We start from the raw sequence: 55,748 nt of genomic DNA, 5'->3' as shown, positions 1-55,748 counted from the left end.
AGCGGGCCTCCGAGGCGAAGCCCAGCAGACTGGGGGCCGATGCTGGCCGCCGCCGGATTCAACGTCGAGGACGAACGCACCATCACCGTCAACATCGCGGGCAACCGCAGCGAGGCCGTCGGCCGCTACGCCCACGGCAGCCTGCAACGTATCCGCAGCGCCGCCGCACCCGCACTCAGCCCTGAGGACCTCGCCGCCCTCGACGAACTCCTAGATGTCAACAGCCCGCACAGCGTCCTGCACCGCAACGACCTCGCCGTACGCACCGAGCGCACCATCTGGGCCGCCCACCGCGCCTGACCCTTGGGCTGCCCGGTTGCCTGCGGGCCGCAACCACACCCCCGCAACCACACCCCACTTTGGAACTACTCGTCCAGCCCCTGGCGCCGTCCCGCTCGAACGGCGAAGCGCCCGTCCCCCGCTGTTGTTCGGGGGCGGGCGCTTCGTGGGCCACGTACCGGTGTCGGCAGGTGGGTGGGGTCACTCCCCGATAAGGGCGTCAACGAACGCCTCCGGCTCGAACGGCGCCAGGTCGTCCGCGCCCTCGCCGAGACCGATCAGCTTGACCGGCACGCCCAGCTCGCGCTGGACCGCGACCACGATGCCGCCCTTGGCGGTGCCGTCCAGCTTGGTCAGCACGATGCCGGTGATGTCGACGACCTCGGCGAAGACGCGGGCCTGCACGAGACCGTTCTGGCCGGTGGTGGCGTCGAGGACGAGCAGCACCTCGTCGAGCGGCGCGTGCTTCTCGACCACGCGCTTGACCTTGCCGAGCTCGTCCATGAGACCGGTCTTGGTGTGCAGCCGGCCGGCGGTGTCGATGAGGACCACGTCGACCCCCATCTCCTTGCCCTCCTTGACCGCGTCGAAGGCGACGGAGGCGGGGTCACCGGCCTCGGGCCCGCGCACGGTGTAGGCGCCCACGCGCTCGCCCCAGGTCTGGAGCTGGTCGGCGGCGGCGGCCCGGAAGGTGTCGGCGGCGCCGAGGACGACGGTGCGGCCGTCGGCCACCAGGACACGGGCGAGCTTGCCGGTGGTGGTGGTCTTGCCGGTGCCGTTGACGCCCACGACCATCACGATGCCGGGCTTGCGGTCCTCGGGTTCCGTCTTGACCGTGCGGTCGAACTCGGTGCCGACCAGCTTGACCAGCTCTTCGCGCAGCAGACCGCGCAGCTCCGCGGGGGTGCGGGTGCCGAGCACCTTGACCCGCTCGCGCAACTGTTCGACCAGCTCCTGGGTGGGCAGCACACCGACGTCGGCGGTGAGCAGCGTGTCCTCGATCTCCTCCCAGGTCTCCTCGTCGAGGTGCTCGCGGGAGAGCAGGGTCAGCAGGCCCTTGCCGAGGGCGTTCTGCGAGCGGGAGAGGCGGGCGCGCAGGCGCACCAGGCGGCCGGCGGTGGGCTCCGGGATCTCGATCGCGGGAGCCTCGGCGGCCGGGGGCTCCTCCACGACGACCGGTGCCGGGCCGCCCGGGAGGTCCACCTCCTCGATCGTCCGGCGCGGCTCCTCGCGCGGCGTCTCGGCCTCGTCGCCGACGTGCGGCTCGGCCGGGGGCGCGGTGATGTCGGGCGTACTGGGGGGCGGCGGGGGCAGCGGCTTCTTCCGCCGGCTGCCGACGACGAGCCCACCGAGCGCGGCGAGCACGACCACGGCGATGACTACAACAAGGATGATGGTTTCCATAACGGGACCAGTATCCATCCCTGCCCCGGGCTCAGCCGGGCGGAGCGGCCCGGTGCGCCTTGTGCAGCGCCGCGCTCGCGCGGAAGCGGAGACGGCCGCAGCGGTCCCGCGCCTCCTCGGGCGCGTCCTCGGCGCAGCAGCAGTGCCGGGCGAGCCAACGCAGGTCCTCCGGGTCGAGCCAGAGCGCGACACGCCCCTGGGCGGCCTCCGCCCGCGGGTCGGTGGGTTCGGATGCGGTCATGGGGCGAGCGTACGACGGGCCGGCGTCGCCCCCATGGCCATCTGACGGCCCGTCAGCTACTGTCCCCGCACCGACCCCGCCCACCCGGTGAAGGGGGACCCCATGCCCGTCACGGTCGTACGTTTCAACCTCGTCGAACCCGGCGCCTCCCCCGCCGCTCTCGGCGCCCGCTACCGGGCGGCCCTGGAGATGGCCGCGTACGCCGACGAGCGGGGGGTCACCACCGTGCAGACGGAGGAGCACCACGGGGCCGAGAACAACTGGCTGCCGTCGCCCTTCGTCTTCGCGGGCGCGGTGTTCGGGGCGACCCGGCGGATCGCGGTCACGGTGTCGGCGATCATCGGCCCGCTGCACGATCCGCTGCGGCTGGCGGAGGAGATCGCCGTGCTGGACCTGCTGAGCGGCGGCCGGCTGGTCACGGTGGCCGGGATCGGGTACCGGCCCGAGGAGTACGCCCTGTTCGACGTGGAGTGGAAGCGGCGCGGCCGGCTCCAGGACGAGCTGCTCGAGACCCTGCTCAGGGCCTGGACCGGCGAGGAGTTCGAGCACCGGGGGCGTACCGTACGGGTCACCCCGCGCCCGCTCACCGAACCGCACCCGCTGCTCCTGGTCGGCGGTTCCTCCAAGGCCGCCGCCCGCCGGGCCGCGCGGCTCGGGCTGCCGTTCTTCCCCAGCGCGCACCTGCCCGAGCTGGAGGCGTACTACAAAGAGCGGCTCGTCGAGTACGGCACCGAGGGCTGGACGATGATGCCCGCCGCCGAGACGCCGCTGTTGCACATCGCCGAGGACCCGGACCGCGCCTGGGCCGAGTACGGCGGCCACTTCCTGCACGAGGCGCGGACGTACGCCTCCTGGCAGTCCGCCGGCATGCACTCGGCGGTGCGGTCGGCGGCCACGACGGTGGAGGAGCTGCGGGCGGAGGGCGTGTACCGGATCCTCACGCCTGACGAGTGCGTGGCGCAGGGGCTGGACAACCTCGTGCTGCATCCGCTGGCGGGCGGGATGCCGGTGGCGGAGGGGTGGCGGAGCCTGCGGCTGTTCGCGGAGCGGGTGGTTCCGGCGCTGGGTGGCTGACCTGCGGCGATAACCGGTGGCCCGGTCGGGTCCGGCGATGCTCCACTGGGTCCGTGAGCCTCAACGTGGATGTGGTCCTCAGAGGACCGAACGGGGAGTTCGACGTGCTCGACACGCCGGACGGGTGCGACGACTCGGCCGGGTTCGAGTCCTGGCGCGAGAAGGTGTGGGGCTCGGACGTGGTGCGCTCACTGGGGGCCCGGTACCTCCCCCTGCTCGACGGTGACTGGATGGAGGTCCCGACCGAGGAGCTGCCGCTGTTCCTGGAGGAGATCGCCCTGTTGCGGGCCCGTATGGACGTGATCTGCGCGGCGGTCGAACTGCATCCGTCGCACGTCGTCAGCCGCCTGGACAACATCGAGGCGGCGACCCTGCGCGCTCAGCAGATCGGCGCCCGAGTCCTCATCTGGTGACCGCGCCCGTACGAGACCGCCGCCCCCGGTCCGGGCAGTGGCCGGACCGGGGGCGGCGGAAGGTACGAGGAGAGGGGCAGCGGGGACTTGGCCCTTCTCCTCGAGTTCGCGGGGCCTGTGCCGAGGCTCAGCCCATCTCCTCCAGCGCCTTGCCCTTCGTCTCCTTGACGAACTTCAGGACGAACGGGATGGAGAGGGCGGCGAAGGCCGTGTAGATCACGTAGGTCACGGAGAGGTTCCAGTCGGCCAGCGACGGGAAGCTCGCGGTGATGGCCCAGTTGGCGATCCACTGCGCGGCGGCGGCCACGCCCAGGGCGGCGGCGCGGATCTTGTTCGGGAACATCTCGCCGAGCATGACCCAGACGACCACACCCCAGGAGAGGGCGAAGAAGAGGACGAACACGTGGGCGGCGATCAGCGCGGTCCAGCCCTGGGCGGCCGGCAGCTTGCCGCCGACGAGGTCGTAGGAGAAGGCCCAGGCCTCCAGGGCGAGGCCGACGGCCATGCCGATCGAGCCGATGAGCGCGAGCGGCTTGCGGCCGATGCGGTCCACGAAGATCATCGCGATCACGGTGCCGAGGATGTTGATGATCGACGTCGTGAAGGAGTAGAAGAACGAGTCCGCCGGGTCGACGCCGACCGACTGCCACAGCGTCGAGGAGTAGTAGAACGCGACGTTGATGCCGACGAACTGCTGGAAGACGGACAGGCCGATGCCGACCCAGACGATCGGCTTGAAGAAGAAGCCACCGCCGAGCAGGTCGCGGAAGCTCGACTTCTCCTCGCGGTTCATGGCGTGCTCGATCTCGGCGATGCGGGCGGTCAGATCGACTTCCCGGCCCTCGACGTCGGCGAGGATCTCGCGGGCGCGGTCGTGCTTGCCGACCGAGATCAGGAAGCGCGGGGACTCGGGGATCGCGAAGGAGAGCAGGCCGTACAGGACGGCGGGGACGACCATGACGCCGAGCATGACCTGCCAGGCCTCGAGGCCCATCAGCTTGCCGCGCTGGTCGCCGCCGGCGGCGTTGAGCAGGCCCCAGTTGACCAGCTGGGAGATGGCGATGCCGACGACGATCGCGGCCTGCTGGAAGGAGCCGAGGCGGCCGCGGTAGGCGGGCGGGGCGACCTCTGCGATGTAGGCGGGGCCGATGACGGAGGCCATGCCGATGGCGAAGCCGCCGACGACGCGCCAGAAGGCGAGGTCCCACAGCGCGAAGGGCAGGGCGGAGCCGACGGCGCTGACCGTGAACAGGACGGCGGCGATCTGCATGCAGCGGATGCGGCCGATCCGGTCGGCTATGCGCCCGGCGGTCGCGGCGCCGACGGCACAGCCGATCAGGGCGATGGCGATGACCTGGGCCAGGGCGGCGGAGCCGATGTCGTAGCGGCCCCGGATGGCCTCGACGGCGCCGTTGATCACGGAGCTGTCGTAGCCGAAGAGGAAGCCGCCCATCGCGGCCGCCGCAGCGATGAAGATGACGTGCCCGAGATGATCGGGCTGAGCCGTCCTGGCTCCTGACTTGAGTGCCTGCTCTGCGCTGGTCACGTGTACAACTCCTCGGGCCGCCGGCAACGCTGCCGACGTGGGGTGAGTCCTTTCAGGCGAGACCTGAAGGTAAAAGCAACGTTGCAGAGACTATGCCTTCAAGTTCCGAAGTCAACAGCCCGTGTCATGTGACGTTTCGGATAGGGCTGAGACCATTGTGTTCATTTCTTGAAGGAGATGTGACGGCGACCGAAGCCGAGCGCTAGCGGAGCCGCTGCGAGATGACCTTCGACACGCCGTCGCCCTGCATGGACACGCCGTACAGCGCGTCGGCGACCTCCATCGTGCGCTTCTGGTGCGTGATCACGATCAGCTGCGAGGCCTCCTGAAGCTCCTGCATGATCCGGATCAGCCGCTGGAGGTTGGTGTCGTCGAGGGCCGCCTCGACCTCGTCCATGACGTAGAACGGGCTGGGCCGCGCCTTGAAGATCGACACGAGGAGCGCGACGGCGGTCAGCGACCGCTCGCCGCCGGACAGCAGCGACAGCCGCTTGACCTTCTTGCCCGGCGGACGCGCCTCGACGTCCACGCCCGTGGTGAGCATGTTGTCGGGGTCGGTCAGGACCAGCCGGCCCTCACCGCCGGGGAACAACCGGCTGAACACGCCCTCGAACTCCCGGGCCGTGTCCCGGTAGGCCTCCGTGAAGACCTGCTCGACGCGCTCGTCGACCTCCTTGACCACCTGGAGCAGGTCGGCGCGGGTCTTCTTCAGGTCCTCGAGCTGCTCGCTGAGGAACTTGTGCCGCTCCTCCAGCGCCGCGAACTCCTCCAGGGCCAGCGGGTTGACCTTGCCGAGCTGCTGGTAGGCCCGCTCGGCGGCCTTGAGCCGCTTCTCCTGCTCGGCGCGGACGAACGGCCTCGGCTGGTTGCGCGGGTGTTCCGGGTCCTCCGGCAGCTGCTCGCCCTCGGCGGGGGGCGAGGGCGGCACCGGCAGGTGCGGGCCGTACTCGGCCACCAGCCCCGCCGGTTCGACACCGAGTTCCTCCAGAGCCTTGGTCTCCAGCTGCTCGATCCGCAGCCGCTTCTCGGCCCCGAGTACCTCGCCGCGGTGAACTGAATCCGTCAACTTGTCCAGCTCGGACTTGAGTTCGCGTCCCGTGTGCCGGGCGGCCGTCAGCTCCCGCTCGCGCAGCGCCTTGGCGGCCTCGGCCGCGCCCCGCTCCTGCTCGGCCCGGCCGAGGGACACCTCGACGTGGGCGAGCAGCTGGCGCGCGCCGGAGGCGACGGCCTCGGCGACGGCGGCCTCGTGCCGCAGCCGGGCCCGCCGCTGCTCGGCACGCGCGCGTGCCTCGCGTTCCGCGCGGGCGGCCCGGTCGAGCGAGTCGGCCCGTCCCGCCAGCCCCTTGACCCGCTCTTCGTGCGTACGGGCCTGGAGGCGGGCCTCCATCTCGGTCTGGCGGGCGTTGGCGCCGTCGGCGGCGAGACGGTCCCGTACCGATGTGTCCGGTTCCTCCTCGACCGGCATCTCCTCGGCGACGGCGAGCCGTTCGGCGAGTTCCTCGGCCTCCTGGACGGCCTTGTCGAGCGCCTCCTGCGCGCGGGCCGCCGCCGCGGTGGACCGCTCGGCCTCCCCGGCGGCGCCGCGTGCCTGGCCGGCGAGGCGGCCGAGCTGCTGGGCGACGGAGGACTTCTCCCGGTCGGCCGCCCGGCGCCGCTCGCCCAGTTCCTCCACGAGCGCGGCGCACTCCCCGCGCCGCTCGGCCGCCGCCCGCTGCGCCTCGGCCAGCTCCTCGCAGCGCACCGCCAGCTCCTCCAGCTCGGCGGCGGCCTCGTCCACGGAGGCCTGCACCTCCAGGAGACTGGGCGCACCGGCTGACCCGCCGTGCGCGAAGTGCGCGCCCAGCAGATCGCCTTCGGCGGTCACGGCGGTGAGGTCGGGACGGGCGCCGACCAGATCCTCGGCGTCCTCGAGGGTGCCCACGACGACGACCTCGCGCAGCAGCCTGCGCACGGCGGGCATGAGCTCGGCGGGGCCCCGGACGAGGTCGGCGGCCACGACCGGATCAGCGGGGCGGTCCGACCGCTCCGTCTCCGACGTGACGTCAGCGGTACGGGCGTACTGGTTCCCGGCGGCCCCAGGAGCCTCCGGCGCACCAGTCGCACCGGGCGCGCGGCCCGTGATGCCGAGGGCGTCGCCCGGCGAAGCGGCGTCGGCGGCGCTCGGTTCCGTCGGTGCCGCCGTCAGGAGCAGTGCCGCCCGGCCCGCGTCCTGTTTACGCAGGAGGCGGATCGCGTCGGCGGCGGCGGACGGGGTCGTCACGGCGAGGGCGTCGGCGGCGGTGCCGAAGGCGGCGGCCAGCGGGACCTCGTAGCCGGACGCCACCGTCAGCAGTTCGGCCGCCGGGCCCAGCAGGCCGGTGAGCCGGTCCTTCGCCGCGAGCAGCGCGCCGGTGCCGTCCTTCCGGCGCAGGCCGAGGGCCAGCGCCTCGTGGCGGGCCTGGGTCGCGGCGCGCCTGCGTTCCGCCGCGGTGGCCGCCTCGCGGGCGGCGGACAGGGCGGTCTCCGCCTGGGCCAGCTGCTGCTTGGCGGCCTCGTGCCGCTCGGCGAGTTCGGCGTCCCCGGCGTCGAGGCCGTCGACCTCGGCTTTGAGGGTCTCGTACTCCTCCTGCGCGCGGACCGCCCGTTCCTGGGCCTCGTCCCGTGCGGCGGCGAGGCGGTCGATCTCGGCCTGGGCGGAGGCGGCGCGTGACCGGGCGGCGTTGACCTGCCCGCTGAGCCGGGCCAGGCCCTCGCGGCGGTCGGCGATGGCACGGGCCAGGTCCTTGAGGCGGCGTTCCTCGGCGGCGAGTTCGCGCTCCAGCTCGGCCCGGTGGGCGACGGTGTCGTCGAGGGCGCGCTGGGCCGCCTCCAGGGACGCCTCCAGCTCGGCCTCCTGCTCGCGGATCCGGGCGGCCTCGCGCTCCATGTCCTCGGGGTCCCGGCCGCGGCGTTCCTCGGGCGGCGCCGAGGTGGCGCTCTTGATCCGGGCGTCGGCCAGCGAGATCGTGCCGCGCACCCGCTCGGCGAGCTGGGAGAGCTCGTACCAGGTCTGCTGGGCGCGCTGAAGGCGCGGTGTCAACTGCCGCACCTCGTCCTCGAGGAGGGCCTCGCGCTGAAGGGCCTTCCTCAGCTCCTGCTCGGCGGCCTCCTTGCGCTCCTTGAGCGCGGCCTCGTCGGCGATCTCGGCCTTCAGGGCCTCGCGCATCCGTACGAGGTCGTCGGCCAGGAGGCGCAGGCGCGCGTCCCGCAGGTCCGCCTGGATCACCGCCGCGCGGCGGGCGACCGCCGCCTGGCGGCCCAGCGGCTTGAGCTGGCGCCGCAGTTCGTCCGTCAGGTCCTGCACGCGCGCGAGGTTGGCCTGCATCGCGTCGAGCTTCCGCAGCGCCTTCTCCTTGCGCTTGCGGTGCTTGAGGACGCCGGCCGCCTCCTCGATGAAGGCGCGGCGGCCCATGGGGTCGGCGTGCAGGACGGAGTCGAGCTGGCCCTGGCCGACGATGACGTGCATCTCGCGGCCGATGCCGGAGTCGGACAGCAGTTCCTGGATGTCCAGCAGGCGGCAGGTGTCGCCGTTGATCTGGTATTCACTGCCGCCGTTGCGGAACATTATCCGCGTGATGGTGACCTCGGCGTACTCGATGGGCAGCGCCCCGTCGGAGTTGTCGATGGTCAGGGACACCTCGGCGCGGCCGAGCGGCGGACGGCCGGTGGTGCCGGCGAAGATGACGTCCTCCATCTTGCCGCCGCGCAGCGACTTGGCACCCTGCTCGCCCATGACCCAGCTGAGGGCGTCCACGACGTTGGACTTGCCCGAGCCGTTCGGACCGACGACACATGTGATCCCCGGTTCGAACCGGAGTGTGGTTGCCGAGGCGAACGACTTGAACCCACGGAGGGTCAGGGCCTTGAGGTGCACGCCGCCGGACTCTACCTTCCGCCGCTATCTCACTCCATGAACATCGGCAACCGCGCGGTTTCGCGCATGAACATGCAGGGCACACCAGACGTTAAAGAGGGTGAAAGGATGCGCGGGGGAAAAAGACGGGGGCAAGAAAGAAGGGACGCCGAAGCGTCCCTTGCAACTCTGACAACTTAAGCGGTTGATACGGGCAGCCCAACCACTGCATGTGCTGTCGTGGAACGATGCAGCGATCAGGTGAGCGCAGGCTCCGCCTGGTGTGCGTCGATGCTCTCCATGATCCTGTCGTGAGAAGCGGCAGCCGTCAGCGCGTCGTTCTCCGCCTGGATCCGTCCGAGCTCGGATTCCAGGTCCTGTACGCGCTGCTGGAGCCGTCGCATCTCGGCAAGGAGTCGAGGGTCGGAGCCGCCGACGTAACCGAGAAGCGCCTTTGCCATGATGGATGGTCCTCCACACTGAGCGACCGACCGAAGCGGTGTGGGTCGTGAGGGATTCGCACCCGGAGTGCTTGGCACACTCGAGTGTTGCTCTGCTATTGCTACATGCCAAACAGCTAAGGTGCGCGGGGCTTTCAGCGTCTCACCAAAAAGTTTGACGGTCAACACGATCACGCCCCGGATTGGCGGGCAACCCGGCTTCGCGCGGCCGGAAAGCGGCGACGCTGCGACTCCTGCGGGGCCCTCAGGGCGTGGCGATCATCTTTACGTGCGGAGCCTGCCACGGCAAGCGGTTCTTGGCAACTACCAGCCCATTTCTGCTCGGGGCAGGTGCCCGTGGCAAGTCCTTCCGCTTCGGCCTGCGGCTCTTTACGGAATGGAGTCAGCGGACGGCGAAGCCGTCGTAGCCGCCACGGGGTGTGTCCCAGATCTCCGTGACGCCGTCCACGCGTCCGGGCGTGTCGCCGACTTGCAGCCACTTCAGCAGCCCTTCGCAGGCATCGCGCGAGCCCTCGGCGACCACCTGGACCCGTCCGTCCGCCAAATTGAGAGCAAAACCACTCAGGCCGCCGAGCTCGAGCGCCTTGGCTCGCGTGAACCAGCGAAAACCCACGCCCTGCACGTGTCCACGCACCCAGGCGACCAGCCGTACATCCTCGCTCATGGGTGCAACCTAACCGGCCAATGTCTCTCGGGACACTTCCTCCCCCGGCGCCATGGGGTACCGTCCCCACCCAATGAATCTCATATGAAACCCACTCGTTCGAGTGAGTTTGGTCGACTCCAAGATCGTATGAGTGGGGTTGATCATGAGGGACGAGGAAGGCCAGGACATGGGACGCCACCGACGCTCCGCCGCCGGCACGGGTGGCCACGACCAGCAGGGCTCGTACACCGGTGACCGCGCCACCCTGGGCATCGCGCCCTACCTGAACCCGGAGGCGTACACCCACCAGAAGTCCGAGGACTACCTCTACGCCACGGACGACGACTACGCGCACAGCACCGGCACGGTCGTCTTCCCGGAGGAGGGGTACACCCCGTCGGGCGGGTCGTCGCGGGGCCGCCGCCGCAAGAAGAGGGCGGCGACGCCGGTACGTACGGGTCTGCTGGGCGTGTCCGCCGCGGTCGCCCTCGGCACGGTGGCGGTGGCCACCGGCGCGGTGCCCGGCCTCGACAACTACCGGCTCGGCGGCGGCACCAGCGCCGGCGGCGACAAGGTGCAGGCCGCCGGCTCCCCCAGCAACACCGCGAGCGAGCAGGGCGGCACCTCCGCGACCGCCTCCGACGGCCGGACCGGCGGGTCCTCCACCAGCCGCGACAGCGACCGCTCGACCGCGCCGTCGAGCCCGTCCGCCTCGCGCTCCCCCTCCGCGTCCCCCTCGGCCTCCGCGTCCGCCTCCGCCCCGGCGTCCCCGACGCCGACGAAGGCGCCCTCGAAGAAGCCGCAGACCAAGATCCCCTCGCAGTCCAGGGCCACCCCGAGCCGTAAGGCCCCCAAGGCCCCGGCGAAGACCTCCGCGCCGGTGACGGTGTCGGCGGAGGCCGCCGCCGAGGCGGAGGTGCTGAAGCTGGTCAACGAGGAGCGGGCCAAGGTCGGCTGCACCGCCCTGTCGGCGAACAGCTCGCTGACCAAGCTGGCCGGGTCCTTCAGTTCGGACATGGCCGCGCGGGGCTTCTTCGACCACACCGACCCCGACGGCGCCACCCCGTGGGACCGCGCCGCCAAGGCCGGCATAACGGGCCTCGGCGGCGAGAACATAGCGCGGGGCCAGGCGGACGCGGCCGCGGTGATGGAGGCCTGGATGAACAGCCCGGGCCACCGGGCCAACATCCTCAACTGTGACTTCAAGACCCTGGGGGTCGGTGTCCACTACGGGTCCGGCGGGCCCTGGTGGACGCAGGACTTCGGTTACTAGAAGACACCCGGGCCCGTGACGGGCCCCGGCAGGCCGCGCGTCACGCCGCCGCGCGGCCCAGCGTGAACGCCCGTGCCGTCTCGGTCACCCGGCGCCCCAGGTGTTCCGCCGTCGCGATGTCGGCCTTGTGCACGGCGTCCGGGCCCTCGTCGGCGTTGGTCTGGGCGGCCGCGCCCAGGAAGACACCGAGGCGGTTGAGGTCGTTCTCGGAGGCGGTGGAGCTGTTCCAGCCGGGCATCAGGCCGAGGCCGACCCAGTGCATGCCGAGCTGCGCGGCGAGGATCTGGAAGAACTGGAGCGTGTGCAGCTTGTCGCCGCTCTTGGAGGCGGAGTTGGTGAAGCCGGCCGCCAGCTTGTCCTGCCACGCCTGGGTGGCCCAGCGCTTGGAGGTCGCCTCGGCGAAGACGTGGAAGGCGCCGGACGCGGTGCCCATGTAGGTGGGCGAGCCGAAGACGATCGCGTCCGAGGCGTCGAGCAGCGCCCACTGCTCCTCGGTGATCTCGTCGACCTTGATCAGGTGCACCTCGGCACCGGCCTCGGCGGCACCGGCGCGGACTGCCTCGGCGAGGACGGCGGTGTGGCCGTAGCCGGAGTGGTAGGCGATGGAGACAACAGGGCTGGTCACTAGGGGTACTCCTCGATAGCGCAGTTCATCTGGGCAGTTCTTCTGGGCAGCTCATTGGCACTAACCAAAGGAAAGCACTAACTTCTAGATAGTGCAACCTGTCGGTTAGCGCTGCCTTCGAGTACGCTTGAACACATGACCGTCACGCAGGAGAGCGCGGAGGAGCAGAACCTCCCCTACAACGTGTTCGCGAAGGCGTGCCCCTCGCGCGGCACCCTGGAGCACGTCACCGGCCGCTGGGGTTCGCTCACCCTCGGCGCGCTGCACGAGGGCTCGCTGCGCTTCAACGAACTGCGCCGCCGTGTCGACGGCGTGAGCGAGAAGATGCTGTCCCAGACGCTTCAGGCGCTGGAGCGCGACGGCCTGGTGCACCGCGAGGCCCAGCCGACGAACCCGCCCCGCGTGGACTACGAACTGACGCCGCTGGGCCGCGAGGTGGCGACCCGTCTGCTGGACCTCATCCACTGTGTGGAGGGCCGGATGGACGACGTACTTCAGGCCCGCGAGCGTTACGACGACACGCGCGGCGCCCGCTGACACCTCGGGCAGAAGTAGCTGGAGCGGTTCATCCACGGGCGGCGGCGCATGGGCGTCGCACACCGTCCGCAGGGCAGGCCCTCCCGGCCGTACGCGTCCAGGGAGCGGTCGAAGTAGCCCGACTCGCCGTTCACGTTGACGTAGAGGCTGTCGAAACTGGTGCCGCCCACGGCGAGGGCCGCGTTCATCACGTCACGGACGTGACCGAGGAGTTCCGCGGTACGGGGGCGGGTGAAGGTGCTGGTGGGACGCTCGTAGTGCAGACGGGCGCGCCACAGCGCCTCGTCCGCGTAGATGTTGCCGACGCCGCTGATCAGCGACTGGTCCAGCAGGGCCCGCTTGATGGTGGTCCGCTTCCGGCGCAGCGCCTGGTGGAAGGCCTCGTCGTCGAACAGCGGGTCGAGGGGGTCGCGGGCGATGTGCGCGATGACGTCCGGCAGGCCGTCGGGGGTGGTGTCGTGCAGCGAGAGGCCGCCGAAGGTGCGCTGGTCGACGAAGCGGAGTTCGGTGCCGAGCGCGTCGGCGAAGCGGACGCGGATCCTGAGGTGCTTCTCGTCCGGCGCGGTGTCCGGCTGCACCAGCAGCTGACCGCTCATCCCGAGGTGCGCGAGGATCGCCTGCCGGGTGTCCTCCAGCGGCAGCCACAGATACTTCCCGCGGCGGCTGGGCGTGCCCACGCGATGCCCCTTGAGCCGGTGCGCGAAGTCGTCGGCGCCGGCCAGGTGGCGGCGCACGGCACGCGGGTGCAGCACCTCGGCGTCGGCGACGGCACGGTGGGCGACCCACCGCTCCAGGCCACGTCGTACGACCTCGACCTCGGGCAACTCGGGCATCGGAACCTCTGTGGAAAGCCGGTGATGAGCGAAGCGCCCGCCCCTGGCCGGGGCGGGCGCTCAGCTGTTTCTGCATGTCAGGCGGAAGCGGATGCCTCGTCGTCGGCGCCCGCGTCGATGTCGACGGCGTCGGCCGTCGCCTTGGCGCGCTCGTCCGCCGCGGCCCGGATGGACCGCCACGCGGACTCGGCTGCCTGCTGCTCCGCTTCCTTCTTGCTGCGGCCGGTGCCGGTGCCGTACGAGACGCCTCCGACGCGGGCGGCAGCAGTGAAGGTCTTCTCGTGGTCGGGGCCGGTCTCCGTGACCAGGTACTCGGGCACGCCGAGTCCCTCCGTCGCGGTGAGCTCCTGGAGGCTGGTCTTCCAGTCCAGGCCGGCTCCGAGGTTGGAGGACTTCTCGATCAGCGGGTCGAAGAGCCGGTGCACCAGCTCGGACGCCGCATCGAGGCCCTGATCGAGATAGACCGCGCCGATCACCGCTTCCAGGGTGTCGGCAAGGATGGACGCCTTGTCCCGGCCGCCCGTGCCCTCTTCACCGCGGCCGAGCCGGATGAAGGAACCAAGGTCGAGACCGCGGCCCACTTCCGCGAGCGCACGCGAGTTCACCACCGCGGCCCGCAGCTTGGCCAGCTGGCCTTCAGGCAGGTCGGGGTGGGTGCGGTACAGCGTGTCCGTGACGACGAGGCCGAGGACGGAGTCACCGAGGAACTCCAGCCGCTCGTTCGTCGGCAGACCGCCGTTCTCGTACGCGTAGGAACGGTGGGTCAGTGCTCGCACCAGAAGGGCGGACTCGAGCTTGTAGCCGAGCCGCCCTTCCAGAAGCGTGTGGGACGAGGCCGTGTTGTCCGCCGGACGACCCGCGCGTTGACGGGACGTGCCTTCCTTCGGATCAGACATCACACCTCTCACCAGCCGCTCAGACCTCGAGGACCTGGCGCTTGTTGTAGGTGCCGCAAGACGGGCACGCGATGTGCTGCTGCTTGGGCTCGTGGCAGCGCTCACACGCAACCAGGGTGGGGACCGCAGCCTTCCACTGCGACCGGCGGTGGCGCGTGTTGCTGCGCGACATCTTCCGCTTCGGAACAGCCACGGCTACTTCTCCTGCTTCTCGTCGACGCCCGCTTCCGCGTCAGCGCCGCTCATCTCGTCCTTCTCGCCGTCCTTCGTGGATCCGGCGAGTCCCTGCAAAGCCGCCCAACGGATGTCGACGGCGTCATGATGGTGGTCCGGGTCGTCCGCGAGCCGCACTCCGCACTCGGAGCACAGGCCCGGACAGTCTTCCTGGCACACCGGCTGCATCGGCAGTGCGAGCACCACCGCATCGCGCAGCAGAGGCTCGAGGTCGAAAAGTCCGTCCTCGAGGAAGAACCTGTCCTCGTCGTCCTCGGCGTCGTCGCCCGGTTCCGCGATCACACGGCCCCGGTCGTCGGCGTCAGGGTACGTGAACAGTTCCTGGAAGTCCGCTTCGAGCTCCAGCTCGACCGGCTCCAGACACCTTACGCACTCCCCCTCGGCCGTGGCACGGGCGGTGCCCGTGACGAGCACCCCTTCCATGACCGACTCGAGCCGGAGTTCGAGCTCGACCGGGGCGCCTTCCGGCACTCCGATGACTCCCTGGACACCGAAGTCCTTGGGGGCGTCGATCGTGCGGGTCAGCCGCTGTAGGGCACCAGGACGCCGCCCCAGCTCGTGTGTGTCGAACACGAGGGGGTTGCGGTGGTCGAGGCGCGCGTTGGAGGCCATTCCTGCTTTCGATCTTCGAGCTCAGAGGGACGCCGCCCGGATGATGTCGCCGGGGCAGCGTTGATCGCGGACGTGCACGCGACCGAAGAGCCAGGATACTGGACCTTTCGCTGACAGCCCAATCGGGGCCTTCGCTACAGGCCGCGCTCCTGCTCGTACGCCCGCAACTGCTCGGCGCTGATCATGCTGGTGTCGAAGAGACTGGTCTCGTCGAGGGCGTAGCCCTGCTGGGACTGCTGGACCTGGTGGGGCTGCTGGGCCTGGTGGGGCTGCTGGGCATGCTGCACGGCGTTCGGGTCGTAGCCGGCGTGCTGGTCGTAGCCGCCCTGGTAGGCATAGGGGTCGGCCTGCTGGTAGCCGTACGGGTCCTGCTGGCCGTAGCCGTGCTGCTGCGGGAAACCGCCGTACGGGTCGGGCTGCTGCTGGTATCCGTAGGCCGGCTGCTGCTCGTACGGGGCCTGCTGGGGCTGCTGCGGCTGCTGTTGCTGCTGTTGTTGCGCCGGCTGTTCGGCCTGGGCGTCCTGCTCGGCGAGGGCCGCGAGGTCGGCGAGGTAGTCGGCGTCGCTGGAATGCTGCCGGGTGCTGGAGTCGTCGGCGAGGGCGCCGAGGTCGTCCGTGGCGATACGGCCGTGCAGCTTCTGGCGGCCGCGGCCGACGGCCTCCAGGGTCTTGGCGAGGACCGCCTCGAAGGCGCCGAGCTTGGCGTCCACGTAGGCGTCGGCGTCGCGGCGCAGGGTCTCCGGGTCGTGGCTGCGCTCGGGGGCGTCCTCGTCCTCGTAGCCGTCCTCGTCGAGGCCGGGGCCGGTGCCGAGCAGCTTCTCGCGGCCACGGCCGACCGAGCCGAGGGTCTTGGTCAGGACGACCTCGAAGTTGGCGAGCTTGGAGTCGACGTAGTCGTCGGCGTCGGCGCGGACCTCCTCGGCCTCCTTGCGGGCCTCGGTCAGGATCCGGTCCGCCTCGGTCTGGGAGCGGCGGGCGACCTCCGTGTCGGAGATCAGGGAGCCGCGCTCGACGTGCGCGCTCTCGATGATCCGCTCGGCCTCCTGGTGGGCCTGCTGGACCATCTGCTCGCGGTCGCCGATCAGCTCCTGGGCCTGGGCGAGGGAGCCGGGCAGGGCCTGGCGCACCTCTTCGAGCAGCGCGAGCAGCTCGGCGCGGTTGAGCACGCAGGAGGCCGACATGGGCATGGACCGGGCGCCGGAGACCGCCGTGACGATCTCGTCGAGCTTGTTCTGGACGTCCACCTTTGCTCGCCACTCTCTACAGCTGTGTTGGAGACGGACGGGACGACTGTACGGCCCCTGGGTGGCGGTCCGACACCGGGTGACGGGTTGTCAGCCCGTCAGTCCTTGCCGAGGCGTTCGCGGAGGGCTTCCAGGACCACCGGCGGCACCAGGTGGGAGACGTCTCCGCCCCAGGTCGCGACCTCTTTGACGAGGGAGGAGGAGAGGAAGCTGTAGGTGGGGTTGGTCGGCACGAAGAGGGTCTCGACGCCCGACAGGCCGTTGTTCATCTGGGCCATCTGCAACTCGTAGTCGAAGTCGCTGACGGCGCGCAGGCCCTTGACGATGGCGGGGATGTCGCGCTCTTTGCAGTAGTCGACGAGGAGACCGTGGAAGGCCTCGACGATCACGTTTCCGTACTCGGCGGTGACCTGGCGGATCAGGTCGATCCGCTCGTCGATCTCGAACAGGCCCTTCTTGGCCTTGTTGATCATCACCGCGACGTAGACCTCGTCGTAGAGGCGGGAGGCGCGGGAGATGATGTCGAGGTGTCCGTTGGTGATCGGGTCGAACGACCCGGGACAGACGGCGCGGCGCACTAGTGATCCCTCGCTCTCCGGTCCGGTCATCGTGCGTCTTCGCACGTAGAGGCGGCGCGACCGTACCAAAACGTTCCCTCGCCGTAGCGACGGGCCCGGATCGCCTCGAAGCCGTCCGGCCACCGGAATTCGCCACCTCTGGTGCTGCGCTCCACGGTGACGAGGGCAGCCGCCGCGAGCCACCCCTGCGAGCGGAGTGTGAGCAGAATCTCGCGAAGATCGTGGTCGGAGACGGCGTACGGCGGGTCGAGGAAGACCAGGTCGTACGGCTCCGCGGGCGCCGCGGACTGGATGATCTGTTCCGCTTTGCCCGCCCGGACCTCGGCGCCCGGCAGGCCGAGGTTCTTCACGTTCTCCCGGACCGTGCGGGCCGCCCGCGCGTCGGACTCGACGAGGAGGGTGTGGCCCGCACCGCGGGAGAGGGCCTCCAGTCCGACGGCACCGGAGCCGGCGTACAGGTCCAGGACGCGTTCGCCGTCCAGGGCGCCGCCGAGCAGGGACTGCCAGGTGGAGAAGAGGCCCTCGCGTGCGCGGTCCGACGTGGGGCGGGTGCCGTTCCCTGGCGGGACGGCCAGGCGGCGTCCGCCGGCTGCGCCGGCGATCACGCGGGTCATCTCGGGTCCTTGTCGGTGTGCGCGGATGGTGGCCGCTCCAGTCTGTCAGCCCTTCTCCAGGTACTGCTCCCTCTCGTCGTCGAGCAGGGCGTCCAGCGCCGTGCGCAGGGCCGGCAGCCGCTCCAGCTCCGGGTCGGCCGCGACGACCGCCGCCGCCTCCGCGCGGGCCTCGGCGATGATCTCCTCGTCCTCGATGACGGCGAGGACCCGCAGGCTGGAGCGGGCGCCGGACTGGGCCTGGCCGAGGACGTCGCCCTCGCGGCGCTGTTCGAGGTCGATGCGGGACAGCTCGAAGCCGTCGAGGGTGGCGGCGACGGCGTTCAGCCGCTGGCGGGCGGCGCTCGCCTCGGGCATCTCGCTGACCAGCAGGCACAGTCCGGGCGCCGAGCCACGGCCCACGCGGCCGCGCAGCTGGTGGAGTTGGGACACGCCGAACCGGTCGGCGTCCATGATCACCATCGCGGTGGCGTTCGGGACGTTGACGCCGACCTCGATGACGGTCGTGGCGACGAGGACGTCGGCCTCCCCGGCGGCGAAGCGGCGCATCACCGCGTCCTTGTCGTCGGGATGCATCCTGCCGTGCAGGACCTCGACCCTGAGGCCCTTCAAGGGGCCCTTCGCCAGTTGCTCGGCCACGTCGAGGACGGCGAGCGGGGGCCGCTTCTCGGCCTCGTCCTCCGGGGACTTGTTCTTCCCGGCCTTCTTAGGGTCGTCCTCCTCGTCCCCGATGCGCGGGCAGACCACGTACGCCTGATGGCCGCCCGCCACCTCCTCGCGCACCCGCTCCCACGCGCGGGCCAGGAAGTGCGGCTTGTCGGCGGCCGGGACGACATGGCTGGCGATCGGCGAGCGGCCGGCCGGGAGCTGGTCGAGGACGGAGGTCTCCAGGTCGCCGAAGACGGTCATGGCGACCGTGCGCGGGATCGGTGTGGCGGTCATGACGAGCAGGTGCGGTGGCTGCTTTCCCTTGCCGCGCAGGGCGTCACGCTGTTCGACGCCGAAGCGGTGCTGTTCGTCGACCACGACCAGTCCGAGGTCGTGGAACTGCACCTTGTCCTCGATCAGCGCGTGCGTGCCGATGACGATCCCGGCCTCCGCGGTGGCGAGGTCGAGCAGCGCCTGGCGGCGGGCGGCGGCCCCCATCGAGCCGGTGAGCAGCACCACCTTCGTGGCGTGCTCGGCGCCGCCCAGCATGCCGCCCTCGGCGAGCTCGCCCATCATCTCGGTGACCGACCGGTGGTGCTGCTGGGCTAGGACCTCGGTGGGCGCGAGCATGGCGGCCTGGCCGCCGGCGTCGACGACGGCGAGCATGGCGCGCAGGGCGACGAGGGTCTTGCCGGAGCCGACCTCGCCCTGGAGCAGCCGGTGCATCGGGTGTTCGGTGGCGAGGTCGTCGAAGATGTCCCGGGAGACCTTCAGCTGGCCGTCGGTGAGGGTGAAGGGCAGGCGGTCGTCGAAGGCGGTCAGCAGGCCGTCGGGCAGCGGCTTGCGGGCGACCGCCGGGAGCTGGGCGTCGGCGTGCCGGCGGCGGGCCAGGGCGACCTGGAGGACGAAGGCCTCGTCCCACTTGAGGCGGGCGCGGGCGTCGGCGATGTCGGCCTTGGTGTGCGGACGGTGGATCTTCAGCAGGGCCTCGGGGAGGGAGACCAGCCCGCGGCCGTCCCGGAGCGGGTCGGGCAGCGGGTCCAGGGCTTCCTGGGCGGCGGGAAGCACCGTCTGGACCGCCTTGCCGATCTTCCAGGACTCCAGTTTGGCGGTGGCCGGGTACATGGGGATGAGGGCCCCGGCCCAGGTCTCGACCGCCTCCTCGCCGTCTCCCTTCAGCAACTCGTACGCCGGATGGGCCAGTTGGAGCCGCCGGTTGAACACGGACACCTTGCCCGCGAACATCGCGCGCGTGCCCGGCAGCAGCTCCTTGTGGGGCTTGTGAACGCCGGCGCCGAAGAAGACGAGTTGGAGCCGGCCGCTGCCGTCCGTGATCGTCACCTCCAGACGCTGGCCCTTGCCGCGCGGGGCCTTGGCGGAGGCGAAGCTGTGCAGGCGGGCGTCGGCCACCTGGGCGACCACCGTGACGTGCTCGTCCATGGGGAGGTCGGCGAGATGGGTGAGCTGGCCCCGCTCCTCGTATCTGCGCGGGTAGTGGTGCAGCAGGTCGCCGACGGTGTGCAGGCCGAGGTGCTCGGCCATCACCTTCGCGGTGGCGGGGCCGAGCACTGACTTCAGCGGCTGTTTCAGTGGTTCTTCCAGTGCGGGCACGAGATCCATTGCACACCACGGCACTGACAATGCTGTATACGTCTCGGGAAAGTCCTGGTCAGCCGGGCTGTTCGGCCTCTAGGATGGCGCGTTCCGGCCATCCCCCCGCGGTCACCTCCCCAAACAAGGGACCGCCCGACCCCCGCGCCGTCGCGAAGTCCCCCCACCGGCGGCGCTGCGACGATGGACTCCCAGACCCCACAGTCATCCCAGGCATCACAGTCACCTCATACGTTCCAGGTCGACCTGCGTGGTTTGGTGGACCTGCTCTCCCATCACCTCTATTCCAGCCCCAAGGTCTACCTGCGCGAGCTGTTGCAGAACGCGGTGGACGCCATCACCGCCCGGCGCGCCGAGCAGCCCGACGCCCCTGCGCGGGTGCGGCTGTACACGGACTCCCGGGACGGCGCCGCCCTGCGGGTGGAGGACACCGGCGTCGGGCTCACCGAGTCGGACGTGCACAGTCTGCTGGCGACCATCGGCCGCAGCTCCAAGCGCGCCGAGGGGTTGCAGGAGGCCCGCTCCGACTTCCTCGGCCAGTTCGGCATCGGCCTGCTGGCCTGTTTCGTGGTCGCCGAACGCATCCGGGTGGTCAGCCGCAGCGCCCGTACACCCGACGCCCCGCCCGTGGAGTGGACGGCGAGCGACGACGGCTCCTACACCGTGCGCACGCTGCCCGACGAGGCCCGGCCCGAGCCGGGCACCACCGTGCATCTGATCGCACGGGCCGGCGCCGGGGAGTGGCTCACGCCCGAGCGCGTCCTGACGCTGGCACGGGACTTCGGCTCGCTGCTGCCCTACGACGTCCGGGTGGGCGACGAGGCGGTCACCGATCTGCCCGCGCCCTGGGACCGCGCCCACCCCTCCCCCGCCACCCGCCGGGTGGCCCTGGCCCGGCACTGCCACGAGACGTTCGGGTTCACCCCGCTGGACTCGATCGAGCTGGACGTGCCGCTGGCCGGGATCCGCGGGGTGGCGTACGTGCTGCCGTCCGCGGTCAGCCCCGCCCAGCGCGCGACCCACCGCGTGCACCTGAAGGGCATGCTGCTGACCGAGCGGGCCGAACAGCTGCTGCCGGACTGGGCGTTCTTCGTGCGCTGCGTCCTGGACACCGACAGCCTCAGGCCCACGGCCTCGCGCGAGTCGCTGTACGAGGACGAGACGCTGGCCGCCGTACGGGAAGCTCTGGGCGAAAGGATTCGGTCCTGGCTGACCGCCCTGGCGGCGGGCGATCCGGAACGGCTGGCGGCCTTCCTGTCGGTGCACCACCTGGGCGTGAAGTCCCTCGCCCGGCACGACAAGGACATGCTGCGCACCATGCTGCCGTGGCTGCCGTTCGAGACGACCGACGGGCAGCTGTCCCTGGAGGAGTTCGCGCAGCGCCACCCCGTGGTGCACTTCACGCGCACGGTCGAGGAGTACCGGCAGGTCGCGCCGATCGCCTCCGCGCAGGGCGTCGGCGTGGTCAACGGCGGTTACACCTACGACAGCGAACTGATCGAGGCGCTGCCCTCGGTGCGCCCCGGGACGGTGGTCGCCGAGCTGGACGCGGACACCGTGACCGCCCACCTGGACTCGGTCGACCCGGCGGAGGAGCTGGCCCTGACCGGCTTCCTGGCCGCGGCGCGGGCGAAACTCGACCCGCTGGGGTGCGACGTCGTCCTGCGGGCCTTCCATCCCCTCTCGGTGCCCGCGCTGCACCTGGACGACCGGGCCGCCCGGCACGAGCAGGCCCGCGCGGAGGCCGAGGCCCAGGCCGACGACCTGTGGGCGGGCATCCTCGGCTCGCTGCGCGGCAGCGCCCCCCGCGCGCGGCTGGTGCTCAACCACCTCAATCCGCTGATCCGGCGGATCGCTTCCCTGAAGGATCCCGAGCTGATCGGCACCGCCACCGAGTCGCTGTACGGGCAGGCGCTGCTGATGGCGCAGCGGCCGCTGAGGCCCGCGGACTCCGCGCTGCTCAACCGCGCGTTCATCGGCCTCCTGGAATGGGCCACACACGGGGAGGACGGTCACCGATGACCGGGATCACGGACTTCGACGCACTGCGCCGGGCGATGGCGGAGAACTCCGAGCAGCCGGAGGGCCCCGCCCGCAACGCGCGCGCGGAGCAGTTGCTCGCCGAGGCGGAGAAACTGAACATCCCGCTCGCGGTGATCGAGGCGCTCGGGCACCAGCTGAAGGTCTACAACTACAGCTCCGAGAAGGACAAGATGTTCGTCCCGTTCGCGCGGCTGCTGCGCGTCTGGGACGAGCGGCCCGAGGACTTCGACGAGTACGAGACGCACTCGCTGCACTGGGTCTTCAAGTGGGTGTCGGCCGGCATGCTCGACCAGCCGCACGTGCCGCTGGCCTCCATCGAGAAGTGGCTCGGCGAGATGGAGCACCGCTACCGGCTGGCCGGACACTCCGAACGGGCCGTGCGCAGCGCCGAGTTCAGCGTCGCCGCGCACACCGGGGACCTGGACCGTGCCGAACGGGCGTACGCGGCCTGGCTGGCCGCCGACCGGGACCGGATGGCCGACTGCCACGCCTGTGAGTTGCACGGGCAGGGCACGTGGCAGATCAAGCGCGGCCGGGACACCGAGGCGCTCGAACTGTGGCGGCCGGTCCTGGAGGGCGAGTACAGCTGCGCCCACGAGCCGCACAGCGTCCTCGCCTCCTCCCTCACGCCGCTGCTCAGGCTGGGCCGCGTGGACGAGGCGCGCGCCCACCACCTGCGCGGTTTCCGGCTGGTGCGGCCGATGGAGAGCATGCGCGGCGCGTACGCGGACCATGTGGAGTTCTGCGCGCTCACCGGCAACGAGGCTCGCGGCCTGGAGCTGCTCGCCGAGCGGCCGGCCTACTTCACCGACACCGGGCATCCGCGCAGCCGCCTGGACTTCATGTCCGTGGTGGCACTGCTCATGGACCGCCTGACCGAGCTGGGGCTCGGCGGGCAGCAGGTCCCGGGCCCGGCCGGGCAGGCGTGGACCGCGCGGGAACTCGCCGCCCACGCGCGCGCGGAGGCCCTCGGTCTGGCCGGACGGTTCGACCTGCGCAACGGCACCACGTACGTCGGTGACCGGACACGTGAGCGCATGGCGCAGCGCCCGCTGGTGGAGCGGCTGCCGCTCGGGGTGCGCACCGCTGCCGCGCCGGCGGCCGGGACCGGTGGGGCCCGCCCGGTCGTGCCGGTCCCCCCGGTCACGGCCGCGGGCCCGGACGGGCCGGACCTGCCCGCGCTGCTGGCCGAGGCCCGGCGGCTGTCGGACTCCCTCCAGCCGGACGCCCTGGAGGCGTGGGCGGCGGTCTCCAGCGCCGCCGAGGGCGCCGAGCTCGCGGCACGGGACCGCGCGGAGATCGTCGATCACGAGGCGATGGGCCGGGGTCCCGAGGGCGCCGAGCTGTTCGAGCGGGCCGCCGAGTTGTACGCGGAGGCGGACGACGCCGGGGAGGCGCTGGCGGCACGCGCGCGTGCGGCCTACGCACGGGCCCTGTCGGGGCAGGTCGACGAGGCGCTCGCGGCGGTCGCCGAGCCGTACGACCGGGTCCTCGCCCTCTACGCCGAGGACGCTACCGGCGTGCGGCAGGCGGCGTCGGTGCTGATGAGCCGGGCGCGGATCCTGATGCGCCGGCTGCACGAGGACCCGCAGGGCGCGGGGGAGGCCGTCGGACGGGCGGTCCGGGAGCTGCTGGCGCTCGTCGACGGACATGTCGGGGGCGACGTGCGGCTGGCGTCCCGGGCGGCCGAGGCGCGGGCGATGCTGGCGGAGCTAGCGGAGCACTCGGGGGACATCGAGACGGCCGCGAACCTCTTCCGGCGGGCCACGAGGCAGTTCGTGGAGGCGGGCCTGCCCTGGTTCGCGGTGGAGTACGAGGTCCGGGTGGCCGCCTTCGCCCACGCGCAGGGCGACATGGCGGAGGCCGAGCGGGCGCTGCGGGCGGCCCTGGCGCACGGCGGGCCCCATGTGGAGGCGGTCGGGCGGGCCCAGCTGCACCTCCAGCTCGCGGAGGTGGTCGGCGGCCGGGACGAGGTGCGCGAGGCGGCGGAGCACGCCCTGGAGGCGGCGCACTGGGCCGACGAGGCAGGTGAGAGTGCCACGCTCGGCGCCTGGGCGCGGCACCAGCTGGGCGGCTTCCTGCTGCGGCAGGGGCGGTGCGCGGAGGCCGCCGAGGTGCTGGAGTCGGCGCTGGCCGATCTGGCCGCCGAGACGCACGGCGACGGCGCGGTCGTGCAGACGCGGTGGTGGCTCGGGGACTGCCTGAGCGAGCTGGGTGAGCACCGGGAGGCCGCCGAGCACCGGCTCAAGGCCGCCGAGATCGCCCGGCACTGGCCCGAGCAGCAGGACCACGCCACCCTCGCCCACCTCGCCGCCGAGTCCCTCGGGCAGGCCGGGCTGCCCGCCGACGCCGACCGGGCCTACGCGCGCGCGGGCGACCTGTGGCGCTCCCTGGGCAACGTCCACGGCCTCGTCCGCAGCCTGCGCGCCCGCGCGTGGCTGGCGCTGCGCGCCGAGGCCGGACTCGACGGGGCGCGGGAGCTGATGGGGGACGCGGTCAGGGCGTGCGAACAGGCGCTGGCGTCGGCCGACGACGCGGAGGCCGTGGAGCGGCTCACCGCCGAACTCGGTCACACCCACCGGCAGTACGGCGACCTGCTGGCCCGCTCGGTGTCCCAGGACGCCGGGGACACCGCGGTCCAGGCCTCGTTCGAGGACGCGCTGGCCCAGATGGCGCGGGCGGTCGAGGCGTTCGCCTCGCTCGGCGCGGAGGCCCTGCACAGCCGTACCGGCGCGGAGCTGGCCGCGGGCTGGCTGGAGGCGGACCTGAGCCGCCCCGCGGACGCGGCGGCACGCGCGCGTGCGGTGCTGGCGGCGTACGACGGGGTCGGCGACACGGGCTACCCGGATGACACGGACGACACCGTGCGGGCCCGGCGGACGGAGGCGGAGCAGCTGCTGGACCTGCTCACTCCACCCCGATGAGCAGCGGCGCCCCCTGCCGCCCGCCCCGGTACACGACCGTGTCGACGGCCAGGTACATCTCCCGCACGCGTGCCTGAAGGTGCTCGGCGACGGTCTCCGGTGCCTCGTCGCCGAGCACGAGGGTGACCAGTTCACCGCCGGCCTGGAGCATGCGGTCCAGGACGGCCTCGGCGGTGGCGGTGACGTCCGAGCCGATCACCGCCACGTCGCCGTCGATGAGCCCCAGCACGTCACCGGGCTGGCAGATGCCGGCCATGGTCCAGAACTCGTGCTCGGCGACGACGACCTCGGCGTACCGGGTGGCGCCCGCCGCCGAGGTCATCTGGACGACGTCCTCGTCGAAGCGGCGGTCGGGCTCGTGCACCGCCAGCGCGGCGATCCCCTGGACCGCCGAGCGGGTCGGGATGAGGGCGACGCGGACCCCCTCCGTGCGGACCTGCTCGGCCGCCGCGGCCGCCGTGTGGCGCAGCTCGGCGTCGTTGGGCAGCAGCACGACCTCGCGCGCGTGGGCGCGGCGCACGGCCTGGACGATCTCCCCGCTGGCGGGCGACTCCCCGGGGCGGGCGAGCACGGTGGTCGCGCCGGCCTCGGCGTACAGCCCGGCCAGGCCCTCGCCGGGCACGACGGCCACGACCGCGCGCTGGGCCCGCTCCCTGGGGGGCGGTTCGGCGCCGGTGTGCACGTCCCCGAGCCCGAAGTGGGTGATCCGGATCCGGTGGGGCCGTCCGGCTTCGACACCGGCCTCCACGGCGGCGCCCGCGTCGTCGACGTGCACGTGCACGTTCCACAGCCCGTCGCCGCCGACGACGACGAGGGAGTCCCCGAGCCGGTCGAGCCGCTTCCGCAGCCGGTCCACGGCCGCGTCCTCGGCCTCCAGCAGGTAGATCACCTCGAAGGCGGGACCGCCGTCCTCGGTGCAACCCGTCCCCTTCGCGTGCCCCACGTCCGTCCCGGCGAGCATCCCGGCCGCTCCGGCGGGCCGCACGCGCGCGTACGGCAGCTCCGTGACGGGCGCTCCCGGTGCCTCCCCCGTGAACGTCTCCACCAGCGCCCCCAGGACCGCCACCAGCCCGCGCCCACCGGCGTCCACCACCCCGGCCCGCTCCAGCACGGCCAGCTGCCCCGGAGTCGCCGCCAGAGCCGCGCGCGCGCCCTCGTAGGCCGCCCGCGCCACGCTCCCGCAGTCGCCCCCGGCCCCTTCGGCGGCGTCGGCGGCGGCCGAGGCGACCGACAGGACCGTGCCCTCCACGGGATGGGCCACCGCATGGCGGGCGGCGTCGGCGGCGTTCCGCAGCGCGAGCCGCAGCCCCTTCCCGTCGGTGTGAGGTGCCTCACCGTCGGCGGCGAGCACCTGCGCCATACCGCGCAGCAGCTGCGCGAGGATCGTCCCGGAGTTGCCCCGCGCCCCGATGAGTGCCCCGTGCGCCATGGCGTGCATGGCGTCGGCCGACGACGGCCCCCGGCCGCCGCCCGGCTCCACCTCGTGCCCGGTGAACACGGCCTCCACCGCCGCCGCCGCGGACTCCAGGGTCAGGTACAGGTTCGTACCGGTGTCGCCGTCCGCCACCGGATACACGTTGATCGCGTCGATCTCCTCGCGCGAGCGGCCCAGCGCCCGCAGCGCCAGACCGCACCAGGTGCGCACCGCTAGAGCATCGAAGAATGTCTGCGGCACCTGCGCCACCTGCGCCTCCCTGAGCTGGCTGGACGTGGGAGGCAGCGTAGACCCCGGACGGGTGCCGACCGGAAGAGGGCCGGGAGCGGGCCCCTGAGCTGCCATGGTAGTTTCGTTGTACGGACGCAGTCGTTGTATGCTGCTCCGGTTGCCCGATCCCGATCGGGCCATTCCCCCTGGCAACGCCACTCAAGATCTAAGGTCTTATGATCTCGATCCCGGCATGCCGGGATCAACCGTAAGTGCATCTGAAGTCTTTGGAGTGACCCGTGGCTGCCAACTGCGACGTCTGCGGCAAGGGGCCGGGCTTCGGCAACAACATCTCGCACTCGCACCGCCGTACGTCCCGTCGCTGGAACCCGAACATCCAGCGTGTGCGTACCGTGGTCGGTGGGACGCCGAAGCGCGTGAACGCCTGCACCTCGTGCATCAAGGCCGGCAAGGTCTCGCGCTGACGCACTGCTGAGCGCGCGGCCACTGCTGGTTCGCTGCACAGAGCCGGTCCACCTCACGGTGGGCCGGCTTTTTGCCGTACCCGTACGTCACGTCCGGAAGCGCCAGCCGTGATCCACCGGCCCGATCCCCGCCCCCAGCGCGAACCCGGCCGCGATCGCCCCGGTGACGTACTCCTTCGCCTCCGCCGCGGCCTCCGGCACGGACAGCCCCTTCGCCAGCCCCGACGCGAGCGCCGAGGCGAGCGTGCAGCCCGTGCCGTGGGTGTGCCGGTTGTCGTACCGCGGGGCCCGCAGCCAGTGCTCCGCGGAGCCGTCGGTAAGAAGATCAACAGCCTGGCTCCCACCCGCCCGCCCTGCATCCCCAACCAGATGCCCGCCCTTGATCAGCACCCACCGCGGCCCGTACTCCAGTACGGCGACCGCGGCCCGGCGCAGATCACCTTCCGACTCGACCCGCACCCCCGTGAGTTGCGCCACCTCGTCCAGGTTGGGCGTGGCCACGGTCGCCACGGGCAGCAGCCGCCGCCGTACGGAATCCAGCGCGGAGGCCGCCAGCAGCGGGTCCCCGTGCTTGGAGACGCCCACCGGGTCCACGACCGCCGGCGCGTCCGTCCCGCCGAGCAATTCGGCGACCGCCTCGACCAGTTCGGCCGAGGCCAGCATGCCGGTCTTCACGGCCCGTACGCCGATGTCGTCGACGACACTGCGGTACTGGGCCCGTACGGCCGCCACCGGCAGCTCCCAGGCGCCCTGCACGCCGAGCGAGTTCTGCGCGGTGACCGCCGTGATCACGCTCATTCCGTGCACCCCGAGCGCGAGCATCGTCTTCAGGTCGGCCTGGATGCCCGCGCCTCCGCCCGAGTCCGAGCCCGCCACGGTCAGGACCCGGGGGATCATGACTCGATGTCCCCGAAGTGGTCCCAGCCGCCCTTGCTGGTCCACGGCGCCCCGTCGACCGTGACCTGGGGCAGCGCCGAGGGGTTGAGTACTTCGCCGATCACCTTCCACCGGGCCGGCAGCTTCACGTCCGGCGGGAACGTGGCCACGATCGCGTGGTCCTCTCCCCCGCTCAGCACCCACTGGAGCGGATCGACGCCGACGGCCTGCCCGATGTCGTTCATCTGCGAGGGGATGTCGATGGCGCCGGAGCGGATGTCGATACGGACCTTGCTGGCCTCCGCGATGTGCCCGAGGTCGGCGATCAGGCCGTCGCTCACGTCGCACATGGCGGTGGCGCCGAGCCCGGCGGCGGCCGGGCCCGCGTGGTACGGCGGCTCGGGGCGCCGGTGGGCCTCCACGAAGGCGCGCGGCGAGCGGAACCCGCGGGCGAGCACCGCGTATCCGGCCGCGGACCAGCCCAGCCAGCCGGTCACCGCGACGAGGTCGCCGGGCTGGGCGCCGGCCCGGGTCACCGGCTCCTGGTTGCGCAGATCGCCGAGCGCCGTGATCGACACCATGATCGTGTCGCCGCGCACCACGTCACCGCCGACCACGGAAGCGCCCGCGACCTGGCATTCGTCGCGCAGCCCGTCCATCAGCTCGCTCGGCCAGGTGACCGGGAGTTCGGCGGGCACGACCAGGCCGAGCAGCAGCGCGGTCGGTACGGCCCCCATGGCGGCGATGTCCGCGAGGTTCTGCGCGGCCGCCTTGCGGCCCACGTCGTACGCGGTGGACCAGTCGCGGCGGAAGTGCCGCCCCTCGAGGAGGATGTCGGTGCTCGCCACCACCCTGCGGTCGGGCGCGGCGACCACGGCGGCGTCGTCGCCGGGGCCGACCCGGACCGCCGGGGTGGTGGTGAGACGGGAGGTGAGCTCCCGGATGAGCCCGAACTCGCCCAGCTCACCCACAGTGCCCTTCATTACCCTTCAGCCCCTTCTGTGCCTGGCCGTACGCCTGTCCGTACCCGCTTGCGCGTCATCCTGGCCCCCCTGGAGTCCCGAACAAAATGGGCGCGTGACTTCATGGGCCGCGCGGGTCTCCCCGCGGCGACCGGCGACGCGATACCGTGGCGTTCCTTTTCCCCACATGATCCTCGTGGCCGCCCTGGAGGTTCCGTGGTACAGGCGTACATCCTGATCCAGACGGAGGTCGGCAAGGCGTCGACCGTCGCCGAGACGATCAGCAAGATCCCTGGAGTCATCCAGGCCGAGGACGTGACGGGCCCGTACGACGTCATCGTGCGCGCCCAGGCCGACACCGTGGACGACCTCGGCCGCATGGTGGTCGCGAAGGTCCAGCAAGTGGACGGCATCACCCGCACCCTGACCTGCCCGGTCGTGCATCTGTAGCCCCCGTCTACCCTTGGCCGGTGAACTTCTTCCGCCACCGGCTCACCGGCCTGCCCGCGCTCGCCCTGCTGATCGCCGTCGCGGGCTGCTCCTCAGCAGACGACGGCGCCACGGTGGCGGTTCCCAGCCCCGACGCGAAGACCGCGGGGCTGTGCCGGAACCTGCACAAGGTACTGCCGGAGAAGGTGGACGGCCGGAGCCGCCACGACCCCGGACCCCGGTCCGCCCTCACGGCGGGCTGGGGAAGCCCGGCGATCATACTGCGCTGCGGTGTCGAAAGGCCGCCCAAGATGATCGACCCCAAGGTGGCCAAGGGCGCCGACCCGGACGCGATCGGCGGCGGGGTCGACGGCGTCGACTGGCTGATGGAGAAGCAGGACGACGGGACGTACCGGTTCACCACCGCCAAGCGCGAGGCGTATGTGCAGGTGGCCCTGCCGAAGTCGGTGGGCCAGCAGGACAGTGCCAAGGTCCTCGTCGATCTGGCCGCCGCCATCAAGAAGGCGATCCCCACCGGGATCGCCTCCACCGTCTGACCGCGCGGCCGTCTGCGCGGGCGCCGTCTCCGGCGGCTACCGCAGTCCGGTCGACCGCCGCAGCGCCGCCTGCACCAGCCGGTCCACCAACTCGGGGTAGGAGATGCCGGTCGCCTGCCACATCTGCGGGTACATCGAGATGGGCGTGAAGCCGGGCATCGTGTTGATCTCGTTGATCACGAACTCGCCGTCCTCGGTGAGGAAGAAGTCCGCGCGGACCAGGCCCTCGCAGGACGCCGCCTCGAAGGCGTCCACCGCGAGGCGCCGCACCTCGGCGGTCTCCTCCTCGGTGAGCGGGGCGGGCACGATGCCGGGCGTGGAGTCGATGTACTTCGCCTCGAAGTCGTAGTACGCGTGCGCGTCCGGCGGCGGGATCTCCGCGGGCACGGAGGCGCGCGGCCCGTCCTCGAACTCCAGGACCCCGCACTCGATCTCGCGGCCCCGCAGCGTGGCCTCCACGAGGATCTTCGGGTCGTGCCGCTGGGCCTCGGCGACGGCCTCGTCGAGCCCGGCCAGATCGTCGACCTTGGTGATGCCGATCGACGAACCCGCGCGCGCGGGCTTCACGAACAGCGGCCAGCCGTGCTCGCCGGCGAAGTCGACGATCTTCTTCCGGGCCGCGGCACCCTTGTCCCCGTTCGGGGCGGACTGCTGCCACTCGCGGGGCCGGATCACCACGTACGGGCCCACCTTGAGCCCGAAGGAGGTGAACACCCGCTTCATGTACTCCTTGTCCTGGCCGACGGCCGAGGCGAGTACGCCCGAACCCACGTACGGGACGCCGGAGAGCTCCAGGAGGCCCTGGAGGGTGCCGTCCTCGCCGTAGGGGCCGTGCAGCACCGGGAAGACCACGTCGACCTCGCCGAGGGCCTTGGGCACCGAGCCCGGCTCGCTGTAGACGACCTCCCGGTTGGCGGGGTCGACGGGGAGCACCACGCCGCCCTCGCTGGACTCCGCGAGCTCGTCGACGCTGGGCGTGCGCCGGTCGGAGATGGCCATGCGCTCGGGCTCGTCGGCGGTGAGCGCCCAACGGCCGTCCCGGGTGATGCCGATCGGCAGGACGTCGTACTTCGTCCGGTCGATGGCCTTGAGGACGGCGCCCGCGGTGACCACGGAGATCCCGTGTTCGGAGCTGCGCCCGCCGAACACGACGGCCACGCGCGGCTTGCGGGACGGCTGCTCAGGGCTCTGGGGGAGGTTCTCGGTGCTCATATCGCGTTGAGAGTACCCGGTGGTAGGGCCCCGAGACAGCGTCGGCGGGCCGGGAAGAGCGCGGCGTCGCTCAGCGTCGTTCGGGCTTCGCGCTGCGCGACATCAGCTCCTTCAGGGCGACCACCGGCGGCTTGCCCTCGTGCACGATGCCGACGACCGTCTCGGTGAGCGGCATGTCGACGCCGTGCCGGCGGGCCAGATCCAGCACGGACTCGCAGGACTTGACGCCCTCCGCGGTCTGCTTGGTGACCGCGATGGTCTCCTGGAGGGTCATGCCCTTGCCGAGGTTGGTGCCGAAGGTGTGGTTGCGGGACAGCGGCGAGGAGCAGGTGGCCACCAGGTCGCCCAGGCCGGCGAGGCCGGAGAAGGTCAGCGGGTCGGCGCCCAGGGCCAGCCCGAGCCGGGTGGTCTCGGCGAGCCCGCGGGTGATGAGCGAGCCCTTGGCGTTGTCCCCCAGGCCCATCCCGTCGGCGATGCCGACCGCCAGGCCGATGACGTTCTTGACCGCGCCGCCGAGTTCGCAGCCCACCACGTCGGTGTTGGTGTAAGGGCGGAAGTACGGCGTGTGGCAGGCGGCCTGGAGCCGCCGCGCGACCGTCTCGTCGGTGCAGGCGACCACGGCCGCGGCGGGCATGCGGGCGGCGATCTCGCGGGCCAGGTTGGGCCCGGTGACCACGGCGACACGCTCCCGGCCGACCTTGGCGACGTCCTCGATGACCTCGCTCATCCGCATGGCGGAACCGAGTTCGACGCCCTTCATGAGGGAGACGAGGACGGTGCGGGGGGCGAGCAGCGGCGCCCACTCGGCGAGGTTGTCGCGCAGGGTCTGGGAGGGCACCGACAGGACCGTGAAGTCCGCGCCCGCGAGGGCCTCGGCCGCGTCCGTGGTGGCCCGCAGGTTCTCCGGGAGCTCCACGCCCGCCAGGTAGTCGGGGTTGGTCCGGGTGGAGTTGATGGCGTCCGCGACCTCGGCACGGCGGGCCCACAGCGTGACCTCGCAGCCGGCGTCGGCGAGCACCATCCCGAAGGCCGTGCCCCACGAACCGGCACTGAAGACCGCCGCCTTGACCGACTCGCTCACTTGGCGCTCTCCTCTTCCTGGCCGCTCTGCGCCCGCGTCCGGCGCCGCTGCTCGATCCGCTCACGCTGGGGGTCGTAGGGCGCCTGAGGGGCCTTCTCGCCGCGGATCTCCTCCAGCAGGCGGGTGATGGCCTCCATGATGACCTCGGTGGCCTCCTTCAGGAGGTCCGCGGTCATCTCCTTGTCGTAGAAGCGCGAGAGGTCCACCGGCTGGCCGGCCAGCACACGGTGGGTCTTGCGCGGCAGGAGGTGGGGCTTCTTGGCGTACGGCGGAAGCAGTTCGTTGCAGCCCCACTGGGCGACCGGAATGACCGGGCACTTGGTCTGGAGCGCCACACGCGCGGCGCCGGTCTTGCCGGTCATGGGCCAGCCGTTCGGGTCGCGGGTGAGGGTGCCCTCGGGGTAGAAGGCGACGCACTCACCACGCTCCACGGCGTCGATCGCGGCCCGGAAGGCGCTGAGCGCGTCGGTGGACTCGCGGTAGACGGGGATCTGGCCGGTGCCGCGCATCATGGCGCCGACGAATCCCTTCTTGAAAAGACCGCTCTTCGCCAGGAATCGCGGCACCCGTCCGGTGTTGTACTGATAGTGCGCATACGCGAAGGGATCCACATGGGAATTGTGGTTCACCGCGGTGATAAAACCACCCTCGGCCGGAATGTGCTCCATTCCACGCCAGTCCCGCTTGATCACAATCGCCAGGGGCGGTTTGCAGATCACCGCGGCGAAGCGGTACCAGAAGCCGATTCTGCGGCGGGGCACGCGGACACCTTCCTCTAGGGCCTCTAGGGCTGCCACCAGGGCCGGGGAGCCGCACAAGTGTCGCCCCAGACCGCCGGTCTGTCGAGGACACCGTACGCCCGCCCCCGTCCTCGGTGGGGCTTCGCACCCCCGCCGATACCCGGCGTGCGGCGAGCCCCGGGGGACAATGGGCGCAACGAGTAAGGGACGGTACGTCGGTGCAGTGGACCTTGGTCATACCCCTCAAGCCCCTTCATCGGGCCAAGAGCAGGCTGGCGGACACCGCTGCCGACGGGCTGCGCCCGGGGCTGGCCCTCGCGTTCGCCCAGGACACGGTGGCCGCCGCGCTCGCCTGTCCCGCGGTGGCGGATGTGGCAGTCGTCACCAGCGACGCCCTGGCCGGCCGTGAGCTGGCCGCGCTGGGCGCCCGCATCGTCCCCGACGAGCCGGGAAGCGGCCTGAACGCCGCCCTGAGGCACGCCGCCGCGGTCGTACGGGCATCGCGTCCGGAAAGCCCGCTCGCGGCCGTGAACGCCGATCTGCCGGCCCTGCGGCCGCTGGAATTGTCCCGGGTCCTGTCGGCGGCGGCGGAATTCCCCCGCGCTTTCCTCCCCGATGCGGCCGAAGTCGGCACCACCCTGCTGGCCGCAGCCGCCGACCGGGAATTGTGTCCGGCTTTCGGCCCCGATTCCCGCGCCCGGCACCGGGCGTCCGGCGCCGCGGAACTCCTGCTCGACGCGGTGGATTCGGTACGCCAGGACGTGGACACCGGCGAGGACCTGCGGGCGGCCCTGGCCCTCGGGGTGGGCCCGCGCACGGCGGCGGCGACCGCGCGGCTGCTGATTCCGGGGCAGTAGGCTGCCGGTATGCAGGCGACCGCGTACACGTACGACCCCGAGACCCGCAGCGGGCAGGTACTGCTCGACGACGGCACCCCGGTGGCCTTCGACGCACCGGCGTTCGACGCGGGCGGGCTGCGGCTGCTGCGGCCGGGGCAGCGGGTGCGGATCGAGACGGAGCCGGCGGCGAAGTCGCCGCAGGGCGCGGGAGCGGACCTGCGGATCACCCTGGTGACGCTCCAGACCTTCTGAGAACGCGCCGCGGGCCGGGCTCCCGAGGGGAGTCCGGCCCGGCGTGTGAGTGCCCTTCGCCCTTGCGCCTCAGCGGGCGGTGGCCTTCTTGGCGGTGGTCTTGCGCGCGGACGACTTCTTGGCCGGGGCCTTCTTGGCCGTGGCCTTCTTGGCCGGAGCGCTCTTGGCCGTGGTCTTCTTGGCGGCGGCCTTGGTGCCCGTCGTCTTCTTGGCGGCCGCGGCAGTGGTCTTGGCGGTCGCCTTCTTCGCGGTGGCCTTCTTGGCGGCGGCCGTGGTCTTCTTCGCGGCAGCCGTCGTCTTCCTCGCCGTGGTCTTCTTCGCCGCCGCCGCGGCCTTCTTGGCCGTGGTCTTCTTGGCGGCGGCCTTCTTCACCGTCGCGGCGGCACCGCCGGTCAGGCTGCCCTTCGGCGCCTTCTTGACGGACACCTCGCCGCCGCGCGGCAGCTTCTTCGAGCCGCTCACCAGGTCCTTGAAGCCCTGACCGGCACGGAAGCGCGGCACAGAGGTCTTCTTGACACGAACCCGCTCGCCCGTCTGCGGGTTGCGGGCGTAGCGGGCGGGGCGGTCCACCTTCTCGAAGGACCCGAAGCCGGTGACCGAGACCCGGTCTCCGCCGACCACCGCTCGGACGATGGCGTCCAGGACCGCGTCGACAGCCTCGGCGGCCTGCTGGCGGCCACCCATCTTGTCGGCAATCGCTTCTACGAGCTGCGCCTTGTTCACGTCTTCCCCTTCGGAGACATCGCCAGAACGAAAGTGTTCAAGCTTTTTCGCACGTTAGGCAGATATATACCGCAAATCAAACACGAAACGGGCTAATCACCCTTGTGCCGCAACGGACTCGGCGAGTTCTGATCTTGTTCAGCGGCCCTCTTCGGGGATGCGCCCCTCGTCGAGGTCCGCGATGAACCGATCGAGCCGCCTTGCCGCGTCGGCGAGATCGTGCTTGGCCGCGGCCGTAATGACCAGCAGCTTCCGGGTCAGCGCCATCCGTACGCCCTCCGGGACTTGCAGTGCGCGCACCCTTGAGTGCGCTTCTTTGAGTTGGCTCGCGACCGCCGCATAGAGCTCGAGTTGGCCGTCGTGTTCCATGCACAGATTGTGCCATCTGGGGCGAGTTGTCGCCTGCCCAGGGTGCAACTGCCGCCCAGGAAGGGCTTCCTGGCTCGCCCGGAGGTCGCGGTCCCACACGACGCGTACCCCGGCAACCACCTTCTTAACGCGGGAAGTTGACCACCGGATCGGAGCGGCGCGGGGCCGTTCGGGTGCAGAAAAGGCTGTACCCCCAATCGTGGTGATCGGGGGTACAGCCGGGGTGTTGCGGTGGCCGAAAGTCGACCTCTTCAGTTGGTTCAGACCTGAAGCGTCCGCGGCTTGTACGACGGGCGCTTGGTCTCGTACTCGGCGATGTCGGCCTCGTTCTGGAGCGTGATGGAGATGTCGTCCAGTCCGTTCAGCAGCCGCCAGCGGGAGTTCTCGTCCAGCTCGAAGGAGGCGGTGATGCCCGCGGCCCGCACCTCACGCGCCTCAAGGTCCACAGTGACCTCAGCAGTGGGGTCCTGCTCGGTCAGCTCCCACAGCGCGTCCACGACCTTCTGGTCCAGGACCACCGTGAGCAGCCCGTTCTTCAGCGAGTTGCCGCGGAAGATGTCGGCGAAACGGGAGGAGATCACCGTCTTGAAGCCGTAGTTCTGGAGCGCCCAGACGGCGTGCTCACGGGAGGAGCCGGTACCGAAGTCGGGGCCGGCCACGAGGACGGTCGCGCCCTGCCGCTCGGGGCGGTTGAGCACGAACTCCGGGTCCTTGCGCCAGGCCTCGAACAGCCCGTCCTCGAACCCGTCCCGGGTCACCTTCTTGAGCCAGTGAGCAGGGATGATCTGGTCGGTGTCGACGTTGCTGCGGCGCAGCGGGACGGCCCGGCCGGTGTGGGTGGTGAATGCTTCCATGACTGATCAGACTCCAGCGGGCGCGGGGGTGTCGGCGGACAGGTCGGCGGGGGACGCCAGGTGACCCAGGACGGCCGTCGCGGCCGCGACCTGCGGCGACACCAGGTGCGTACGGCCGCCCTTGCCCTGCCTGCCCTCGAAGTTGCGGTTGGAGGTGGAGGCGGAGCGCTCGCCCGGGGCCAGCTGGTCGGGGTTCATGCCCAGACACATCGAGCAGCCCGCGTGCCGCCACTCGGCGCCGGCCTCCTTGAAGACCACGTCCAGGCCCTCGGAGACGGCCTGGAGACCGACCCGCGCGGAGCCGGGGACGACCAGCATCCGTACGCCGTCGGCGACTTTGCGGCTCCGCAGGAGATCGGCGGCGGCCCGCAGGTCCTCGATGCGGCCGTTGGTGCAGGAACCTACGAAGACGGTGTCCACCTTGATGGAGCGCAGCGGCTGGCCGGCCTCCAACCCCATGTATTCCAGGGCCTTTTCGGCGGAGAGGCGCTCCGAAGCGTCTTCGTACGAAGCGGGGTCGGGGACGGATGCCGAAAGCGGCGCGCCCTGGCCGGGGTTGGTGCCCCAGGTGACGAACGGCGACAGTTCACCGGCGTCGATGACGACCTCGGCGTCGAACTCGGCGTCCTCGTCGGTCCTCAGCGTCTTCCAGTACGCGACGGCCGCGTCCCAGTCCTCGCCCTCGGGGGCGTGCGGGCGGCCCTTGAGGTACTCGAAGGTGGTCTCGTCCGGGGCGATCATGCCCGCGCGGGCGCCGGCCTCGATCGACATGTTGCAGATGGTCATCCGGGCCTCCATCGAGAGCTTCTCGACGGCGGAGCCGCGGTACTCCAGGATGTAGCCCTGGCCGCCGCCCGTACCGATCCTGGCGATGATCGCCAGGATCAGGTCCTTGGCCGTGACGCCCTCGGGCAGCTCGCCGTCGACCGTGATCGCCATGGTCTTCGGGCGGGCCAGCGGCAGCGTCTGGGTGGCCAGCACGTGCTCGACCTGGGAGGTGCCGATGCCGAACGCCAGCGCGCCGAAGGCGCCGTGCGTGGAGGTGTGCGAGTCGCCGCAGACGACCGTGGTGCCGGGCTGGGTCAGGCCGAGCTGCGGGCCGACCACGTGCACGACGCCCTGCTCGACGTCGCCCAGCGGGTGCAGCCGGACGCCGAACTCGGCGCAGTTCTTGCGCAGCGTCTCCAGCTGGGCTCGGGAGACCGGGTCCGCGATGGGCTTGTCGATGTCGAGGGTCGGGGTGTTGTGGTCCTCGGTCGCGATGGTGAGGTCGAGGCGGCGCACCGGGCGGCCGTTCTGCCTGAGGCCGTCGAAGGCCTGCGGGCTGGTCACCTCGTGCAGCAGGTGCAGATCGATGAAGAGGAGGTCGGGCTCGCCCTCGGCGCGCCGGACGACGTGGTCGTCCCAGACCTTCTCCGCGAGTGTCCTACCCATCGCTTTCCCTCCGGCCGGCAAAGGTGAGCCGGCCCAACTAGAGATCTTGAGGAGGCGGCTTGCCCGCGCCCCAGATACGGGCGTCCGCCGCCGGGCCCGTTGGTCCGCGGGCCGTTGTGTGTTCAAGGGTGTCGCAGTCCACGGAAAATTGAACTTGCGTTTCACAGAGTGAGACGCGAGTATCGTTGCATGGACAACAGTAGCGGCGTCGGCGTTCTGGACAAGGCAGCCCTTGTCCTGAGCGCTCTGGAGTCCGGTCCGGCCACCCTCGCGGGTCTGGTCGGGGCCACCGGACTGGCACGACCCACGGCCCACCGGCTGGCCGTGGCATTGGAACACCACCGCATGGTGGCGCGCGACATGCAGGGCCGTTTCATTCTCGGCCCGCGCCTGGCCGAGCTGGCCGCGGCGGCGGGCGAGGACCGCCTGCTGGCCACGGCGGGGCCGGTGCTCACGCACCTCAGGGACATCACCGGCGAGAGCGCGCAGCTCTACCGTCGCCAGGGTGACATGCGCATCTGCGTGGCCGCGGCGGAACGCCTGTCCGGCCTGCGGGACACGGTCCCGGTCGGCTCCACGCTGACCATGAAGGCCGGCTCCTCGGCACAGATCCTGATGGCCTGGGAGGAGCCCGAGCGCCTGCACCGCGGCCTCCAGGGCGCCCGCTTCACGGCGACGGCCCTGTCGGGCGTACGGCGGCGCGGCTGGGCCCAGTCCATCGGCGAGCGCGAGCCCGGCGTGGCCTCCGTCTCCGCGCCCGTGCGCGGCCCCTCCAACCGCGTGGTGGCCGCGGTCTCCGTCTCCGGCCCCATCGAGCGCCTGACGCGCCACCCGGGCCGTATGCACGCCCAGGCGGTCATCGACGCCGCCGCTCGCCTCTCCGAGGCCCTGCGCCGCTCGGGCTGACCGCCCGCGGCATGTGACCGGACGGCCGGGCCCGCCTCAACGCCGCGGCAGGCCCGCCCCCGCCCGTCTCACGCGTCGCGCGACGCCGTCGCCTTCTCCGACCGGTGCGCGAACCGGTCCTTCGCCCGCCTCCCCCGCCGCTCCACCGGCACCTGCCCGTGCGCGGCGGCGAGCCCGAACGCGGGCATGTCTCCGTAGATCGACTCGTAGGACCCCTCCGGCACGACGTAGGTCTCGTGCCAGATACCGACGTGTCCGCGCACCTTCCCGTCCCGCTCCTTGCGGTTGATCAGTGCCCAGACCTGGTGATGGAAGGCGTCGGGCGCGCTCGCGTACGCGTAGAGCCGCTCCTTCGACTCCCAGTACTGGACGACGTAGTAGGTCCGCGGCGATGCCGTGAGCAGGACGCGGCCGAGCAGGCCGCGCTCCGGGGCCCGCTCCAGTTCGCGCAGCATGCGGAGCATCGCCCGCATGACCGGCACCCACTGGTGCACCGCCCAGAAGCGGTTGACCCGCATGCCGATCAGCAGCACCACCACATCGCCCTCGGCCGCCGCGGTGGTTCGGCCCGCGGTGATCCGATTCCGGAACATGACGCCTCCCTCGTCGGTGAGCGGCACTATCCGAGTGCCCGTGTTTGGATAGTGCCGTTATCCAATAAGGAGCGCAAGACATGCGGCTCGCCGAGTTGAGCAGACGCAGCGGTGTGTCCACCGCGACGATCAAGTACTACCTGCGCGAAGGGCTGTTGCCGTCGGGCCGGCAGGTCAACACGACCACGGCCGAGTACGACGACGAGCACCTGCGCAGGCTCCGTCTGGTCCGCGCGATGATCCAGGTGGGCCGGCTCCCGGTGGCGACGGTCCGGGAGGTGCTCGGGCACGTCGACGACGACTCGCTGGGCCGGACGATCCGCCTGGGCGCGGCGCTGTGGGCGTTGCCGCAGGTGCCGGAGCCGGACGAGGAGGACGAGTACGTCCAGGCCGCGCACCGGGAGGTGGCCGAGCTGCTGGAGACCCTGGGCTGGACGAACGCGAAGGCGCTGACCACCATCTCCCCCGCCTACCGCTCACTGGTGGTCGGCGTGGCCGCGTTCCGGCGGCTCGGCTACGACTGGGGGGCCGAACTGCTCGCGCCCTACGCCCGGTTGATGCACCAGGCGGCCGTGCTCGACCTGGACTTCGTGGAGACCCATCCGTCGGAGGCGGAGAAGGCGGAGACCGCGGTCCTGGGGGCGATCCTCAACGAGCCGGTGCTGCGGGCCCTGCACCGGCTGGCCCAGGAGGAGGAGTCGGCACGGCGTTACGGCTTCGAGTGAGCCGCCGGGAAACGGCGAAGGCCCCTCGCCGCAGCGAGAGGCCTTCGTGTCGTACCCCCGACCGGATTCGAACCGGCGCTACCGCCTTGAGAGGGCGGCGTGCTAGGCCGCTACACAACGGGGGCGAGGATCTTACGAGCGTTTAAAACTACACCGCCGCAGATCCGAGCTGGTCTACCTGGACTCGAACCAAGACTAACTGAACCAGAATCAGTCGTGCTGCCAATTACACCATAGACCAATGATGGCTTAGACCAGTCAGTACCCCCGACCGGATTCGAACCGGCGCTACCGCCTTGAGAGGGCGGCGTGCTAGGCCGCTACACAACGGGGGCCCTAGCGATCCCGACAGGATCAGGATCAGTACCCCCGACCGGATTCGAACCGGCGCTACTGCCTTGAGAGGGCAGCGTGCTAGGCCGCTACACAACGGGGGCGTTGCAGATGAGCTCTGCGAGCTGGCCTACCTGGACTCGAACCAAGACTAACTGAACCAGAATCAGTCGTGCTGCCAATTACACCATAGGCCACTGGAACGCAAGCCCCTGAGGGGACTTTGTTCTAGTTCGCTCCTCCGGGTTCTGGCCTTTCGGCCCGCTCCTCGGCGGCGCAGGAAGAACATTACCTGAAGGTGGACGGGGCTCCAAAACGACTATCCGGAGCGAGCAGCGCGGGTAGTTCGGCGAGGGACTCGATCCGGTGGCGCCCGGCGGGGCCGTCGCCGCCGGCCCACGCACCGGCACGGTCGATCCACACGGACCGCAGCCCCGCCTCCGCCGCGCCCCGGCCGTCGATCTCCGGGTGGTCGCCGACGTACGCCACCTCGTGCGGGGGCAGACCGAGCGCCTCGCAGGCCGCGAGGAACGCCCGGGCCTCCGGCTTGGAGACACCGAGCTCGGCGGCGCACAGGACGGCCTCGAAACGGTCACGCACCCCCAGGGTGCGCAGCTTGCGCTCCTGGACGTGGATGCTCGAGTTGGACAGCACCGCGTGCCGGTGGCTGGCGGCGAGGGCGTCGAGGACGGGCAGCACGTCCGGGAAGAGGGCCCAGGCCGCCTCGTAGTGAGCGACGTAACGCCGGAACCAGGCATCGGCCTCGGCGTCGGTCAGCCCCTGGCCGAGGAAGACCCGTACGCGCTCCTGGCGCTGGGCCTCGAACGAGAGCTCACCCGCCGAGAAGCGTGCCCACTGTTGGTCGGTGATCTCCCGCCACCGCAGGACGGCCTCCTCCGGGCTCGCGTACCCGAGGAGCAGCCCCTCGGCCGCGAGATGGTCCCGCATACCGATGCGGTCCGCGGTCGTGTAGTCGAAGAGGGTGTCGTCGACGTCCCAGACCACGGCGTGGATGCTCATGCCCCGACGGTAACCCGGGGGCGGGGTGCGCGGGCCGGAATGCGCCGAGGGGCGGCACCCGGAGCTCCGGGTGCCGCCCCTCACGGGTACGCCGCCTAGGCCGAGAGCTTCGCCAGCGCCGCGTCGACGCGGGCCAGCGTCTTCTCCTTGCCCAGGATCTCCAGGGACTCGAAGAGGGGCAGGCCGACGGTGCGGCCGGTGACGGCCACGCGGACGGGCGCCTGGGCCTTGCCGAGCTTGAGGCCGTGGGCCTCGCCGGCGGCCAGGACGGCCTCCTTCAGGGACTCCGCCGAGGTCCAGTCGGCCGACTCGAGCTTCTCGCGGGCCGTGCGGAGCAGGGCGTCGGAACCCTCCTTCATCGCCTTCGTCCAGCTCGCCTCGTCGAAGACCGGCTCGGAGAGGAAGAGGAAGTCGACGTTGTCGGTGATCTCCGACAGGACCTTGAGGCGGGTCTGCGCGTGCGGGGCGACCGCCTGCCACTTCGCCTCGTCGAAGTCCTCCGGCGCCCAGGGGGCGAACGGCGGCTGGAGCCACGGGCGGCAGCGCTCCGTGAAGTCCTTCACGTCCAGCAGGCGGATGTGGTCGGCGTTGACCGCCTCGGCCTTCTTCAGGTCGAAGCGGGCCGGGTTGGGGTTCACGTCCTTGATGTCGAAGGCCGCGATCATCTCGTCGATCGTGAAGATGTCCTGGTCGGCCGAGAGGGACCAGCCGAGCAGCGAGAGGTAGTTGAGCAGGCCCTCGGGGAGGAAGCCGCGCTCCCGGTAGAGGTTGAGGGACGCCTGCGGGTCGCGCTTGGAGAGCTTCTTGTTGCCCTCGCCCATCACGTACGGCAGGTGACCGAAGGCCGGGGTCTGCTTGGCGATGCCCAGCTCGGTCAGCGCCTTGTACAGGGCGACCTGGCGCGGGGTGGAGGAGAGCAGGTCCTCGCCGCGCAGGACGTGGGTGATCTCCATCAGGGCGTCGTCGACCGGGTTGACCAGCGTGTACAGCGGGGCGCCGTTCGCGCGGACGATGCCGTAGTCCGGGACGTTCTCGGGCGTGAACGTCAGCTCGCCGCGGACCAGGTCGGTGAAGGTGATCGTCTCGTCGGGCATGCGGAAGCGGACGATCGGGGCGCGGTTCTGGGCCCGGTACTCCTCGACCTGCTCGGCGCTCAGGTCGCGGCAGTGGCCGTCGTAGCCAGAGGGCTTGCCGGCGGCGCGGGCGGCCTCGCGACGGCTGTCCAGCTCCTCCTGGGAGCAGTAGCAGTGGTAGGCGTGGCCGGCGTCGAGCAGTTTGGCGGCGACGTCCTTGTAGAGGTCCATGCGCTGCGACTGGCGGTACGGCGCGTGCGGGCCGCCGACCTCGGGGCCCTCGTCCCAGTCGAAGCCCAGCCAGCGCATCGCGTCGAGCAGCTGGTCGTACGACTCCTCGGAGTCACGGGCGGCGTCGGTGTCCTCGATGCGGAAGACCAGAGTGCCCTGGTGGTGCCTGGCGAACGCCCAGTTGAACAGGGCGGTGCGGACCAGGCCCACATGGGGGTTACCGGTGGGCGAGGGACAGAAACGGACGCGAACGGGGGAGGCGGGTGCGCTAGCCACGCTTGACAACCTTGTTGGTGAGAGTGCCGATGCCTTCGATGGTGACGGCGACCTCGTCGCCGACGTTCAGGGGGCCGACCCCTGCCGGGGTGCCGGTGAGGATCACGTCGCCGGGGAGCAGCGTCATGGCCTCGGTGATGTTGACGACCAGGTCCTCGATGGAGTGGATCATCTCGGACGTCCGGCCCAGCTGGCGCTGTTCGCCGTTGACCGTGAGCTGGACGGTCAGGTCGGACGCGGTGGCGAGGTCCAGGTCGGTCTCGACCCAGGGGCCGAGCGGGCAGGAGGTGTCGAAGCCCTTGGCCCGGGCCCACTGCTTCTCCCGCTTCTGGACGTCGCGGGCGGTGACGTCGTTGGCGCAGGTGTAGCCGAGGATCACGTCCTGGACGCGCTCTCGGGGTACCTCACGGCACATGCGGCCGATCACCACGGCCAGCTCGGCCTCGTGGTGCAGTTCCTGGGAGAAGGGCGGGTACTGGATGTCGTCGCCGGGGCCGATCACCGAGGTGGAGGGCTTGAAGAAGGCGAACGGGGCGTCGGGTACCTCGTTGCCGAGTTCGCGCGCGTGCTCGGCGTAGTTGCGGCCGAAGGCCACGACCTTGTTGGGGAGCACCGGCGGCAGCAGCCTGACCTTGCTGACGGGGACCTTCGTGCCGGAGAGCTCGTAGTCCGCGAACGGGATGCCCTTGATGATGTCGAGGACGAGTTCGTCCTGCTTGTCGCCCTCGACCGCGCCGAAGGCGACGTTCCCGTCGATGGAGAATCTGGCGATGCGCACGGGATCCTTGCGCCCCTTAAGTTTCGGTGGCCGAGCCGGCTGGAGTCTGAGGCTCCAGGCTAACGCGGAAGAGGCTCGGGACCTCGCGCATCACGAAGGGCGCCCCTGGTGGCGGGGCGCCCCGAGTTCGCAGGGCCGCGGCTGAGCATCCGGCGGACCGGGTGCGTACTACTCCGCGACGGAGGCCCCGACCGGGACCTCGATGAGGATGGTGCGCCTGGGGTTGGCGGTCTGGGCCGGCAGTTCGACGGAGTGCTCCGGCTGCTCCGCGGTCTGCAGTTCGTCGGCGTCCTCGAGGTGCGCCAGAGTCGTGCGCCGCGGGTTGGCTATGGTGCGGAACAGCATCGTCGTTTTCACGGTTGTCGTACGCCCTGTTCTTGTTGTCGTTGTTGCCGCATTTGTAAAGCGCCAGGCTAAACACGCGATTCCCCAACGGAGTCGCGAAGTACTCGTGATCAGTGTGTGAGTTTGCTCACGAGCGTGGAGACAATCCGGTCAATTCCGGCCTGCGCGCGACAACGCTGAAACGGACATTGGCTCCCCGAAGCCACCATTCCGCTCCTGATCATGGCGACTGGGACACCGGCGCTATCCCGGCGACTCGCTGGAATAAGTCCGTTTTGCACGAGAACGGCGTCCACGGTTCGTAATGCGTCACTCACATGCTGTCACGGAGGTCACAGCTCGGCTCCGGCTCTTGTTGGAGATCCTGCACTGTGCTGGAATCTCACGGACCGCCGCAGGATCGAGCCGGCGCACAGGGGGCGCGACACAGCGCCGAGTGGCGGCGAGATAGGGGGAGCCAGCGCCGGTCACTCAAGACCACCCAGGGGGGCGTTTTCAGGGCGTTCCCCACAACGCCGACACCGTGTCCTTCCGTTCACGCGGAGGGGTGCCTGGTCCAGAGGTTGCGACGCTAGTGCAGGGACGTTTCAAGAGGGATGGCAGTGCTTCGGCCGAGCCGGAGCCGCATGGCGGGACTGCCCCCAGCAATGGCAGCTCCTCGCCCCAGCACGCCCAGAACCCGGGCCCGGCCCCGTCCGGCGATGGCGGTGAGCGCCCCGGGCGCCCCGGCGCGTCGGCGCCTTCGGGGCCTCCGAGCCCCGCTCCCAAGGTCAAGGCCGCCGGCGGCCCGACGGGGCCCGGCTCGCGCGTAGCCCTGCGCAACTGGCGCATCTCCACGCGCCTGGTGTCGCTGCTCGCGCTCCCCGTGGTCGCCGCGACCTCGCTCGGCGCGCTGCGCATCAGCCAGAACGTCGACGACATCCAGCAGCTCGACAACATGAAGCTGCTGACGGACATGACCAAGCAGGCCACCGAGCTTGCCCAGGCGCTCCAGGACGAGCGCGACCAGTCCGCGGGTCCGCTGGCGCACGGCGCCAGCACCACCAGCGACTACACGGTCAAGGGCCTGTGGACGAAGACCGATGACGCCAAGGCGAACTTCGAGGACGCCTCGGAGCAGATCGACGACGCCAGCAAGAACGGCCAGCTCCAGGGCGTCCGCGACTCCCTCGTCGGCATCGCCGGGCAGCTGGACGACCTGGCCAAGATCCGCAAGTCCGCGTACCAGTCGAAGAACAACTCCACGCAGACGGTCGAGTCGTACCACCGCCTGATCACCCAGCTGATCGACCTGTCGCAGGACATGGCGGAGGCGTCCAGCAACCCCGAGATGATCTCGCGCACCCGCGCCCTGGCGGCGTTCTCCACCGCCAAGGAGTACGCGTCCGTGCAGCGCGCCGTCATCGCCGCGGCCCTGCCCGAGACCACCACGACCGCCGGTCACCTCTCCGACAACGACCGGCTCTACGCGCAGTCGGCGCAGAGCAGCGAGGAGTCCGAGCTCACCATCTTCAGGAAGATCTACTCGGACCAGAACCCCGAGGAGCTCCTGAAGCCCATCGACGAGGGCAACGCGACCATCGAGTCCGCGGACACCTACGCCAACCGCGCCCTGAGCAGCGCCGACGGACTCGCCGAACTCCAGAAGCGGTCCTACCGCGACTGGGTCGACGAGAGCACGACCAAGATCGAGCAGATGAAGAAGATCGAGCACACGCTGCTCGAGGACATGGAGCAGAAGGCCCGCGAGCTGCGCTCCGCCTCGGAGAGCGAGGCGATCATCTCCGGTGCGCTGATCCTGCTGGTGCTCGGCGTCTCCCTGGTCGGCGCCTTCGTCGTGGCCCGCTCCATGATCCGCTCCCTGCGCCGCCTCCAGGAGACCGCCACCAAGGTCGCCCAGGACCGTCTGCCCGAGCTGGTCAAGCAGCTGTCCGAGTCCGACCCGCAGGACGTCGACACGTCCGTGGAGTCGGTCGGTGTGCACTCCAAGGACGAGATCGGCCAGGTGGCCGCGGCCTTCGACGACGTGCACCGCGAGGCGGTCCGCCTCGCCGCCGAGCAGGCCCTGCTGCGGGGCAACGTCAACGCGATGTTCACCAACCTCTCGCGCCGCTCCCAGGGCCTCATCCAGCGTCAGCTGTCGCTCATCTCCGAACTGGAGTCCCGCGAGGCCGACCCTGACCAGCTGTCCTCGCTGTTCAAGCTGGACCACCTCGCGACCCGTATGCGCCGTAACGGCGAAAACCTCCTCGTCCTCGCCGGTGAGGAGCCCGGCCGCCGCTGGACCCGCCCGGTCCCGCTGGTCGACGTGCTCCGCGCCGCCGCGTCCGAGGTGGAGCAGTACGAGCGCATCGAGCTGGCCGCGGTGCCGACCACCGAGGTCGCCGGCCGCGTCGTCAACGACCTCGTACACCTCCTCGCCGAGCTGCTCGAGAACGCCACCTCCTTCTCCTCGCCGCAGACCAAGGTCAAGGTCACCGGTCACGCGCTGCCCGACGGCCGCGTGCTGATCGAGATCCACGACACCGGTATCGGCCTGTCCCCCGAGGACCTCGCGGCGATCAACGAGCGGCTCGCCTCGCCGCCCACCGTGGACGTCTCGGTGTCCCGCCGCATGGGTCTGTTCGTGGTCGGCCGGCTGTCGCAGCGCCACGGCATCCGCATCCAGCTCCGCCCGTCCGACTCCGGTGGCACGACCGCGCTGGTCATGCTCCCCGTGGACGTCGCCCAGGGCGGCAAGAAGCCCGCTCCCGGCAAGCCCGGTGCGTCCTCCGGCGGTCCGGCCGCCGCGCAGGCCGCCGCCGGTGCGGCCGCGGCCCGGCGCAACAACGCCCAGGGCAACGGCGGTTCACTCGGCGCGGGTGCGCCCGGTGGCGCCCTCGGCGGCGGTGCGCCCTCGGGCGGCGGACGCCTGGGTGCCGCTCCCGGCGCGCGTGGCCAGGTCGGTGCGGGTCAGGGTCCGCGGGCGGCACTGCCCGGCGCAGGTCAGGGCGGCCGTACCGGCGGGCTCGGCGGGCTCACACCGCGTGGACCCCAGCAGGGCCGGCCGGCTCCGGCCGGCGCGGGTGCGGGCGGCTTCGGCGGGCAGGCCCCGGGTGCCCCGCAGGGCATGCAGGCCGCGGGCCCCGGCGCCCCGCAGCAGGACGCCTTCGGCAACCGCGGCCCCGTGACCCCTCAGCGCGGCAACAACGGCAACAACGCCTCCGACCAGGGCCGTCAGCCCCAGCTCCCGCCGCGTGGCGGACCGCGGGCCGAGCTGCCCGGCGGCAACCCGCAGCAGCGCACGCCGAGCTGGGGCGACGAGACCGGCCGGACACCGCAGTCGCGCGCCTCGCTGGACGCCCCGCGCGGCCACGACGAGCAGGATCCGGCGCAGACCTCACAGATGCCGCGCATCGACGACCGGCACGGTCCCGGTGCGACCGCCGAGATACCCCGGATCGACGACCGGCAGGGTCCGGCCGCCACGGGTGAGTTCCCCCGCCCGGACCTGAACGGCGTCAACGGCTCCCAGAACACGGGCTCGTTCGTCCGCTCCGACGTGTTCGACGCCCCCACCGGGCAGCCGAACAGCTCGGGCACGGGCCAGTTCGCCGCCCCGCAGGCCTACGACGCCGGCTCCACCGGCCAGTTCGCCGCGCCGGGCTACGACAACAACTCCACCGGCCAGTTCGCCACCCCGAACTTCGACGGTGGGTCCACCACCGGGCAGCACTCCCTGCCCGGCCGCCACAACGGCTCCGGCACCGGCCAGTTCGAGCGGCCGCAGACGGACGGCCGGGGCGCCGACTTCGGCGCGCCGCGCCCGCCGGCTCCGCAGCAGCAGCGTCCGGTCCGGCAGGCGCCCGAGGCCCTGCCGCCGGCCAGCGGTCCCGGGGACGGTCGTACACCGCTGTACGACACCCTGGAGACCAACTGGTTCCGCGGTGGCCAAGGCGGCGGTCAGGGTGGACAGCAGGAACCGCAGCAGAGCAACGGCTCGGCTCCGGCTCCCGCACCGCAGCAGCCGCAGGCTCCCGCTCCCGCCGCTCCGGCGGCCGCACAGCGTCCCGCCGCAGGCTCCTGGCGCACCTCGCCGAACGACGAACTCGTCCGGCAGGCAGAGCGCGTCCGGCAGCCGGCAGCGGGCGGCGTCACCACTTCCGGCCTGCCGCGCCGGGTGCCCCGGGCCAACCTCGTCCCGGGCACGGCTCAGCAGCAACAGCACCAAACCGGTCCGCAGGTCTCGCGTGCGCCTGACGACGTACGCGGCCGGCTGACCAATCTCCGTCGGGGTATCGCGCAGGGTCGTCAGGCCGGCAACGGTCAGACCGGCAGCTTCCCGAGCCCCACTCACCAGCAGGAGCGTTAGTTGAGCCCGATGAGCCAGGCGGCACAGAACCTCAACTGGTTGATCACCAACTTCGTGGACAACACCCCCGGGGTGTCCCACACCGTCGTCGTGTCCGCCGACGGTCTCCTTCTGGCGATGTCCGAAGGCTTCCCGCGTGACCGCGCCGACCAGCTGGCGGCCGTCGCGTCCGGGCTCACCTCGCTGACCGCCGGGGCCTCCCGGATCTTCGAGGGTGGCACCGTGGCGCAGACGGTCGTCGAGATGGAGCGCGGTTTCCTCTTCCTCATGTCCATCTCGGACGGGTCGTCCCTCGCCGTCCTGGCCCACCCCGAGTGCGACATCGGCCTCGTCGGCTACGAGATGGCGCTGCTCGTCGACCGCGCGGGCGCGGTGCTCACGCCCGACCTGCGCGCCGAACTACAGGGCAGTCTGCTCCACTGATCGGCTCCGGTACCACCCACATCACCAAATCACCGTCCGGCCGCCACAATCCCCCCACCGGCCCCGTCAGACGGCTTGCCCGACCGACTTGCTGTCCCGCCCGGAGGATTCATGACCCCGCCCACCGCCTCTCATGATCCGTACGCCGAGCCGTACGGGGACGAGGGCGACCAGCCGCTGGTACGTCCGTACGCGATGACCGGTGGCCGGACCCGGCCGCGCTATCAGCTCGCCATCGAGGCGCTGATCAGCACCACGGCCGACCCGGCAGCGCTCATGGGACTGCTCCCGGAGCACCAGCGGATCTGCCATCTGTGCCGCGAGGTGAAGTCGGTCGCCGAGGTCTCGGCGCTGCTCGCCATGCCGCTGGGTGTGGCGCGGATCCTCGTCGCGGACCTCGCCGAGGCCGGCCTGGTGGCCATCCACCAGCCGGGCGGCGACGAGAACAACGGTGGCGCACCGGATGTGACGCTGCTCGAAAGGGTGCTCAGTGGACTTCGCAAGCTCTGACGGGGGCCGGGCGACCACCTCCGCGAAGATCGTGGTGGCGGGTGGCTTCGGCGTGGGCAAGACCACGTTCGTCGGCGCCGTCTCGGAGATCAACCCGCTGCGCACGGAGGCCGTGATGACGTCCGCGAGCGCGGGCATCGACGACCTCACCCACACCGGGGACAAGACGACCACCACGGTCGCCATGGACTTCGGCCGCATCACGCTCGACCAGGACCTGATCCTGTACCTCTTCGGTACGCCGGGCCAGGACCGCTTCTGGTTCATGTGGGACGACCTGGTCCGCGGCGCCATCGGCGCGGTCGTGCTCGTGGACACCCGGCGCCTGGCCGACTGCTTCCCGGCCGTGGACTACTTCGAGAACAGCGGCCTGCCGTTCGTCGTGGCGCTCAACGGCTTCGACGGACAGCAGCCCTACCAGCCCGAGGAAGTACGCGAGGCGCTCCAGATCGGACCGGACACCCCGATCATCACCACGGACGCCCGGCACCGCTCCGATGCCAAGAGTGCGCTGATCACGCTGGTGGAGCACGCCCTGATGGCACGCCTGAGGTAGATCAAGTCTGGAGTGCCGTACGGCAGTTGTCGTAATCACACCGGAGCCGACTGTGGCCTTTGACACGGTCGGCTCCGGTGTTCATAACGTTTCGGCAGAGGAATCGGGTGGTATCGCCACGCGTCGCGGTCAGGCGGTACCGCTACGCGCACAAAAGCCCCGCCTTTTGGCGGGGCTCGCTCTTTATGACCGTTTTATCTGGGGCTTACATCACTCCGAATCAGAGGTTTCCACTGTTTGGAAGTGCGCAGGCCCACGTGCTGGAATGCCTGAACTGCCCAATAGTCAAAGACGTACTCCCTAGTGGTCTATGACACACCGGGTTCTGAGAGACTGCGGCACGACGTAGGTGCCCGCCGCCGAGAGGTTGTTGGTCGAGTGAGGCGAAGCAAGAACGGTCCCGAGCCGTCGGCGCGGGGCAACTTCACCCCGCCGCCGCGCGCTGTGGCGCCCACCCCGGTGCCCGGTGCGGAACCGGCGGCCGCCCCCGCCAAGAGCGGCGGCCGATTCTCCCCACGCAACTGGCGGGTGCCGACCCGTCTGAACGCGATCCTGCTCATACCCGTGGTCGTCGGCCTCATCATGGGCGGCTTCCAGGTGAAGAGCTCGATCGACACCTGGCAGGAGGCCCAGGACGCGGAGCACACCGCCCGCCTGGTCCGCGCTTCCCTCGCCTACGCCGACGCCCTCGAGAACGAACGTGACATCACTGCGGCCCCGCTGCTCCAGGGCAAGGGCCAGAACAACAGCACGGTCACCGCGATCCGCAAGAAGACGGACGACGCCGCCGACGCGTTCGACGCCGCCGCCCAGGACATGCCGGACGACGCCGGCCTGAAGCGCCGGCTGAAGCTGTTCCGCGCGGCGGAGCCCAAGCTCCAGAAACTGCGCGCGGCCGCCTACTCCTCCAAGGTGACCGGCGTACAGACCGAAGAGGGTTACGTCGACGTCAGCCACCCGCTGATGGAGTTCGCCAACGAGCTCGGCCTGGGCACCGGCAACATCACCTCCTACGGCCGCACCGTCTACGCCATCTCGCTGACCAAGGCGGCGCTGTCGCTGGAGCGCTCGATCGGCATGCACCTGCTGATCAAGCCCGGCCCGGACGCCGGGAACCTCGCCACCCAGCGTGTCTCTCTCTCCTCGTACGCCTACCTCGAGCGGATCGCCGTCGAGGAGTACACGGGCGGTGGCACCGCGGCCGACGCGAAGAAGCTGAAGGACTACGAGGCCAAGATCAAGTCCGACGGCGTCGCGATGGCCGAGCAGGCCAAGGGCAAGGACCCGAACTACGTGGCGCCGCCGTCCAAGCCGACCACGATGGTCTCGGCCCTGGCGACCCTCCCGGACACCAGCACCACCACGCGCGCCGGACTCGCCCAGAAGGGCATCACCGCGCAGAACTGGTGGGCGGTCAACACGCTCAAGTACAACGCCTACCGCCAGATCGAGTCGGACATGGCGGAAAAGGCGGTGAACGAGGCCTCGAACATCTCCGACGACGCCAAGACCTCCGCCATCATCACCGGTGCCGCGGTCGTGGTCGCCCTGCTCGCCGCGTTCATCCTGGCCGGCATGGTGGCCCGCCAGATGAGCCGCTCGATGCGCCAGCTGCGCAACGCCGCCTTCGGCATCGCCGAGCAGCGCCTGCCGATGCTGGTCGACCAGCTCTCCCGCACCGACCCCGGCCGCGTGGACACCCGCGTCGCGCCCATCCCGATCAACACCCGGGACGAGATCGGCGAGGTCGCCCGCGCCTTCGACCAGGTCCACCGGGAGGCCGTCCGGCTCGCCGCCGAGCAGGCCCTGCTGCGGGGCAACATCAACGCGATCTTCACCAACCTGTCGCGCCGCAACCAGTCGCTGATCGAGGGCCAGCTGAGCCTGATCACCGACCTGGAGAACAACGAGGCCGACCCGGACCAGCTGGAGAACCTCTTCAAGCTGGACCACCTCGCGACCCGTATGCGCCGCAACGGCGAGAACCTCCTGGTCCTCGCCGGCGAGGAGCCCGGCCGCCGCTGGGACCAGCCGGTCCCGCTGGTCGACGTGCTGCGCGCCGCCTCCTCCGAGGTGGAGCAGTACGAGCGCATCGAACTCTCCGGCGTCCCGGAGGCCGAGATCCACGGCCGCGCCGTGACCGACCTCGTGCACCTGCTCGCCGAGCTCCTGGAGAACGCCACCACGTTCTCCTCCCCGCAGACCAAGGTCCGCGTCACCGCGACCCGTCTCCCCGACGGCCGCATCATGATCGAGATCCACGACAAGGGCATCGGCCTGACGGCCGAGGACTTCGCGGACATCAACCACAAGCTGGCCAACCCGCCGACCGTGGACGCCGCGATCTCCCAGCGCATGGGCCTGTTCGTGGTCGGCCGGCTGTCCGACCGGCACGGCATCCGCGTCCAGCTGCGTCCCTCCGGCGAGCAGGCCGGTACGACCTCGCTGGTCATGCTGCCGGACGCGATCACGCACGGCGGTGGCGGCGAGCAGGCGCTGGACCGCGACGAGTTCACGGTCTCCCAGATCATCCCGGAGCGGCAGCAGCTCCAGGGCGAGAACTTCAACCAGCAGCAGCTCCAGCCGATGCGCACGGCGGCCGAGCTCGGCTTCGACGACAGCCGCTACGTCGACGTCCCCGACGACATCCGGGACCTGGACCCCGTCGGCCGCTCGCTGATGCGCGAGGAGCGCCGCGCGGCCCTGGAGTCCCAGAACCACGGCCCGCAGGAGATCGAGGCCCCCCGGGAGGCCCCCGAGACCCCCGCGTACGCCGACGAGTTCGATGCCCAGGGCTACGACGGCAGCCGTACCGGCTACCAGGAGCAGCCCGCGGCCTACGACCCGCAGCAGGCGTACCAGGAGCAGCAGCAGGCGCCTTACGCCGAGCCGCAGCAGACGGCCTACGACCAGCCGCAGCAGCCCGCGTACGACGAGCAGTACTACGCGCCGAACGGCGGCCGGCCGCAGAACGACGCCTTCTCGTCGGTCGGCGGCTACCCGGAGCCCACGTATGCGGAACCGGTCCAGGAGGAGCACACGGCCGCGCACGCCGCCGCCTCCGAGTCCTACCCGGCCTACGAAGAGAAGCCCTACCAGGACGACTGGCCGCAGCAGGACGGTTTCCAGAACGGGTACCCGGCCCAGTACGCTCCGGAAGCGGAATCCGCGCAGGCCGGTGACGTGAACGAGCGGGACCGCGTAGGCTTCGACCGTCCGGGACCGACCTCCACCGCCGGTCACACACTGACCGACGCCGGGCTGCCCCGCCGCGGATCCATCGCGAGCGGAACGAACGGCTCGAACGGTGCGCGGCCCATGAGCCGGGAAACGTCGGCTCCCGCACCGGAGAGCGACGGCGGCAGCGACTGGCGTTCGGCGAACGACCAGCGGTGGCAGCAGGCCTCGCAGCTCCGGAAGCCCAAGGCAGGCGGGGTCACCTCGTCCGGTCTGCCGCGGCGCGTGCCCAAGGCCAACCTGGTCGAGGGCGCCGCCGAAACCACCCCTCAGGGAGGCCCACAGGTCTCCCGCGCCCCGGAGGACGTCCGGGGCAGGCTGAGCAACCTGCGTCGAGGCGTCCAGCGCGGACGCAACGCAGGCAGTGAAACGAACGGCCAGGGCTTCGGCCCTGACAGCACCTACAACCAGGAGCGTTAGTGTGAGCCCGATGAGCCAGGCGGCACAGAACCTGAACTGGTTGATCACCAACTTCGTGGACAACACCCCGGGGGTGTCCCACACGGTGGTGGTCTCCGCCGACGGACTCCTTCTGGCGATGTCCGAAGGCTTCCCCCGCGACCGCGCCGACCAGCTCGCGGCCGTCGCCTCCGGTCTGACGTCTCTGACGGCAGGCGCCTCCCGGATCTTCGAGGGCGGCCACGTGAATCAGACGGTTGTGGAGATGGAGCGGGGATTCCTGTTCCTCATGTCCATTTCCGACGGTTCCTCGCTGGCGGTCCTGGCACACCCGGAGGCGGACATCGGCCTCATCGGGTACGAAATGGCGCTCCTGGTGGATCGCGCAGGCACGGTTCTTACCCCGGATCTGCGTGCGGAACTCCAGGGAAGCCTTCTCAACTAACTATCAGACGGTGCGTTTTCGCGTCCCGGGGCCGTAAGGTTTCGGGACGCGGCTCCACAGGGATGGGTGCCCGGCACGGTCGGAGGAGGAGAGAAAGTGGCAACACCCCCAGGCGGTTCCAATTCGGGCAACTGGTCGTACGGTCCCGCACAGGGCCAGGGCGACGGTTCCGCGAACCGGTACAACTTCCCCTCCGCCCCCAGCCACCGGCAGCCGTACGCGCCACAGGGCCCCGGCCCGTCGCCGTACGACCAGCCGCCCGCGCCGCGCATCCAGCCGGTGCAGCCGCAGCGTCGCCCCGAGCCGGCGCCCGCCGGGGCGTCGAACAACCCCTTGGTGCGCCCGTACGCCATGACCGGCGGCCGGACGCGCCCGCGGTACCAGCTCGCCATCGAGGCACTGGTGCACACCACCGCGCAGCCGCACCAGATGCAGGGCCAGCTGCCCGAGCATCAGCGGATCTGCCACCTCTGCCGTGAGATCAAGTCGGTAGCCGAGATCTCGGCCCTCCTGACAATCCCTCTCGGCGTGGCCAGGATCCTCGTCGCCGACTTGGCGGAGGCGGGCCTGGTCGCCATCCATCAGCCCGGCGGCGACGAGAGCGCCGGCGGCCAGCCAGACGTGACACTGCTCGAAAGGGTGCTCAGTGGACTTCGCAAGCTCTAGCGGCGGTCCTTCCCGCTCCACCACCTCCGCGAAGATTGTGGTGGCGGGCGGCTTCGGCGTGGGCAAGACCACGTTCGTCGGGGCTGTTTCGGAGATCAACCCGCTGCGCACAGAGGCCGTCATGACGTCCGCTTCGGCAGGCATCGACGACCTCACCCACACCGGGGACAAGAAGACCACCACGGTCGCCATGGACTTCGGTCGTATCACCTTGGACCAGGACCTGATCCTGTACCTGTTCGGCACCCCCGGTCAGGACCGCTTCTGGTTCATGTGGGACGACCTGGTCCGCGGCGCCATCGGCGCGATCGTCCTGGTGGACACCCGCCGTCTCGCCGACTGCTTCCCCGCGGTCGACTACTTCGAGAACTCGGGTCTCCCCTTCGTCATCGCCCTCAACGGCTTCGACGGCAACCAGCCGTACAACCCGGACGAGGTCCGCGAGGCGCTCCAGATCGGCCCCGACACGCCGATCATCACGACCGACGCCCGCCACCGCTCGGACGCCAAGTCGGCGCTGATCACTCTCGTGGAGCACGCGCTGATGGCACGGCTCCGCTAGCCGTTACGCCATATGGATGGGCGGGCCCTCCCACCGGGGAGGGCCCGCCCATCCATATGGCGCAGCACGGGAAAAGGGGCCCCTCTTGGCAGAGGGGCCCCTTTTCCTACGTTCGAGCGGCGCAGCCTAGCCGTGCCAGCTGTGCGGGGCGCGGAAGCCGGGCTCGCGCTCCAGGCGGCGCCAGCCGGCCTTCGGGCGGGCGCGGTGCGCGGGGGCCGACGGGGCGGCCGCCGCACGGGCCAGGAGGACGGCCGTGATGGCGGCGACCTCCTCGGGCTCGGCGTGGCCCTTCTCGACGCGGATCTCAGCGTTGTCCATGGGTGTCAGTCTCCGTGGATGAGGTTTCCGCGGCGGTACCGCGGAGGTTCCGCAGGGTTACTGCGGGGGGTTGCCGTGCTTGCGGGAGGGGAGGTCGGCGTGCTTGGTGTGCAGCATCGCCAGGGACCGGATGAGCACCTCGCGGGTCTCGGCCGGGTCGATGACGTCGTCGACGAGGCCGCGCTCGGCCGCGTAGTAGGGGTGCATCAGCTCGGCCTTGTACTCCTTGACCATCTTCTGCCGCATGGCCTCGGGGTCCTCGGCGCCCGCGATCTGGCGGCGGAAGATGACGTTGGCCGCGCCCTCCGCGCCCATCACGGCGATCTCGTTCGTCGGCCAGGCGTAGGTGAGGTCGGCCCCGATGGACTGGCTGTCCATGACGATGTAGGCACCTCCGTACGCCTTGCGCAGGATCAGCGAGATCCTCGGCACGGTCGCGTTGCAGTAGGCGTACAGCAGCTTCGCGCCGTGCCGGATGATTCCGCCGTGCTCCTGGTCGACACCGGGGAGGAACCCCGGGACGTCCAGGAAAGTGACGATCGGGATATTGAAAGCGTCACACATTTGGACAAAGCGCGCAGCTTTTTCACTCGCCTCGATGTCCAGGACGCCCGCGAGCACCTGCGGCTGGTTGGCGATGATGCCGACCACCTGGCCGTCGAGGCGGGCCAGGGCGCAGATGATGTTGCGGGCCCAGCGCTCGTGGACCTCGAGGTAGTCGCCGTCGTCGACGATCTCCTCGATGACCTTGACCATGTCGTACGGCCGGTTGCCGTCCGCCGGGACCAGGTCCAGCAGGACGTCCGAGCGACGCTCCGCCGGGTCCGTGGCCTCCGCCCTTGGCGGGTTCTCGCGGTTGTTCTGCGGGAGCAGCGAGAGGAGGTAGCGCACCTCGGCGATGCAGGTCTCCTCGTCGTCGTACGCGAAGTGGCAGACGCC

The 55,748-nt window shown here is 71.0% G+C and carries 53 protein-coding genes, 5 tRNA genes and 2 pseudogenes (1 of these 60 running past the window's edge); 22 read left to right on the top strand and 38 right to left on the bottom strand.

Features of this window, described 5'->3' with window-relative positions; genetic code table 11:
- Nucleotides 1-28: pseudogene (locus ABZ915_RS35100) on the bottom strand (IS982 family transposase) (its annotated part extends 98 nt beyond the left edge of the window); the annotation flags it as partial.
- Here ABZ915_RS35100 and ABZ915_RS35095 point away from each other — a divergent pair.
- A pseudogene (locus ABZ915_RS35095) lies at nucleotides 25-300 on the top strand (SAM-dependent methyltransferase); the annotation flags it as partial. The pseudogenes ABZ915_RS35100 and ABZ915_RS35095 sit on opposite strands and share 4 nt — an antisense overlap.
- Nucleotides 301-480: 180 nt before the next feature.
- Here the strand turns inward: ABZ915_RS35095 and ftsY are convergent.
- Nucleotides 481-1,683, bottom strand: coding sequence for a signal recognition particle-docking protein FtsY (gene ftsY, locus ABZ915_RS35090; protein ID WP_361811705.1), 1,203 nt, complete (start codon nucleotides 1,681-1,683; stop codon nucleotides 481-483).
- Nucleotides 1,684-1,714: 31 nt separating this feature from the next.
- Nucleotides 1,715-1,924 carry a hypothetical protein gene (locus tag ABZ915_RS35085; protein ID WP_361811702.1) on the bottom strand — a complete coding sequence of 70 codons (210 nt, stop codon included), beginning with the start codon at nucleotides 1,922-1,924 and terminating at the stop codon, nucleotides 1,715-1,717.
- A 102-nt stretch (nucleotides 1,925-2,026) separates the two neighbouring features.
- On the opposite strand from ABZ915_RS35085, the gene ABZ915_RS35080 reads away from it, so the two are divergent.
- Complete coding sequence (locus ABZ915_RS35080; protein ID WP_361811699.1) at nucleotides 2,027-2,998, top strand: LLM class flavin-dependent oxidoreductase; 972 nt, start codon at nucleotides 2,027-2,029, stop codon at nucleotides 2,996-2,998.
- A 53-nt stretch (nucleotides 2,999-3,051) separates the two neighbouring features.
- Entirely contained in the window at nucleotides 3,052-3,411 is a 360-nt protein-coding gene (locus tag ABZ915_RS35075) for a hypothetical protein (RefSeq protein WP_361811697.1), read from the top strand.
- A 127-nt stretch (nucleotides 3,412-3,538) separates the two neighbouring features.
- On the opposite strand, the gene ABZ915_RS35070 is transcribed toward ABZ915_RS35075, so the two are convergent.
- From ABZ915_RS35070 to ABZ915_RS35055, 4 genes are all read right to left on the bottom strand, one after another.
- On the bottom strand, nucleotides 3,539-4,957 hold the full coding sequence (locus tag ABZ915_RS35070) for a sugar porter family MFS transporter (protein WP_361811694.1): 1,419 nt from the start codon (nucleotides 4,955-4,957) through the stop codon (nucleotides 3,539-3,541).
- Nucleotides 4,958-5,159: 202 nt separating this feature from the next.
- Nucleotides 5,160-8,849: an AAA family ATPase gene (locus ABZ915_RS35065; RefSeq protein ID WP_361811691.1), complete on the bottom strand. Its 3,690-nt coding sequence runs from the start codon at nucleotides 8,847-8,849 to the stop codon at nucleotides 5,160-5,162.
- A gap of 236 nt (nucleotides 8,850-9,085) precedes the next feature.
- Nucleotides 9,086-9,289 (bottom strand): hypothetical protein, encoded by a 204-nt coding sequence (locus ABZ915_RS35060; RefSeq protein ID WP_030048901.1) that lies wholly within the window; start codon nucleotides 9,287-9,289, stop codon nucleotides 9,086-9,088.
- 382 nt (nucleotides 9,290-9,671) lie between these two features.
- Entirely contained in the window at nucleotides 9,672-9,953 is a 282-nt protein-coding gene (locus ABZ915_RS35055) for an acylphosphatase (RefSeq protein WP_361811688.1), read from the bottom strand.
- Nucleotides 9,954-10,098: 145 nt separating this feature from the next.
- On the opposite strand from ABZ915_RS35055, the gene ABZ915_RS35050 reads away from it, so the two are divergent.
- Nucleotides 10,099-11,208: a CAP domain-containing protein gene (locus ABZ915_RS35050; RefSeq protein ID WP_361811685.1), complete on the top strand. Its 1,110-nt coding sequence runs from the start codon at nucleotides 10,099-10,101 to the stop codon at nucleotides 11,206-11,208.
- 40 nt (nucleotides 11,209-11,248) lie between these two features.
- On the opposite strand, the gene ABZ915_RS35045 is transcribed toward ABZ915_RS35050, so the two are convergent.
- Nucleotides 11,249-11,833: a flavodoxin family protein gene (locus ABZ915_RS35045; protein WP_361811682.1), complete on the bottom strand. Its 585-nt coding sequence runs from the start codon at nucleotides 11,831-11,833 to the stop codon at nucleotides 11,249-11,251.
- Nucleotides 11,834-11,968: 135 nt separating this feature from the next.
- On the opposite strand from ABZ915_RS35045, the gene ABZ915_RS35040 reads away from it, so the two are divergent.
- Nucleotides 11,969-12,370 carry a helix-turn-helix domain-containing protein gene (locus ABZ915_RS35040; RefSeq protein ID WP_361811680.1) on the top strand — a complete coding sequence of 134 codons (402 nt, stop codon included), beginning with the start codon at nucleotides 11,969-11,971 and terminating at the stop codon, nucleotides 12,368-12,370.
- On the opposite strand, the gene mutM is transcribed toward ABZ915_RS35040, so the two are convergent.
- The 8 genes from mutM to recG all read right to left on the bottom strand — a co-directional run bounded on the left by mutM (nucleotide 12,343) and on the right by recG (nucleotide 19,646).
- Entirely contained in the window at nucleotides 12,343-13,203 is an 861-nt protein-coding gene (gene mutM / locus ABZ915_RS35035) for a bifunctional DNA-formamidopyrimidine glycosylase/DNA-(apurinic or apyrimidinic site) lyase (protein ID WP_361811677.1), read from the bottom strand. The genes ABZ915_RS35040 and mutM overlap by 28 nt on opposite strands.
- 77 nt (nucleotides 13,204-13,280) lie before the next feature.
- A complete protein-coding gene (rnc, locus tag ABZ915_RS35030) occupies nucleotides 13,281-14,099 on the bottom strand; it encodes a ribonuclease III (RefSeq protein WP_361811674.1) in 819 nt (272 codons plus the stop codon).
- 19 nt (nucleotides 14,100-14,118) lie between these two features.
- Entirely contained in the window at nucleotides 14,119-14,292 is a 174-nt protein-coding gene (gene rpmF, locus ABZ915_RS35025; protein WP_003951102.1) for a 50S ribosomal protein L32, read from the bottom strand.
- Nucleotides 14,293-14,294: 2 nt separating this feature from the next.
- Entirely contained in the window at nucleotides 14,295-14,945 is a 651-nt protein-coding gene (locus tag ABZ915_RS35020; protein WP_361811671.1) for a YceD family protein, read from the bottom strand.
- A gap of 134 nt (nucleotides 14,946-15,079) precedes the next feature.
- A complete protein-coding gene (locus tag ABZ915_RS35015) occupies nucleotides 15,080-16,189 on the bottom strand; it encodes an ATP synthase F0 subunit B (RefSeq protein ID WP_361811668.1) in 1,110 nt (369 codons plus the stop codon).
- A 98-nt stretch (nucleotides 16,190-16,287) separates the two neighbouring features.
- Nucleotides 16,288-16,767, bottom strand: coding sequence for a pantetheine-phosphate adenylyltransferase (gene coaD, locus ABZ915_RS35010; protein ID WP_361812028.1), 480 nt, complete (start codon nucleotides 16,765-16,767; stop codon nucleotides 16,288-16,290).
- Between the two features lie 26 nt (nucleotides 16,768-16,793).
- The gene (rsmD, locus tag ABZ915_RS35005; protein WP_361811665.1) at nucleotides 16,794-17,381 is read right to left on the bottom strand and encodes a 16S rRNA (guanine(966)-N(2))-methyltransferase RsmD; all 588 of its coding nucleotides are present in this window, start codon (nucleotides 17,379-17,381) and stop codon (nucleotides 16,794-16,796) included.
- 45 nt (nucleotides 17,382-17,426) lie between these two features.
- Nucleotides 17,427-19,646, bottom strand: coding sequence for an ATP-dependent DNA helicase RecG (recG, locus tag ABZ915_RS35000; RefSeq protein WP_361811662.1), 2,220 nt, complete (start codon nucleotides 19,644-19,646; stop codon nucleotides 17,427-17,429).
- A gap of 174 nt (nucleotides 19,647-19,820) precedes the next feature.
- Between recG and ABZ915_RS34995 the strand changes: the two genes are divergently transcribed.
- Together ABZ915_RS34995 and ABZ915_RS34990 are read left to right on the top strand one after the other, a co-directional pair.
- The gene (locus ABZ915_RS34995; protein ID WP_361811659.1) at nucleotides 19,821-21,659 is read left to right on the top strand and encodes an HSP90 family protein; all 1,839 of its coding nucleotides are present in this window, start codon (nucleotides 19,821-19,823) and stop codon (nucleotides 21,657-21,659) included.
- Complete coding sequence (locus tag ABZ915_RS34990) at nucleotides 21,656-24,604, top strand: tetratricopeptide repeat protein (protein WP_361811656.1); 2,949 nt, start codon at nucleotides 21,656-21,658, stop codon at nucleotides 24,602-24,604. Before ABZ915_RS34995 ends, ABZ915_RS34990 begins: the two co-directional genes overlap by 4 nt.
- Here ABZ915_RS34990 and ABZ915_RS34985 read toward each other — a convergent pair.
- Nucleotides 24,588-26,288, bottom strand: a complete 1,701-nt coding sequence (locus ABZ915_RS34985) for a DAK2 domain-containing protein (RefSeq protein WP_361811653.1) — start codon at nucleotides 26,286-26,288, stop codon at nucleotides 24,588-24,590. The two genes, ABZ915_RS34990 and ABZ915_RS34985, sit on opposite strands and share 17 nt — an antisense overlap.
- A gap of 260 nt (nucleotides 26,289-26,548) precedes the next feature.
- On the opposite strand from ABZ915_RS34985, the gene rpmB reads away from it, so the two are divergent.
- On the top strand, nucleotides 26,549-26,734 hold the full coding sequence (gene rpmB / locus ABZ915_RS34980; RefSeq protein ID WP_003993230.1) for a 50S ribosomal protein L28: 186 nt from the start codon (nucleotides 26,549-26,551) through the stop codon (nucleotides 26,732-26,734).
- A gap of 87 nt (nucleotides 26,735-26,821) precedes the next feature.
- Here the strand turns inward: rpmB and thiD are convergent, their stop codons facing one another.
- Both thiD and ABZ915_RS34970 read right to left on the bottom strand, forming a co-directional pair.
- Nucleotides 26,822-27,631 carry a bifunctional hydroxymethylpyrimidine kinase/phosphomethylpyrimidine kinase gene (gene thiD / locus ABZ915_RS34975; RefSeq protein WP_361811650.1) on the bottom strand — a complete coding sequence of 270 codons (810 nt, stop codon included), beginning with the start codon at nucleotides 27,629-27,631 and terminating at the stop codon, nucleotides 26,822-26,824.
- Nucleotides 27,628-28,593, bottom strand: a complete 966-nt coding sequence (locus ABZ915_RS34970) for a thiamine-phosphate kinase (RefSeq protein ID WP_361811647.1) — start codon at nucleotides 28,591-28,593, stop codon at nucleotides 27,628-27,630. Before ABZ915_RS34970 ends, thiD begins: the two co-directional genes overlap by 4 nt.
- 195 nt (nucleotides 28,594-28,788) lie before the next feature.
- Here ABZ915_RS34970 and ABZ915_RS34965 point away from each other — a divergent pair, with 195 nt between their 5' ends.
- Nucleotides 28,789-29,022, top strand: a complete 234-nt coding sequence (locus ABZ915_RS34965) for an Lrp/AsnC ligand binding domain-containing protein (protein ID WP_003997603.1) — start codon at nucleotides 28,789-28,791, stop codon at nucleotides 29,020-29,022.
- A 20-nt stretch (nucleotides 29,023-29,042) separates the two neighbouring features.
- Nucleotides 29,043-29,558, top strand: coding sequence for a DUF3515 domain-containing protein (locus ABZ915_RS34960; protein WP_361811644.1), 516 nt, complete (start codon nucleotides 29,043-29,045; stop codon nucleotides 29,556-29,558).
- Nucleotides 29,559-29,594: 36 nt separating this feature from the next.
- Here the strand turns inward: ABZ915_RS34960 and ABZ915_RS34955 are convergent, their stop codons facing one another.
- From ABZ915_RS34955 to ABZ915_RS34945, 3 genes are all read right to left on the bottom strand, one after another.
- Entirely contained in the window at nucleotides 29,595-30,770 is a 1,176-nt protein-coding gene (locus ABZ915_RS34955) for a D-alanine--D-alanine ligase family protein (RefSeq protein WP_361811641.1), read from the bottom strand.
- 70 nt (nucleotides 30,771-30,840) lie between these two features.
- Nucleotides 30,841-31,851 (bottom strand): NAD(P)H-dependent glycerol-3-phosphate dehydrogenase, encoded by a 1,011-nt coding sequence (locus ABZ915_RS34950; protein WP_361811638.1) that lies wholly within the window; start codon nucleotides 31,849-31,851, stop codon nucleotides 30,841-30,843.
- Nucleotides 31,848-32,612, bottom strand: a complete 765-nt coding sequence (locus tag ABZ915_RS34945) for a lysophospholipid acyltransferase family protein (RefSeq protein WP_361811635.1) — start codon at nucleotides 32,610-32,612, stop codon at nucleotides 31,848-31,850. The genes ABZ915_RS34950 and ABZ915_RS34945 overlap by 4 nt, the downstream gene beginning before the upstream one ends.
- 197 nt (nucleotides 32,613-32,809) lie before the next feature.
- On the opposite strand from ABZ915_RS34945, the gene cofC reads away from it, so the two are divergent.
- Together cofC and ABZ915_RS34935 are read left to right on the top strand one after the other, a co-directional pair.
- Complete coding sequence (gene cofC, locus ABZ915_RS34940; protein ID WP_361811632.1) at nucleotides 32,810-33,448, top strand: 2-phospho-L-lactate guanylyltransferase; 639 nt, start codon at nucleotides 32,810-32,812, stop codon at nucleotides 33,446-33,448.
- 9 nt (nucleotides 33,449-33,457) lie between these two features.
- Nucleotides 33,458-33,682, top strand: coding sequence for a hypothetical protein (locus ABZ915_RS34935; RefSeq protein ID WP_361811629.1), 225 nt, complete (start codon nucleotides 33,458-33,460; stop codon nucleotides 33,680-33,682).
- Nucleotides 33,683-33,751: 69 nt separating this feature from the next.
- On the opposite strand, the gene ABZ915_RS34930 is transcribed toward ABZ915_RS34935, so the two are convergent.
- From ABZ915_RS34930 to leuC, 4 genes are all read right to left on the bottom strand, one after another.
- Nucleotides 33,752-34,405, bottom strand: a complete 654-nt coding sequence (locus ABZ915_RS34930; RefSeq protein WP_361811627.1) for an HU family DNA-binding protein — start codon at nucleotides 34,403-34,405, stop codon at nucleotides 33,752-33,754.
- Nucleotides 34,406-34,543: 138 nt separating this feature from the next.
- Nucleotides 34,544-34,774, bottom strand: a complete 231-nt coding sequence (locus ABZ915_RS34925) for a hypothetical protein (protein ID WP_361811624.1) — start codon at nucleotides 34,772-34,774, stop codon at nucleotides 34,544-34,546.
- Between the two features lie 260 nt (nucleotides 34,775-35,034).
- On the bottom strand, nucleotides 35,035-35,628 hold the full coding sequence (gene leuD / locus ABZ915_RS34920) for a 3-isopropylmalate dehydratase small subunit (protein WP_361811621.1): 594 nt from the start codon (nucleotides 35,626-35,628) through the stop codon (nucleotides 35,035-35,037).
- Nucleotides 35,629-35,634: 6 nt separating this feature from the next.
- A complete protein-coding gene (leuC, locus tag ABZ915_RS34915) occupies nucleotides 35,635-37,062 on the bottom strand; it encodes a 3-isopropylmalate dehydratase large subunit (RefSeq protein WP_361811618.1) in 1,428 nt (475 codons plus the stop codon).
- Nucleotides 37,063-37,251: 189 nt separating this feature from the next.
- Between leuC and ndgR the strand changes: the two genes are divergently transcribed.
- Nucleotides 37,252-37,968, top strand: a complete 717-nt coding sequence (gene ndgR / locus ABZ915_RS34910) for an IclR family transcriptional regulator NdgR (protein WP_123973900.1) — start codon at nucleotides 37,252-37,254, stop codon at nucleotides 37,966-37,968.
- Nucleotides 37,969-38,036: 68 nt separating this feature from the next.
- Here the strand turns inward: ndgR and ABZ915_RS34905 are convergent, their stop codons facing one another.
- Complete coding sequence (locus ABZ915_RS34905; RefSeq protein ID WP_361811615.1) at nucleotides 38,037-38,561, bottom strand: DUF4188 domain-containing protein; 525 nt, start codon at nucleotides 38,559-38,561, stop codon at nucleotides 38,037-38,039.
- An 80-nt stretch (nucleotides 38,562-38,641) separates the two neighbouring features.
- Between ABZ915_RS34905 and ABZ915_RS34900 the strand changes: the two genes are divergently transcribed.
- Nucleotides 38,642-39,286: a MerR family transcriptional regulator gene (locus ABZ915_RS34900; RefSeq protein WP_361811612.1), complete on the top strand. Its 645-nt coding sequence runs from the start codon at nucleotides 38,642-38,644 to the stop codon at nucleotides 39,284-39,286.
- 52 nt (nucleotides 39,287-39,338) lie between these two features.
- Here the strand turns inward: ABZ915_RS34900 and ABZ915_RS34895 are convergent.
- The 9 genes from ABZ915_RS34895 to ABZ915_RS34855 form a co-directional block, all read right to left on the bottom strand.
- A tRNA-Glu gene (locus tag ABZ915_RS34895) sits at nucleotides 39,339-39,411 on the bottom strand.
- Between the two features lie 44 nt (nucleotides 39,412-39,455).
- Nucleotides 39,456-39,527: transfer RNA gene (locus ABZ915_RS34890), tRNA-Gln, on the bottom strand.
- A gap of 21 nt (nucleotides 39,528-39,548) precedes the next feature.
- A tRNA-Glu gene (locus ABZ915_RS34885) sits at nucleotides 39,549-39,621 on the bottom strand.
- A gap of 29 nt (nucleotides 39,622-39,650) precedes the next feature.
- Nucleotides 39,651-39,723 (bottom strand) — tRNA-Glu (locus ABZ915_RS34880).
- A gap of 21 nt (nucleotides 39,724-39,744) precedes the next feature.
- Nucleotides 39,745-39,816: transfer RNA gene (locus ABZ915_RS34875), tRNA-Gln, on the bottom strand.
- A gap of 91 nt (nucleotides 39,817-39,907) precedes the next feature.
- Nucleotides 39,908-40,639, bottom strand: coding sequence for an HAD family hydrolase (locus ABZ915_RS34870; protein ID WP_361811609.1), 732 nt, complete (start codon nucleotides 40,637-40,639; stop codon nucleotides 39,908-39,910).
- A 95-nt stretch (nucleotides 40,640-40,734) separates the two neighbouring features.
- The gene (gene gltX / locus ABZ915_RS34865; RefSeq protein ID WP_361811606.1) at nucleotides 40,735-42,219 is read right to left on the bottom strand and encodes a glutamate--tRNA ligase; all 1,485 of its coding nucleotides are present in this window, start codon (nucleotides 42,217-42,219) and stop codon (nucleotides 40,735-40,737) included.
- Nucleotides 42,212-42,997: a fumarylacetoacetate hydrolase family protein gene (locus tag ABZ915_RS34860; RefSeq protein WP_361811603.1), complete on the bottom strand. Its 786-nt coding sequence runs from the start codon at nucleotides 42,995-42,997 to the stop codon at nucleotides 42,212-42,214. The genes gltX and ABZ915_RS34860 overlap by 8 nt, the downstream gene beginning before the upstream one ends.
- Nucleotides 42,998-43,165: 168 nt before the next feature.
- A complete protein-coding gene (locus ABZ915_RS34855; RefSeq protein ID WP_361811600.1) occupies nucleotides 43,166-43,354 on the bottom strand; it encodes a hypothetical protein in 189 nt (62 codons plus the stop codon).
- Nucleotides 43,355-43,916: 562 nt separating this feature from the next.
- Here ABZ915_RS34855 and ABZ915_RS34850 point away from each other — a divergent pair.
- From ABZ915_RS34850 to ABZ915_RS34815, 8 genes are all read left to right on the top strand, one after another.
- On the top strand, nucleotides 43,917-47,693 hold the full coding sequence (locus ABZ915_RS34850; RefSeq protein WP_361811598.1) for a nitrate- and nitrite sensing domain-containing protein: 3,777 nt from the start codon (nucleotides 43,917-43,919) through the stop codon (nucleotides 47,691-47,693).
- A gap of 9 nt (nucleotides 47,694-47,702) precedes the next feature.
- Entirely contained in the window at nucleotides 47,703-48,116 is a 414-nt protein-coding gene (locus ABZ915_RS34845; protein WP_037654657.1) for a roadblock/LC7 domain-containing protein, read from the top strand.
- 111 nt (nucleotides 48,117-48,227) lie between these two features.
- Complete coding sequence (locus tag ABZ915_RS34840) at nucleotides 48,228-48,626, top strand: DUF742 domain-containing protein (RefSeq protein WP_019058642.1); 399 nt, start codon at nucleotides 48,228-48,230, stop codon at nucleotides 48,624-48,626.
- Nucleotides 48,607-49,182, top strand: a complete 576-nt coding sequence (locus ABZ915_RS34835) for an ATP/GTP-binding protein (RefSeq protein WP_030793795.1) — start codon at nucleotides 48,607-48,609, stop codon at nucleotides 49,180-49,182. Before ABZ915_RS34840 ends, ABZ915_RS34835 begins: the two co-directional genes overlap by 20 nt.
- Nucleotides 49,183-49,560: 378 nt before the next feature.
- Nucleotides 49,561-52,839, top strand: coding sequence for a nitrate- and nitrite sensing domain-containing protein (locus ABZ915_RS34830; protein WP_361811594.1), 3,279 nt, complete (start codon nucleotides 49,561-49,563; stop codon nucleotides 52,837-52,839).
- A gap of 10 nt (nucleotides 52,840-52,849) precedes the next feature.
- The gene (locus ABZ915_RS34825) at nucleotides 52,850-53,263 is read left to right on the top strand and encodes a roadblock/LC7 domain-containing protein (protein ID WP_037625176.1); all 414 of its coding nucleotides are present in this window, start codon (nucleotides 52,850-52,852) and stop codon (nucleotides 53,261-53,263) included.
- Between the two features lie 96 nt (nucleotides 53,264-53,359).
- Complete coding sequence (locus ABZ915_RS34820) at nucleotides 53,360-53,929, top strand: DUF742 domain-containing protein (RefSeq protein ID WP_361811591.1); 570 nt, start codon at nucleotides 53,360-53,362, stop codon at nucleotides 53,927-53,929.
- Complete coding sequence (locus tag ABZ915_RS34815) at nucleotides 53,910-54,491, top strand: ATP/GTP-binding protein (protein ID WP_361447334.1); 582 nt, start codon at nucleotides 53,910-53,912, stop codon at nucleotides 54,489-54,491. The genes ABZ915_RS34820 and ABZ915_RS34815 overlap by 20 nt, the downstream gene beginning before the upstream one ends.
- Nucleotides 54,492-54,617: 126 nt before the next feature.
- Here the strand turns inward: ABZ915_RS34815 and ABZ915_RS34810 are convergent, their stop codons facing one another.
- Together ABZ915_RS34810 and ABZ915_RS34805 are read right to left on the bottom strand one after the other, a co-directional pair.
- Nucleotides 54,618-54,809, bottom strand: a complete 192-nt coding sequence (locus ABZ915_RS34810; protein WP_355941144.1) for an acyl-CoA carboxylase subunit epsilon — start codon at nucleotides 54,807-54,809, stop codon at nucleotides 54,618-54,620.
- Nucleotides 54,810-54,866: 57 nt separating this feature from the next.
- A partial coding sequence (locus ABZ915_RS34805; protein ID WP_361811587.1) for a carboxyl transferase domain-containing protein occupies nucleotides 54,867-55,748 on the bottom strand: 882 nt, incomplete at its 5' end.

The sequence above is a fragment of the Streptomyces sp. NPDC046915 genome (assembly GCF_040644935.1).
GTDB lineage: Bacteria > Actinomycetota > Actinomycetes > Streptomycetales > Streptomycetaceae > Streptomyces.
This window is presented reverse-complemented; position numbering and strand designations above follow the sequence as displayed.

Coding starts and splice junctions, on each gene's coding strand:
- ABZ915_RS34905 (WP_361811615.1), bottom strand. CDS start 38,561: ATGTTCCGGAATCGGATCACCGCGGGCCGAACCACCGCGGCGGCCGAG.
- thiD (WP_361811650.1), bottom strand. CDS start 27,631: ATGATCCCCCGGGTCCTGACCGTGGCGGGCTCGGACTCGGGCGGAGGC.
- ABZ915_RS34935 (WP_361811629.1), top strand. CDS start 33,458: ATGCAGGCGACCGCGTACACGTACGACCCCGAGACCCGCAGCGGGCAG.
- ABZ915_RS34925 (WP_361811624.1), bottom strand. CDS start 34,774: ATGGAACACGACGGCCAACTCGAGCTCTATGCGGCGGTCGCGAGCCAA.
- leuD (WP_361811621.1), bottom strand. CDS start 35,628: ATGGAAGCATTCACCACCCACACCGGCCGGGCCGTCCCGCTGCGCCGC.
- ABZ915_RS34810 (WP_355941144.1), bottom strand. CDS start 54,809: ATGGACAACGCTGAGATCCGCGTCGAGAAGGGCCACGCCGAGCCCGAG.
- ABZ915_RS34845 (WP_037654657.1), top strand. CDS start 47,703: ATGAGCCAGGCGGCACAGAACCTCAACTGGTTGATCACCAACTTCGTG.
- ABZ915_RS35040 (WP_361811680.1), top strand. CDS start 11,969: ATGACCGTCACGCAGGAGAGCGCGGAGGAGCAGAACCTCCCCTACAAC.
- leuC (WP_361811618.1), bottom strand. CDS start 37,062: ATGGGTAGGACACTCGCGGAGAAGGTCTGGGACGACCACGTCGTCCGG.
- mutM (WP_361811677.1), bottom strand. CDS start 13,203: ATGCCCGAGTTGCCCGAGGTCGAGGTCGTACGACGTGGCCTGGAGCGG.
- recG (WP_361811662.1), bottom strand. CDS start 19,646: ATGGATCTCGTGCCCGCACTGGAAGAACCACTGAAACAGCCGCTGAAG.
- ABZ915_RS35060 (WP_030048901.1), bottom strand. CDS start 9,289: ATGGCAAAGGCGCTTCTCGGTTACGTCGGCGGCTCCGACCCTCGACTC.
- ABZ915_RS34870 (WP_361811609.1), bottom strand. CDS start 40,639: ATGAGCATCCACGCCGTGGTCTGGGACGTCGACGACACCCTCTTCGAC.
- ABZ915_RS35080 (WP_361811699.1), top strand. CDS start 2,027: ATGCCCGTCACGGTCGTACGTTTCAACCTCGTCGAACCCGGCGCCTCC.
- ABZ915_RS34995 (WP_361811659.1), top strand. CDS start 19,821: ATGGACTCCCAGACCCCACAGTCATCCCAGGCATCACAGTCACCTCAT.
- ABZ915_RS34900 (WP_361811612.1), top strand. CDS start 38,642: ATGCGGCTCGCCGAGTTGAGCAGACGCAGCGGTGTGTCCACCGCGACG.
- rsmD (WP_361811665.1), bottom strand. CDS start 17,381: ATGACCCGCGTGATCGCCGGCGCAGCCGGCGGACGCCGCCTGGCCGTC.
- ABZ915_RS35020 (WP_361811671.1), bottom strand. CDS start 14,945: ATGGCCTCCAACGCGCGCCTCGACCACCGCAACCCCCTCGTGTTCGAC.
- ABZ915_RS35055 (WP_361811688.1), bottom strand. CDS start 9,953: ATGAGCGAGGATGTACGGCTGGTCGCCTGGGTGCGTGGACACGTGCAG.
- ABZ915_RS35050 (WP_361811685.1), top strand. CDS start 10,099: ATGAGGGACGAGGAAGGCCAGGACATGGGACGCCACCGACGCTCCGCC.
- ftsY (WP_361811705.1), bottom strand. CDS start 1,683: ATGGAAACCATCATCCTTGTTGTAGTCATCGCCGTGGTCGTGCTCGCC.
- ABZ915_RS34970 (WP_361811647.1), bottom strand. CDS start 28,593: ATGAAGGGCACTGTGGGTGAGCTGGGCGAGTTCGGGCTCATCCGGGAG.
- ABZ915_RS34955 (WP_361811641.1), bottom strand. CDS start 30,770: ATGAGCACCGAGAACCTCCCCCAGAGCCCTGAGCAGCCGTCCCGCAAG.
- ABZ915_RS34990 (WP_361811656.1), top strand. CDS start 21,656: ATGACCGGGATCACGGACTTCGACGCACTGCGCCGGGCGATGGCGGAG.
- rnc (WP_361811674.1), bottom strand. CDS start 14,099: ATGTCTGATCCGAAGGAAGGCACGTCCCGTCAACGCGCGGGTCGTCCG.
- ABZ915_RS34840 (WP_019058642.1), top strand. CDS start 48,228: ATGACCCCGCCCACCGCCTCTCATGATCCGTACGCCGAGCCGTACGGG.
- ndgR (WP_123973900.1), top strand. CDS start 37,252: ATGGACAACAGTAGCGGCGTCGGCGTTCTGGACAAGGCAGCCCTTGTC.
- ABZ915_RS34825 (WP_037625176.1), top strand. CDS start 52,850: ATGAGCCAGGCGGCACAGAACCTGAACTGGTTGATCACCAACTTCGTG.
- ABZ915_RS35085 (WP_361811702.1), bottom strand. CDS start 1,924: ATGACCGCATCCGAACCCACCGACCCGCGGGCGGAGGCCGCCCAGGGG.